Genomic DNA, 57,671 nt, shown 5'->3' with positions numbered 1-57,671 from the left:
AGTGCACTCGCCCACAAGGCCTGGTTGCTGCCGTCGCAGACCGTCATCGCCGGTGAAGCGCCGTGGATCACGGTGGATGCAGCGGTCTCCAACGACCTGTTCTACTTCAATCACGTGCCGCTGCGCCTGGATAACTTGAGCATCACCGCGCCGGATGGCAGCGCGCTCAAGCCGGAAAACCCGGCCAACGGCAAGTACCGCAGCGTGTTCGACCTGCAACTCACCCAGCCCGGCACCTACAAGCTCAGCATCGTCAACGCCGGCCTGTTCGCCAACTGGAAGGAAGACGGCAAGCCCAAGCGCTGGCGCGGCGACGAAGCCCGCTTCGCCACCGAAGTGCCGAAGAATGCGCAGGACCTGCAGGTCTCGCAGTCCTTCAATCGCGTGGAAACCTTCGTCACCCGCGGTGCGCCCACCACCACGGCATTCAAGCCCAGCGGCAAGGGCATCGAGTTGATCCCGGTGACCCATCCCAACGATCTGGTCGTCGGCGAGGCGGCGCAGTTCACGCTGCAACTGGATGGCAAGCCGGCGGCCGGGCTGGAGATCGAAATCGTGCGCGGCGGCACCCGCTATCGCGATGCGCAGAACGAGATCAAGCTGAAGACCGATGCCAAGGGCGGCTTCAGCGTGACCTGGCCGGAAGCCGGCATGTACTGGCTGGAAACCACCACCGAAGACAAGAAAACCTCGCTGCCGCAAGCCAAACAGCGTCGTCTGGGTTACGTCGCCACGCTGGAAGTGCTGCCGCAGTAATCCGCACGCACGCGGCAGGACTGCACGCAGCGTGCATCCTGCCGCACCGCCTTCATAAGATTTCTCCATGCCTGCATCGTCTTCCGCCGACCACGCCATCGCCACCCTGGGCGGCCGCAGCATGGGCACCACCTGGAGCGTCAAACTGATTGCGCCGCGCGGGCGCGACCTGCATCCGTTGCATGCCTGCATCCAGGCCGCACTCGATCGGGTGGTCGCGCAGATGAGCACCTGGGAAGCGGATTCGGATATCAGCCGCTACAACCGCGCGGCTGCTGGTCAGTGGCAAACCCTACCTGATGAATTCCATACCGTGCTGAGCGCAGCGCTGCAGATCGCACAAGCCAGCAATGGTGCCTTCGACCCCACGGTCGGCCCGATGGTCGAGCTGTGGGGCTTCGGTGCCTCGGGTGGGCGACGGCAGGTGCCTGCAGCCGATCAGATCGCCTTGGCCAGCGCACGCTGCGGCTGGCAACGTGTGCAACTGGATGGCATGCGCGTGTGGCAGCCTGGCGCACTGGCGCTGGATCTATCCGGCATTGCAAAGGGATTCGGTGTGGACTGCGTGCATCGCGCGCTGCTGCAGGTCGGCATCGACAGCGCATTGATCGAAGTGGGCGGCGAACTGTTCGGCTATGGACGCAAGCCCGATGGCAGTGCGTGGCGCGTGCTGGTCGAATCCGCACCCGACGAAGACGCCGGTGCCGCGTTGCCGCCACGTGTGCTGTCGCTGGACGGACTGGCGGTCGCCACGTCCGGTGATCGCTGGCACCGCTTCGATGCTGGCGGCATCCGCTATGCGCACACCTTCAACCCACGCAGCGGCGCGCCCGTTCCGCATGCGCCCGCAGCAGTCACCGTGCTCGCACGCAATGCGATGCAGGCCGATGCCTGGGCCACTGCGATGACCGTGCTTGGCGCCGATGCCGGGCTTGCCTATGCGCGCACTGCAGCGTTGGCCGTGCGTTTTCTTACGCGCAAGGACGGCGTTCTGCTTGAATCCATGAGTCCGGCCTTCGAGCAACAGTTGGCTGCGTCATGACCGCCAATAACCTCCGCGTGTGGATTGGCAACGGGCTGGTTCTGCTTGCCCTTGCAGCTATCGTCGGCTGGCTTGGCGGCTTGCATGCTGGTGCATGGTGGAGCGCACCAACACCGCATCGCTGGCAGTTGGCAGGTCTTGGGATGACGCTCTACCTGGCCCTGTGCGCGGTCGTGCTGTTGCGTGCACGCCGGCGCGTGGGCGCACAGCGCGCAGACGCCAGCGGCGTGCTGATCGTCTGGGCAAGCCAGACCGGATTTGCGCGTGAACTGGCCGAACGCAGCGTCGCCGCGCTGCAGTCGGCAGGCGTGGGTGCGTACGCACTGCCACTGGACGCCGTCGATGTAGATCAACTCACGCGTGTGCCGCGGCTACTGTGCATCGTCAGCACCACCGGCGAAGGCGATGCACCCGATCATGCGCAAGCAGCCGAGCGCGATTGGCTCGCCGGTGATGCGCAGGATCTGACGGCCGTGCAGTACGCCGTGCTGGCGTTGGGCGACCGTGGCTACGCCCAATTCTGCGCATTTGGCCGACGCATCGACGATCGCCTGCAGGCACGCGGCGCCACCCGTTTGTTCGAACGCATCGAGGTCGACAATGCCGACCCGCGTGCCTTGCAGCAATGGCAACGGCGTCTGGCAGAGCTGGCGCCAGCACTTGCGACACTACCCGACTGGAGCCTGCCGGCCTACACCGCCTGGCAGCTACGCGAGCGTGTCCACGTCAATCCCGGTAGTGCGGGCGCACCGATTTACCGGCTGCGTTTGACGCCCAGCGATGGCCGGCTGCCGCAGTGGAGCGCAGGCGATATCGCGGAGATCGTTCCGCACAACGCACCGAATGCTGTGGAGTCCTGGCTGCAACGCAATCAGCTCGATGGTGCCCAGTGCTTTGACGACCGCACACTGCGCGAATGGCTCAGCGGCGCGCAACTTCCCGTCGATGCCGATATCGATGTTGGTGTCGATGTGGGTGCCATTGCCGGCCCCGGCCCAAGTGCTGGCACCGATGCCGATGCCGATGCCGATGCCAAATTAAAAATCGGCCCAGGTACTGACACAGACACAGCCACTGATACAGGTGCAGCTACAGGCACAAGTTCATCGCTAGACGCAGATGCATTGGTGCGCCGCCTTGCCGCCCTGCCCCATCGCGACTATTCGCTCGCATCCATTCCCGAAGAAGGCCACGTCGAACTGCTGGTGCGCGAGCACCGGCACGCCGACGGCAGCCTGGGTCTGGGTAGTGGTTGGCTCTGCATCCATGCACCGATCGGCGCGCCCATCGCGCTGCGCCTGCGCAGCAACTCCGGTTTCCACCCGCCTGCACCCGAGCAACCAATGTTGCTGATCGGCAACGGCACTGGCATCGCCGGACTGCGCGCCCATCTACGCGCCCGTATCGCAGCCGGCGCACGTCGCAACTGGCTGCTGTTCGGCGAACGCAATGCCGCCCACGACGCGCTCTATGCCGACGAGCTGCAGCAGTGGCAACGCGATGGCTGGATCGACCGTCTGGATCTGGTGTACTCGCGCGATCAACAACAGTCAGTGCGCTACGTACAACACGCACTGGCCGCTTCCGCAGACCACCTACGTCTGTGGGTCGATCAAGGCGCCTGCATCTACGTCTGCGGCAGCCTGCGCGGCATGGCACCCGAAGTCGACCAGACGCTTGAGTCAATTCTCGGCACCGATGTCAGACAAGACCTGCTGCGCAAAGGGCGCTATCGCCGCGACGTGTATTGAAGGTGGCTAACACCACCTGACGAACGGCTACCGACGGAGTATCCGTCGATGTCCTAGATGTCCAGAATGGATGCTGCCCGGAATCGCGAGTAGCGTTGGTTGGCACTAAGGCGGCTAACAAAACGTCAAAGTCTGGTTGATCGAGGGCGCGGTGCCCTCGCCGCTCGCGGGACACGCCGTGAACCCGTCCCTGGGGGCTCGGTGGCGGCATCCATGCCGCCACACGGTCCCGCAATCGGCGAGGACACCGCACCAGAAAGTCTGCTGACTGTTTTATTGAAAGCTATGCACACCGATCAACTCGACTGGTCCTTGCCCGCCCACCGTCGCGGGCCCTTACGCGGCATGGATGCCGCGTAAGGGCCTACACGGACGTACTTGCGGCGTGTCCCGCGACGGTGGGTGGGCAAGGGCCCTGCAACCAAGTGAAGATCAACCGCTCTGCAACTGATCTATCCGCACTGTCCAATCACTTCCACACCAAGCGGCATTTCAAATAGCCATGCACACCGAGCATCTCGACAGGTCATTGCCCGCCCACCGTCGCGGGACCTTACGCGGCATGGATGCCGCGTAAGGACCTACACGGACGTACTTGCGGCGTGTCCCGCGATGGTGGGCGGGCAAGGGCCCTTCAGCCAAGCGGCAAATCAGCTGCTCTGCAATAGACCGGCCTGAAGTAGTTTTATCAGCCGCTCTCAAACCAGAACTCGATCAATACACGGACACTGCGTGATCGCACGCACGACCGACAACTAAACCGGACTCACCCGGATAGCCAGCAACTCACCACCGCCATCGAGCACATAGCGGGTGCGCGAGGAGGCGCTCAGCCAGGCAGTATCTCCGGCCACCAAAGGCGGCAAGCCGCTATCGCGTCCAAAGCTGGCCTGACCGGCGAGCAGATGCAGCGCCCAGGCGCTGCCCGGATCTGCAAAGAACAGCATGGTGCCGACCAGCGGACGATGCAGCAGCTCAGCCTTCAGCACATCGCGCCGCCACATCAGGTTGAAATCCTGGGTCGGCCCGTCGAGCAGCGTTGCGCTGACCGCTTCTTCGCCAGCGAATCGGACGCGTTGGTAGGGCGGCAGCAAGTCGCAGCTGCGATAACTACTGCCGGGCGCATCGGTGCCGCCGTCGGCGCCTACATCATGGCCGCCGTGGTCCGCGCCGCTGCCGTCGTTGCTACCGCCGCCATCGCTTTCATTGCCACTGCCATTACTACTGTTGCTACTGCCAGTGCCGGTGACACTCGCAGCATCGCCAAACCGTAGCCGCATGCCATTGCCATGCAACAACACCAATTCGCGATCGATGCCTGGGAAAGCAGAAAACGCCGCATCCTGCTCGATCTCGGCGATCGACAAGCGCAGCGACCACGCGTCGGCATCGCCGAGGCGCAGAATCTCGCGCGTCCAGCCCAGTTGATTGCGCCATCGCTCGCGCCGGTAGTCGGTGGCCGGAATTACCCGGCTGCTCAGGTCTGTCAGCTGCATTGGCGCATTGTGCCCCAAGCGTTGCGCTGAGGCCGTCATGTGTGACCAACGTGCCGCTGCGTTATGCGCATGAGCAGTACACGCACAGCGACCTATACCTCACGCTAGATGCTGTGACTTACGCTTCACGCTCTGACTAGCGCCGCATGCTGCAACCGCCACTTCCCTGCAGTCACCTACGCATGTGTACGCTCGCAACTCATGCGCCCCCAAAACGAAAAACGCCCGGCTGCACATCCAAGTGCAACACCGGGCGATTCCACGTCCTTGTCGGCTTCCAGCCATCCCCCGGACATCCTGTCCAGTTAGGTTGCGGCCACGCATCCTCGCGTCGAACCGTATCTCGGATCCCTTCCCCTTAACGCCGTCCCACCGGTTTCACCGCCGCCCCCTTGGCAGCCTTCTTGGCGGGAGCCATCGTGGCTCCTACTTCGATCAGGTCTCGATTCCGTTCGACCGTCTTGAGTCCGATGCCCTTGACCAGTGCCAGTTCCTCGGCACTTTTGAAGGGACCGTTTGCCTGACGGTGCTCGACGATTGCCTCGGCTTTTGATCGCCCGACATTCGTCAGCACTTTGTCCAATTCCTCAGCAGACGCGGTGTTGATATCGACCTTGTCGAGTGCATACGCATTCGAGGACAACAACAACGCCAGTAGCAGGGACTTCAGGACTACGGTAAATGACTTCATTGCAACGCTCCTTGTGGCTTGGGTGATGGTCCTAGCCAGCATTCCTGCCGGCGGAGCCAGTGTCCCGCGCCACATGCAGCAATCCTATCGCCAACGAACTTTTCACACAGCAGGTGAACTGCGCGCCGCCTTGTAGGGAAATACCTACCCCCTCCCCTCGCAAAGGCGACCATCAGGCCCCGGCGTAGAATGTGCCGTTACTTCACGCATTCGGAGTCTTCATGGACAGCGCCAAGATCGACCAATTCATCAGCGACACGTGGGATCGGGAGATCGTCCCGCAATTGGTCGATTACATCCGCATCCCTAACAAGTCGCCGATGTTCGACACCGATTGGGTCGCGCACGGCTACATGGAGCGGGCGGTCACCCTGATGGAAACCTGGGCGCGGGCGCAGGCGATCGACGGCATGCAGGTCGAGGTGGTGCGCCTGGAAGGCCGCACGCCGTTGATCTTCATCGAAATTCCGGCCACCGGCGCCGAATCGGGCGACGACACCGTGCTGCTGTACGGCCACCTGGACAAGCAGCCGGAAATGACCGGCTGGGACGCCGACCTCGGCCCGTGGGAGCCGGTGCTGCGCGACGACAAGCTGTACGGCCGCGGTGGCGCCGATGATGGCTACGCGATCTTCGGTTCGCTGGCGGCGGTGCTGGCGCTGCGCACCCAGCGGCTGCCGCATGCGCGTTGCGTGGTGCTGATCGAAGCCTGCGAGGAATCCGGCAGCTACGATCTGCCGGCCTACGTGGACCACCTTGCCGAGCGCATCGGCAAGCCGTCGCTGGTGGTGTGCCTGGATTCGGGCTGCGGCAACTATGAGCAGCTGTGGTGCACCACCTCGCTGCGCGGGCTGACCGGCGGCAACCTGAGCGTGAAGGTGCTGGAGGAAGGCGTGCACTCGGGCGATGCCTCCGGCGTGGTGCCGTCCAGCTTCCGCTTGCTGCGCCAGCTACTCTCGCGCATCGAGGACGAAGCCAGCGGCCGCATCCTGCTGGAAGGCCTGCATGTGGAGGTGCCGACCGAACGACTCACGCAAGCCAAGGCCGCGGCGGCGACACTGGATACGGCCATCTTCGACAAATTCCCGATGGTCGATGGCCTGGTGCCGATGCATGACGACCTCACCGAGCTGGTGTTGAATCGCACCTGGCGCCCTGCGCTGTCGATCACCGGTGTGGACGGCATGCCGCCGCTGGCTTCGGCCGGCAATGTGCTGCGCCCGCAAACCGCTGTGAAGCTGTCGTTGCGTCTGCCGCCGACTGCCGACGGCAAAACCTGTGGCGAACTGCTCAAGGAAGCGCTGCTGCGCGACCCGCCCAACGGCGCGCAGGTGACCCTGGAACTGGAAAAGGCATCGTCCGGCTGGAATGCGCCCGAGATGGCGCCGTGGCTGGAAAAAGCCATCGACGACGCCAGCCTGGCGTTCTTCGACAAGCCGGCCATGTACATGGGCGAAGGCGGCTCGATCCCGTTCATGGGCATGCTGGGCGAGAAGTTCCCCGGCGCGCAGTTCATGATCACCGGCGTGCTCGGCCCGCATTCCAATGCACATGGCCCGAACGAGTTCCTGCACATCCCGATGGGCAAGCGCGTGACTGCCTGCGTGGCCAAGGTGATTGCCGAGCATCACGCCGCCTGCCTGCGCGGCGAGACCAGCGGCTCGCCGGTGGCCGCCGACAGCGGCACCCGTCATGGCGGGCATGGCTGCTGCTGAGTTGGCGGTTTAACCGATGCATGCCATTGGCCTGCGTTGACTGATGGAAGTGCTAGTGGGAGAGGGGCTTGCGCTTAGTGAAGTGCTAGTCTGCCGATCCCACTTACCTCAGTGCCTGCAATGAACAATCTCTTCGGTAGCGACAGCTGGCTTTACATCATTCTGGTCGGCTTCGTGGTCGGGCTGCTGGCCCGTTTCATTACGCCGGGCACGCAGCGCCTGGGTTGCCTGCTGACCATCGTGCTGGGCATCGCCGGTGCAGTGGTGGCCAGCTGGTTCGGGCGCTACATGGGCTGGTACCACGCAGGCGAACCGGCCGGTTTCCTCGGCGCGTTGCTGGGTGCGATCGCGATCCTGGCACTGCTGCGGCTGTTCAGCGGCAGCAAGCGTTGATCGACCCGCCGCCACTCTGACGTGGCGGCGCCTCACTTCACGACACAGCATTTACTCATGACGTCATCGTTGCTTCCCGATACCGCGCGCGATGCGCTCCGTCTGCAATGGGCGCGGCACACGCTGGATGATTCGCAGGCCACCCTGCAACGTGCGTCGGTCGATGCGGGATTTCGCAGTTATTGGCGCACCCAAGGGAGCGGCATGGATCGCATCCTGATGGATGCGCCACCCGAGCTGGAAAATGTGGCGCCGTGGTTGCGCATGCATGCACTGCTCGGCGAGCACGGCGTGCGCGTGCCGCTAGTGCTTGCGCAAGATCTTGAAACCGGATTCTTGCTGTTGGAGGACCTGGGCGTACCGACGCTGGCGCAGGTACTGACCGACGCCAATGCCGATGTATTGCTGGATGACGCGATCGATCAGTTGTTGCTGCTGCAGCGCATTCCACCGCCCGCCGACAGCGGTGTATTCGGCGAGGCGCTGCTGCAACGCGATGCCGGCCTGTTCGAAGAATGGTTTCTCGGTCGCCATCTGGGGCTGCAGCTGGGCTGCGAGCACACCGAGCAACTGCAACTGGTGCAGCGCCGTTTGATGGACAACGCACTGGCGCAGCCGCGCGTGTTCACCCATCGCGATTTCATGCCGCGCAATCTGATGCCGGTCAGCAATGGACCGGCGGTGCTGGATTTTCAGGACTGCGTGATCGGCCCGATCGCCTACGACCCGATCAGTCTGTTCAAGGACACCTCGGTCAGCTGGCCGATCGCACGCGTGGATAGTTGGCTGCAGCGCTATCACGCACGTGCCCTAGCGGCCGGATTACCGGTGCCGCCGCTGGCGCACTTCCTGCGCGATGCGGACTGGATGGGCGTGCAGCGGCACCTGAAGAATCTGGGCATTTTTTCGCGCCTGAGCCATCGCGACGGCAAACATTGGTATCTGGATAACGTGCCGCGCTTCATCGCCTATCTGGACGAAGTGCTGCCGCGCTACAGCGAACTGGCGCCGCTGATCGGGCTACTGGAAGACCTGGTCAAACCTGTCTTGGCGGCACGCTCCACGCAGGCCGGCGCATGAAGGCCCTGATCTTCGCGGCCGGATTTGGCGAGCGCATGCGCCCGCTCACCGAACGCACGCCCAAGCCGTTGTTGAAGGTCGGCGGCACGCCGCTGATCGTCTGGCATCTGCACAAGCTGGCCGCGCTGGGCGTAGACGAGGTAGTGATCAATACCTCGTGGTTGGCCGAGCAATTTCCGCAAGTACTGGGCGACGGCAGTGCGTTCGGGCTGCGCCTGACCTATTCCTACGAGGGCGCCACACCGCTGGAGACCGGCGGCGGCATGCTGCATGCGTTGCCGCTGCTGGGCGACGCCCCGTTTCTGTTGGTCAATGGCGATATCTGGACCGACTTCGATTTCGCGCGGCTGTCGAGCGCGCCGGCAGGACTGGCGCAACTGGTGCTGGTCGATCAACCTGCGTATGCGGCACGAGCGGATTTCGCGTTGCAGGCTGATGGCAAGGTCAGCGCCGATCTGCCCGCAACCCACACTTACGCCGGCATCGGTGTCTATCGGCCTGCACTGTTGCGCGATTGGCAATCGATCATCGGCCAGCAACCAGAGCAGACCGGCATGGCATCGCGGTTTGCGCTGGCACCGATCCTGCGCGCGCAGATGGCAGCAGGTTGGATCGACGGCATCCACCATCCGGGGCGCTGGACCGATGTGGGCACACCGCAGCGGTTGGCGGAACTGAATGCTGAACTGCTGCACGACGGCAGCTGATCGCACCATACAGCTGCAAAAATCCGCAATCGAGAGCGGCTGACAAAACCTCTTGAAGGTTGTATCGATGGCGGCAACGTGTTGGCCGCCGAGATTTCAACTCGTCGCGGCGTTTAAATGCAGTCGAATGCTTGGGCCAACAGCCTAGTTGGTCGAGTGCGCGGTGCCCTCGCCGCTCACGGGACACGCCGTGAATCCGTCCGTGGAGGCTCGGTGGCGGCATCCATGCCGCCACACGGTCCCGCAATCGGCGAGGACACCGCACCAGAAAGTGAGCAGGTTACTTTGTTGAAAGCCTGCCTGTTGATCTCGTTGCGTTGCGAAGCTGATCGGACGCGGCGTTATTCAAACAGCACCCGTCACGCCTTGCTTGCAACCATGCGCACCGACCATCTCGACTGGTCCTTGCCCGCTCACCGTCGCGGGACCTTACGCGGCATGGATGCCGCGTAAGAGCCTACACGGACGTACTTGCGGCGTGTCCCGCGAGGGTGGGCGGGCTAAGGGCCTTGCAGACAAACCGCAGATCAGACGCTCTGCAACCGACGCATCAACACCGTTCAATCAGCTCACAGCAACAAAGATAGCGACTTATATTGTTTAGACGCATTCAAACGCTGTAAGTCAAAAGCATGGTCAGTCGAGCGCGCGGTGCCCTCGCCGCTTGCGGGACACGCCGTGAATCCGTCCGTGGAGGCTCGGTGGCGGCATCCATGCCGCCACACGGTCCCGCAATCGGCGAGGACACCGCACCAGAAAGTGAGCCGGTTACTTTGTTGAAAGCCTGCCTGTTGATCTCGTTGCGTTGCGAAGCTGATCGGACGCGGCATTATTCAAACAGCACCCGTCATGCCTTGCTTGCAACCATGCGTACCGACCATCTCGACTGGCCCTTGCCCGCTCACCGTCGCGGGACCTTACGCGGCATGGATGCCGCGTAAGAGCCTACATGGACGTACTTGCGGCGTGTCCCGCGATGGTGAGCGGGCAAGGGCCCTGCAGCCAAACACCAGATCAGCCGCTCTGAAACTGATCTATCAGTAGCGTTCAGCACCCCTCGGAACACGCGGTAAACGCAGTCGTTTCTCAGCCGCTCTAAGACCCACGATCCTCAAGCACCCGCCGCAAAAACGGCACCGTGATACGGCGCTTGGCAGCCAGCGATTCGCGATCCAGCCGATCCAGCAAGGCCACCAGCCCGGCCAGTTCGCGTTCGCTATGGGTCAGCAGCCAGTCGATTGCCGCTTCGTCCAATGCCAGCCCGCGCCGTTGCGCACGATCGCGCAACACCGCAGCACGCCCCGCATCGTCGAGCACCGGCAGGCTGATGCGGATGCATTGCGACAGCCGCGAGCGCAGATCCGGCAGTACCAACGCCAGGCCATCGGGCATCTGCCGCGCGGTGTACAGCAGCGTCGTGCCGGCAGCGCGCGCTCGGTTGTGGAAATCGAACAAGGCCACTTCGTCGTCGCGCTGCCCGGCAATGGTGTCCAGACCATCCAGCACGACCAAGCTACGCCCTTCCAGTGCTTCGAGCGCATCGCGCAATCGACCTGCCGCCGCATGCAGCGGCAGATAGGCAGAAGCGCGGCCGGCCTGCTCGGCCGCCGCGCACAGCGACAACGCCAAATGCGTCTTGCCGGTACCGGCGGGGCCAGCCAGATACAGCCAGTCGCTCACCTGCCCCGCAGCCAAGGCCTGCAATTGCGCGAGTAACCCTTCGGGCGCGGCGATGTAACTATCGAAGCGCTGATCGGGCGGCGCGCGCAACGCCAGTGGCAACTGCGGAACACTCACAATCGATCTGCGTCCTTGCCGGGTTCGACGATCACGCTGCGCTCGGTAGTACCCGATTGCAGCACGATGCCGGCGCGCTCGCCTGCGTACAGATCGCTGTGGGTGTACTGCTCATGTGCGTAGCGCAGCAATACGTTGGCCACCGCTGCCACCGGTAGCGCCAGCAGCATGCCGAGGAAGCCGAACAACTGGCCGCCCGCCATCACTGCGAAGATCACCGCCACCGGATGCAGGCCGATCTTGTCGCCGACGATACGCGGGGTCAGCACATAGCTTTCCAGCAACTGGCCGACCGTAAACACCACGCCCACGCCGATCAGCAGCTTCAGATCCAGACCCTGTGCCTGTACCACGGCCGCCAGCAAGGCGAGCACGATGCCGGTGGTGGCGCCCAGATACGGAATGAAGCTGATGAAGCCGGCAATGATGCCGATCAGCAGCCCCAGATTGAGCCCGATGATGGACAGGCCGGTGGCGTAGATCACGCCAAGCGCCAGCATCACCAGGAACTGGCCGCGGATGAAGCCGCCGAGCACGTCGTTGGACTCCAGCGCCAGCCGGCTCACGGTGCCGATGTAGGCACGAGGGATGACCGCTGCCACGCGCTCGACCAGGCGGTCCCAGTCGCGCAGGAAGTAGAACGCCAGGATCGGCAGCAGCGCCAGGTTGATCACCCAGGTCACCATCGCAAAGCCCGAGCGCTGTACGTAACCGAAGAACGTCTTGGCGGCGCCGCCGGCCTGCTCCCAATGGCTACGGATCCAGTCGATCAGACGCTCCGGGTCCAGCCAGCCCATCAGCTCCACACCAGTCTTGGCTTCCAGCCACGGAATCGCGGTACTGATCGCCCAGGTGCGCATCTGCGGCAGCGCGTCGATCAAGGTCATGATCTGGCGCTCGATCATCGGCACCAGAATCATCAGCGCCAGCACGAACAACAGCAACGCCAGCACAAACACCAACGACACCGCCATGTTGCGCGAACGCCCGGCGCGCTCGATGCGATCCACCAGCGGGTCGCCCAGCCAGGCCAGCAGCAGCGCCAGCACGAACGGCGTCAGGATCGGCGACAGCAGCGAGACCACCCACAGCACGCCGACAATCACCGCCACCCATTTGAGGCGGCGCAGGAACAGGGCAATTTCGGCTTCGGGAGTCAAAGTCATTTCAGGCGGTACTCGGCGTGCTCGTTTTCGAGAATGATCGGGCCCTCGGTCGGTACCGACACCGGTACCAAGGGGCTGTTGTCGCCGAGCATACGGTTGAGGCCGGAAATGCCCGTGAGCAATTCCAGATCCACTTCCATGCGGTCGCCGTTGGCGCTGACCGGGCGGATGCTGCGCACCACCGACACGCCCTGCAGCGCGGCCGAGACACGCAAGTAATCGTCAGCGCTGGTGATACCGGTGATCACCGCGCGATAGACGCCGGGCACGCCCGAGTCCACCCGCTTGGCATAGCGCTTGACCAACGCATCAGCCGCACCGTCGGCACCGGCGGCCATCGCGCGACGCGCGTCGCCATCGTTGCTGGTCCAGCTGGACAGCACGTTGCCGTTGTCGACGAACACCCAATCGGCAGTCCAACCGGCGTCGGTGCGGTAGAGCTTGCCGATCAGCTGCATCGGCGGGCTGTATTTTGCCGATGCGCGCGACACCGCAGCGGTGTCCTTGCGCCAAATCGCGCCGGCCAGTGCCTGCTCGGCGGCCGCGCCACTTGGCAGGCCGAGCCGGTAGCCACGCTCGATGGCGCGGTCCAGCACGCTGCGCGCGGCATTGGCCTGGGTCACGCTGACCAGACGCGGGCCGCTGCCGTCGTCGATGGCCAACCACAGCACCGGCTTGGGACGCGGCAGCGGCCACACCGGCAAACCCAGCGCCGCGATCAGACTATCCACATCGGTTTGCCGGAAGCGCGCCACCAGAGTGGTACGGAAGGTGGGCGCACCGGTGCGCGAGGTGCCCTGATCCTGGCGGTAGTCGTAGTGTTCGACGTAGTTGGGCGCATTGCGCAGCGCTTGCGACACCCCGGGGCGGCTCATCGCGCCGCGGTCGCCGGAGACCTTGCCCAGTACCGCGCCCAGCGCGCGCGCCAGGGCGCCAGGGCGATCGGACTCGCTCTGGCTGTTGACCGGCACTTCGGCATCGTAGGCACTTTGCGCCTTGGCAACATCGCCTTCGGTACGCAGATCGGCCTGTGCGAAGGCCGGCAGCACGGGCACGGCGACCATGAGGGCGAGAAAGAAAGCGAGACTGCGGCGCATCGACGGTTCCATGACTTAAGCGTATCCGGGTGAATTGTTGCCCGAATGGGACGCCAGCGCCAACGTGGCTGCTAAAATCGCCGCCTTTACCGTCGAGCCCTCCCCGCCCGTGACCAGCCCAACGCCTTCCAATCCCTCGCCCATGACCTACCGTGAGGCAGGTGTCGACATCGATGCCGGCAACGCGTTGGTCGAACGCATCAAGCCGCTGGTCAAGCGCAGCTTCCGGCCGGAGGTGATGGGTGGCCTGGGCGGTTTTGGCGCCTTGTTCGACCTGTCGGGCAAGTACAAGGAGCCGGTGCTGGTGTCCGGTACCGACGGCGTCGGCACCAAGCTCAAGCTGGCACAGCAGTTGGGCCGGCACGACACCATCGGCATCGACCTGGTCGGCATGTGCGTCAACGATGTGCTGGTGCAGGGCGCCGAGCCGCTGTTCTTTCTGGACTACTTCGCTACCGGCAAGCTGGACGTGGACACCGCCGCGGCCGTGGTCGGCGGCATTGCGCGCGGCTGCGAGCTGTCCGGCTGCGCCCTGATCGGCGGCGAAACCGCCGAGATGCCCGATATGTATCCGCCGGGCGAATACGACCTGGCCGGCTTCACCGTGGGCGCGGTGGAAAAATCGCAGTTGCTGGACGGCGCGCAGGTGCGCGCAGGCGACGTGCTGATCGGCATTGCCTCTTCGGGCCCGCATTCCAACGGCTATTCGCTAATCCGCAAGATCTACGAGCGTGCCGGCTCGCCGGCCGAGCTGGTGCTGGACGATGGCGTCAAATTGATCGACGCACTGATGGCGCCGACCGCGCTGTACGTCAAGCCGATCCTGGCGCTGCTCAAGTCGCACGGCCAGACGATCCACGCCATGGCGCACATCACCGGCGGCGGGCTGACCGAAAACATCATCCGGGTGATTCCCGATGGTCTGGGCCTGGACATCGACGCCAAGGCCTGGACGCTGCCGACGGTATTCGCCTGGCTGCAGCGCGAAGGCGCGGTGGCCGATGCCGAAATGTGGCGCACCTTCAACTGCGGCATCGGCTTCGTGCTGATCGCCGCGCCCGAGCAGGCCGCCGCGCTGGAGCAGGCGCTGGATGCGCAGTCGCTGGCGCATTGGCGCATTGGCCAGGTAGTGACGGCGCAGGGAGATGAGCGCGTGCGGATCGGCTGATCCAGGAGACTGCATGGACGCTTCCCCACGCGCACTGCCGGCATCGGCCAGCGCTGACGATCTCCAGCATCTGAAACTGCTGTCGATCTTTCACTATGTGCTGGCCGCCATCACTGCCCTGTTTTCGCTTTTCCCGTTGATCCATCTATTCATGGGCATTGCAATCATCACTGGGCACCTGCCCATGACAAATGCCAATGCGGACGCACCATCAATGGATCCGCGATTGTTCGGCTGGTTCTTCGTGGCGTTCGCGGCTGTGTTCATTGGCTGCGGCCTGACGCTAGCGGCGTTCATGGCCTACGCGGGCCGCTGCATTGCCCAGCGCAGACGGCATCTGCTGTGCCTGATTGTGGCCGGCATTTCCTGCTCCTTCATGCCGTTCGGCACCGTCGTCGGCGTGTTTACCCTGGTGGTGCTGCTGCGCCCGCAGGTCAAGACCTTGTTCGCTCCGACCGCCACCGCAGCGTGACGCGCACTGCCCCCATGACATCAGCGAATCCGACCGAATGAGTCTGCGTCTGGCCGTGCTGGCTTCCGGCCGCGGCAGCAATCTGCAAGCCATCCTCGATGCGATCGCCTGCGGCCGCCTGCAGGCAGAGGTGGTCGGGGTGTTTTCCGATCGCCCGCAGGCGCCGGTCCTGCAGAAGGTGGGCGAGGAACGGCGCTGGAGCGCCAGCCCGCGCGACTTCGCCGACCGCGCTGCGTTCGACGCCGCGTTGGGCGATGCCATCGCCGCCGCGCAGCCGGATTGGGTGATCTGCGCCGGTTACATGCGCATCCTCGGCGAGCCGCTGGTGCGTCGCTTCGCCGGGCGCATGCTCAATATCCACCCCTCGCTGCTGCCCAAGTACCGCGGCCTGCACACCCACGCCCGCGCACTGGAGGCCGGCGATGCCGAGCATGGCGCCAGCGTGCATCTGGTGGTGCCGGAACTGGATGCCGGCACGGTGATCGCACAGGCGCGCGTGCCGGTGCTGCCCGACGACACCGCCGAGCAGCTGGCCGCCCGCGTGCTCGCGCGCGAACACCCGTTGCTGCTGGCCACGCTGAACCTGCTCGCCAGCGGGCGCGTGGCGGTGCACGACGATGGCGTCCACATCGACGGTCAGTGCCTGTTTACGCCACTGCGACTAGAGTCCGATGACACCGCACTCGCCTGAATGCGGATACGCCCTCCTCATCCTGCCTCGGACATCCTCGCGGGCCCCGTGCCCCGCTCTCAGCGCATGAACGTCATCCCGATCGCCGCCGCGCTGTTGACCACCGCCCTGCTCGCCCAAGCCGGTACCGGCCGTGCGCAACAGGCCCCTGCCGTGCCTGCGCCAGCTACTCCTGCTCCTGCCCCGGTTGCGGCACCGCCGGCTGCGCCGGCCTCTGCAGCTGCACTGCCTGCCAGCACCTGGACGCCACCGCCACTGCAACCCTTCGTTGCGACCTACCAGGCGTTTTATCGCGGCAAGGAAGCCGGCGATGCCACCATGCAGGTCAGCCACGGCGAGGGCAGCCAGTGGCGCATCGACATGTCGGTGCGCGGCCGCAAGGGCTTTGCCAGCATCCTGGGGTTGAACCTGGAGCAGAGCACCGTGTTCCAGGTCGATGGCGACACCTATGTGCCGCTGAGCCAGAGCACCGTGCGCAAGGCGATGTTCTTCGGCAAGAAGGTCACCGGCGTCTACAACTGGCAGACCGCCAGCGCGCAGTGGGACGGCGATCTGAAGAAAGAGCGCCAACAGCCGATTCCGCTGCAGCGTGGCGATCAGAGCGCGCTGTCGTTGAACCTGTCGCTGATGCGAGATGCGCAACCCGGGCGCAGCCTGAGTTATCGCTACGTCGATGTCGGCCGGGTGCGCAAATACGATTACAAGGTCGCAGATGCCACCGAAGTGGTGCAGGTCGGCGATCTGAGCTACGACGCGTTGCGCGTGTACCGCGTCAACAGCGGCGACAACGAAACCATCCTCTGGATCGCCAACGGGGTTCCCACGCCGGTGCGCATCCTGCAACGTGACAAAGGTGAGGATCAGGTCGATCTGCGCCTGGTCGAATACCAAGGAGCCTGAGCCATGAAATCCATTTCCCGCACATCTTCGCTGATTGCCGCTGCCGCACTGACCGTGGCCAGCCTGCCCGCATTCGCCGTGCAGCCGTTCCAGGCCGATTATTCGGCCAACTACATGGGCATGCAGGCCAACGGCACCATGACCCTGGCCGCGGCCGGCGACAAGCAGTGGCGCTACACGCTCACCATCCAGAACCAGCTGGCCAATCTGACCCAGAGCACCGTGTTCGAAGAGAGCAACGGTCAACTGCGCCCGGTCAGCAGCAACGACACCTCGTCGATGATGGTCAAGCGCCGCAACGTCACTGCCAATTACGACTGGAAAACCAGCCAGGCCACCTGGGGCGGCGACATCAAGCCAGACCGTCGCGGCCCGGTCAAACTGCAGCCGGGCGACATGGATGCATTGCTGATCAACCTGGCGATCACCCGCGACCTGGCCGCCGGCAAGCCGCTCAACTACCGCATGGTGGACGAAGGCCGCATCAAGCCGATGAGCTACAAGGTTGTCGGCAAGGAAACCATCACCGTCAACGGCAAACAGGAACAGGCGACCAAGGTGTCGCGCGTGGACGGCGACAAGGAACTGATCGCCTGGGTGGTCAAGGACCTACCGGTGCCGGCGCGTTTACTGCAGAAGGAAAAGGGCCAGGACGCGCTAGACCTGACCATCAAGGCGCTGCGCTGAGCGCGCCAAAGCTTCGACCAGAGGCTTCATTGCCAGCGTAGTTACGGTCGTAAAATTGTTTAGTGCAGTCAAACGCTTACTGAGTCGAGGGCGCGGTGCCCTCACCGCTCGCGGGACACGCCGTGAACCCGTCCCTGGTGGCTCGGTGGCGGCATCCATGCCGCCACACGGTCCCGCAATCGGCGAGGACACCGCACCAGAGAATTAATCGGTTGCTTTCTTGCAAGCAGAGTTAACCGGTTGCTTTATTACAAGCTTGGCCGTCGATCGGCTTGCGTTGGAAAGATGACAAAAAGCGCCGTTATCCGAACGCGGATCTCGTGCCTTGCTTGCACCATGCACACCGACACTCTCGACTGGTCCTTGCCCGCTCACCGTCGCGGGACCTTACGCGGCATGGATGCCGCGTAAGAGCCTACACGGACGTACTTGCGGCGTGTCCTGCGATGGTGGGCGGGCAAGGACCATGCAGCCAAACAGCAGATCAGCCGCTCCACAAGTGATCTGTCCGCACAGACTGATCACTTGCTCCAAAGGTGATCCATCCGCACCCACCTATCACCCCTCAGGGCTTGGCCGCAGCCTTGTCATCGCCAGTACTGAACACCGTGCGGCAATCCACGCGGATCTGCGCATCGGTGCTACGCCAATAGAACAGGTCGCAATGGCGCTTGCCTTCGACCGTCTTTTTCACCGCCACCGCATAGAACGACTGCGCAATCTCGTCACGGCTGGCGGTGCCGTCGTTGTTCCAGTCCATATCCTTGAACTCGACGCCTTGGGTGATCGCCATACCCACCGACCAGGCGTAGGCCAGCCACGCCAGGATCAGCACGATCACGCCAAGCAACACCTTGCGGCGGGTGGTGAAGCGTCCGCGCAGGATCATGCGGTGCGCTGGATGGTCGCGCCCAGCGCCCCCAGCTTCTCCTCGATGTTTTCGTAACCACGGTCCAGGTGGTAGATGCGATCGATGGTGGTGTCGCCGTCGGCGACCAGCCCGGCCAGGATCAACGACGCCGAAGCGCGCAGATCGGTTGCCATCACCGGCGCGCCGCTGAGGCGTTCGGCGCCGCGCACGATCGCGGTGTGGCCTTCGACCTGGATATCCGCACCCAGCCGCAGCAGTTCGTTGACGTGCATGAAGCGGTTTTCGAAGATGGTTTCGTTGATCACGCCCACACCGTCGGCCACGCAGTTGAGCGCCATGAATTGCGCCTGCATGTCGGTGGGGAATGCCGGGTACGGCGCCGTGGTCAGACTCACTGCGCGCGGGCGCTTGCCGTGCATGTCCAGGGTGATGCTGTCGGCGGTGGTGGTGATCGTCGCGCCGGCTTCGGTGAGCTTGTCCAGCACCGCATCCAGGGTGTCCGGACGCGCGCGACGCACGGTGACGCTGCCGCCGGTCATCGCCGCAGCGACCAGGAAGGTGCCGGTCTCGATACGATCCGGCAGCACCGCGTGGTGCCCGCCACCCAGGCGCTCGACGCCCTGTACCACGATGCGCGGCGTGCCGGCGCCCTCGATCTGCGCACCGAGCGCGATCAGGCAGTCGGCCAGGTCGGTGACTTCCGGCTCCATCGCTGCGTTCTCCAGCACCGTGGTGCCTTCGGCCAGCACCGCAGCCATCAGCACGTTCTCGGTGCCGGTGACGCTGACCATGTCGAACACGTAGCGCGCACCCTTCAGACGCCCATTGCTGGTGGCCTTGATGTAGCCGTTTTCCACGTTGATGTCCGCACCCAGCGCCTGCAGACCCTTGATGTGCTGGTCGACCGGACGCGAGCCGATCGCGCAACCGCCAGGCAGCGACACTTCGGCGTTGCCGTAGCGCGCCAGCAGCGGGCCCAGCACCAGGATCGAGGCGCGCATGGTCTTGACCAGCTCGTAAGGCGCGACCTGGTGGGTGACCGAGCGCGGGTCGACCAGGATCGAGCGGCCCTTGGCCAGCGTGCCTTCGTCGATGGTGACCTCGGCGCCGAGCTCGCTGAGCAGCTTCACCGTGGTGATCACATCGTGCAGGTGTGGCACGTTGCTGATCTCCACCGGCGCATCGGCCAGCAGGGTCGCGCACAGGATTGGCAGCACCGCGTTCTTGGCGCCGGAAATATTGACCTCACCGTGCAGCGCTTGGCCGCCGGTCACTACGATTTTTGCCATGGGATCTCAGGGAATCTGAAAAGGATGTCGGGGGAATGAGATGAGTCGCCGGGAGCCTGTCGGGCGCTTGCGATCGAGGCGGATGAACAGCCCGACCAGCCAAGGCCCGACAACCGCTCAGCCTTCGTCGGGGGTCAGCGTCTTGAGCTGCAGCGCGTGGATCGCCCCGCCCATCAACTCGCCCAGGGTCGCGTAGACCATGCGGTGGCGCGCCAACGGCGCCTTGCCGGCGAATGCTGGGCTGATCACGGTCGCCTCGAAGTGCACGCCGTCGTCGCCGTGCACGTCGACGCGGGCTTCGGGCAAGCCGGATTCGATGAGTTTACGGATGGTTTCGGCGTCCAAAGGGCGTTTCCTCATAAAATGAGCGCACATTCTACTCTTCACCCGAGTCCCGCATGGCCGTCTCGCACCTGCCCACCGCCACCGTCAGCGACGCCAGCCTGGTCGCCAGCGGCCAGCGCGTGCTCGAGATCGAGCGCGAGGCGCTGGCCGGCGTAGGCGCGCGGATCGGCAGCGACTTCGCCGCGGCCTGCCGGCTGGTACTGGCCTCGCGTGGGCGCGTGGTGGCCACAGGCATGGGCAAGTCCGGGCATATCGCGCGCAAGATCGCCGCCACCCTCGCCTCCACCGGCACCCCGGCGTTCTTCGTGCATCCCGGCGAAGCCGGCCATGGCGACCTAGGCATGATCACCGAGGCCGACATCGTGCTGGCGCTGTCGTACTCGGGCGAATCGGACGAAGTGCGCATGCTGCTGCCGGTGCTCAAGCGCCAGGGCAACCCGATCATCGCCATGACCGGCCGGCCGAACTCCTCGCTGGCCCAGGCTGCCGATGTGCATCTGGACGTGAGCGTCTCCGCCGAAGCCTGCCCGCTGCATCTGGCGCCCACCTCCAGCACCACCGCCTCGCTGGCGATGGGCGATGCACTAGCCGTGGCGCTGCTCGATGCGCGCGGCTTCACCGCCGATGACTTTGCGCGCTCGCATCCGGCCGGCAGCCTGGGCCGGCGCCTGCTGCTGCATATCACCGATGTGATGCACAGCGGCGATGACCTGCCGCGCGTGCGCGAGGACGCCAGCCTGAGCGAGGCGTTGATGGAAATGAGCCGCAAGCGGCTGGGCATGACCGCGGTGGTGGACAACGAGGGGCGGCTGATCGGTCTGTTCACCGACGGCGACCTGCGCCGCGCGCTGGACAGCGACATCGACGTGCGCAGCGCCGGCATTGCGCAGGTGATGACGCGCAACCCCCGCACCATCGGCGCCGACCAGCTGGCCGCCGAGGCCGCGCGGCTGATGGAGGATTACAAGATCAACGGTTTGATCGTGGTCGATGCGCAGCAGCGCGCGGTCGGCGCATTGAACATTCACGACCTGTTGCGCGCCAAGGTGGTTTAACAGGTTCAGTTTCAAACGTTGGAACCCCGTTCTTACCGATTCATACCGATGCCCTATTCCCCACTGCAGCACCTGCCCGCCGAGCTGATCGACCGCGCCGCGCGCGTCCGTCTGGCCTGTTTCGACGTCGACGGCACCCTGACCGACGGCCGCCTGTATTACGACCACGCCGGTAACGAGAGCAAATCCTTCAACGTGCTCGACGGCCAGGGGCTCAAGCAGCTCGACCACGCCGGCATCCATGTCGCGCTGATCACCGCGCGCGCCAGCCTGTCGGCGGAAAAGCGCGGCCAAGATCTGGGCCTGCATGTGCAGATCGGGGTCAAGAACAAGCGCCTGGCCGTGCTGGCCCTGTGCCAGGAGCACGGCCTGTCGCTGGACCAGGTGCTGTTCATGGGCGACGACCTGCCCGACCTGCCCGCCTTGCTGGCGGTCGGCCTGCCGGTGGCGCCCGCCAACGCCCATCCGTGGATCGCCGAGCGCGTGCAGTGGCACACCCAGGCCCGTGGCGGCGAAGGTGCCGCACGCGAGGTCTGCGATGTGGTGCTGGCCGCGCAAGGCCAGGTCGAAGGCATCATCGAAAGGTTCTCCGCATGAGCTGGAACTGGCGCACCACCCTGGGCGTGGTGCTGTTCGCCGCAGCCGTGATCTCCGGCTGGTCGGCCTGGCAACAGCGCGCCCGCCCGGTGGCGGCGGCGGTCGACGACTCGCGCGCCGATTACGTGTTGCGCGATTTCGAACTGATTGCGCTGGACAAGCAAACCGGCAAGGAATCGATGACGCTGCGTGCGCCGGAAATGCACCGCAACCGCGCCGACCAGACCTCGGACATCACCACGCCGGTGTTTCTGCTGCCCGACAACGCCAACCAGCCGTGGACGCTACGTTCCAAGACCGGCTGGATCAGTCCCAAGGGCGACGAACTACGCCTGCGTGGCGATGTGTCCGGCGACAGCCCCACCACCGGCGCGACGCCGCCGACCACGTTCCGCACCCAGAGCCTGGACGTGTTCCCGCAGCAGAACCTCGCCAAGACCGCCGCCCCGGTGAGCATGAGCCGGCCGGGTATCATGCAGAGCGGGGTCGGCTTCGAGGCCGACCTCAAATCACGCCAGTACAAGCTCCTTTCTCAGGTCAAGACCCGCTATGAACCGAATGCTGCCCGCTAAACTGGCGTTTGCCGCGCTGCTGCTGCCCGCCCTTGCGATGGCCAAGACCAGCGACCGCAATCAGCCGATGGCGATCGATTCCAACGCCAACGATTGCAACATGCTCGATGACAGCGGCAAGTGCCGCTTCAGCGGCAATGTGGTGATCACCCAGGGCACGTTGGAAATCCACGCCGACACCGCCGATATCTTCCAGAAGAACGGCCAGACCGACCGTGTGGTGCTGGTCGGCAAGCAGGCCACGCTCAAGCAGCAGATGGACGACGGCGCGATGATGAACGGCCAGGCCGACAACATCGAATACCAGGTCGCCAACGAAGTCATCGTGCTGACCGGCAATTACAAGGTCGACTCGCCCAAGGGCACCAACGCCGGCCAGCGCATGGTCTACAACACCAAGACCGGCAACATGCAGAGCGGCGGCGACGGCAGCCGCGTGCGCACCATCATCCAGCCGAAGAATGCGGCGCCTGCGGCGGCGACGCCTGCTCCGGCACCCGCCGCCAAGCCCGCCGCGGCCAAGCCGCAGGGGAAGAAGTAATGCTGGTCGCCACCGGTCTGCGCAAGAAGTACAAGCAACGCGAAGTGGTCAAGGAATTCGGCCTCACGCTTGAGGCCGGCGAAGTGGTCGGCCTGCTCGGCCCCAACGGCGCCGGCAAGACCACCTGCTTCTACATGATCGTCGGCCTGGTCGAGGCCGATGCCGGGCGGATCGAGCTGGACGGCCGCGACCTCACCGCCGAGCCGATGTACGCGCGCGCCAAACTGGGCGTCGGTTATCTGCCGCAGGAGCCCTCGATCTTCCGCAAGCTCACCGTGGCCGACAACATCCGCCTGGTGCTGGAGCTGCGAGAAGACCTGGACAGTGCGGGGCGCGAGAAGGAACTGACCTCGCTGCTGGAAGAACTGCAGATCACCCATGTGTCCGACCAGTTGGGCGCCAGCCTGTCCGGTGGCGAGCGACGCCGTTGCGAAATCGCGCGCGCGTTGGCCGCCAAGCCGCGCATGATGCTGCTCGACGAACCCTTTGCCGGCGTGGATCCGATTTCTGTCGGCGAGATCCAGCGCATCATCATCCACCTCAAGGAACGCGGCATCGGCGTGTTGATCACCGATCACAACGTGCGCGAAACCTTGGGAATCTGCGATCGCGCGTATATTCTCGCTGAGGGGGGCGTGCTGGCGCAGGGGGCACCAGATGCATTGCTAGCCAATCCCGACGTCCGTCGCGTGTATCTGGGGGAAACTTTCCGCCTTTGAGCGCGTCGCCGCGCCATCGATTTTCTCAGTCAGTGCCTGCATGAAAGCCCGGCTTCAGACATCGCTAGGACAACAGTTGGTCATGACGCCGCAATTGCGTCAGGCGATCAAGCTATTGCAGATGTCCACCACCGAGCTGGAACTGGAAATCGCCGAAGCGGTGGAGACCAATCCGCTGCTGGAGTGGGCCGACGAAGCCGCGCATGCGGCCAGCGAATCGCCGATCGCATCATCGTCGGCTTCCTCCACCGACGACACCCCACGCGAAGACCCGACGCCTGCAGAGCGCGACGACGACTGGTCGCAGGACGAACTGCAGTGGACCGGCTCGGGCAGCGGCGGCAGCTTCGACGACGACGAGTCCGGCGATGCCGCCGAGCGGGTGGCCGAGTCGGAAACACTGGCCGATCACCTGCTGTGGCAGTTGCATCTGTCGCCACTGTCGCCACGCGACCGCCAGATCGGCGCGATGCTGATCGACGCGCTGGACGAAGACGGCTACCTGCGCGAACCGCTGTCAGCCATCCTCGAAACGCTCGCGCTCGGCGCGGCGGTGGACGAGGCCGAAGTGCTCACCGTGCTGCACCAGATCCAGCGCTTCGACCCGGTGGGTGTGGGCGCGCGCAACCTTGGCGAATGCCTGGCGCTGCAACTGGCCGTGCTCGACCCCGCCACCCCGGGCCGCGAGTTGGCGTTGCAGATCGTCGCCGGCCCGCTGGAGCGTCTGCCGCGCAGCGGTGTGGCCGGGCTGGCGCACGAACTCAAGCGCTCCACCGCCGACGTGGACCAGGCGGTGCAACTGGTGCGCTCGCTGGACCCGCGCCCGGGCAAGCAGATCGGCGACCTGTCGCAGGACGCCTACGTGGTGCCGGACTGCGTGATCTGGCGCCAGCGCGGCGTATGGCGGGCCTCGCTGGCCGGTCGCGCGCAGCCCAAGGTCACCATCCACCGCGGCTACGAGAACCTGATCCGCAGCTGTGGCGAGTCCGATGCCGGCTATCTGCGTGGGCAGCTGCAGGAGGCGCGCTGGCTTCTCAAGAGCCTGGAAGCGCGCGGCGAAACCCTGCTGCGGGTGGTGCGCTGTCTGCTGAAGCACCAGTCCGGGTTTCTGGAATTCGGCGCGCAGGCCTTGCGTCCGTTGACCCTGCGCGAGATCGCCGGCGAGCTCGGCCTGCACGAATCGACCATTTCCCGCGCGATCGCCCGCAAATACGTGCGCACCCCGCGCGGCACCATTGCGCTGCGCTCGTTCTTCGCCTCCGGCATCGACACCGACAGCGGCGGCGAGGCATCCAGCACCGCCATTCAGGCGATGATCCGACGTCTGATCGATGCGGAAAACCCGCGCAAGCCGTTATCCGATGCCAAGTTGGCAGATCTGCTGAAAACTTCCGGCGTACCTGTAGCGCGGCGCACCGTTGCGAAGTATCGTGAAGCCATGAACATTTCCGCCTCCCACGAACGCGTGCGCATCGCCTGACGTTGCAACCACCGCAACGCCGGCCTGTGCCGGGTTTGTCGGACCACCGGAAAGGTTCATTGGCCCACCGACCAATGGAGGTATCCGATGCGTATCGAGACGTATGGCCACCAGCTTGAAGTGACCCCCGCCCTGCGGGAGTACGTGGCAAGCAAGCTGCAGCGACTGCAGCGCCATTTCGACCAGCACTGTGAAGTTCGAACGCAGCTGGCCGTTCGCAAGCCAGACCACCACGTGGTCGCCACCGTCAACCTTCCCGGTCGCACCCTGCACGCAGATGCCAGCGGCTCCACCATGTATGCGGCCATCGACCTGTTGGTCGACAAGCTCGACCGCCTGGTGCTCAAGCACAAAGAAAAGAAATGTAACCACCACGCACGCGAGGTGCGCGACAATCTCGCATGACGCTTCTCGCTTGATGCCCTCATGCCTTTAACCGATCTGATGGCGGCCGTGCGCACCGTGGTGTCGCCGGCCGCCGATCGCGACACTGTCCTGCATACCGCTGCCGATCTGCTGTCCTGTCGTCAGGCCGGCGCCGACGAGCTCTACGCCAACCTGTGCGAACGCGAGGCGCTGGGCAGCACCGCCATCGGCCACGGCATCGCCATTCCGCATGGGCGCTGCCCCAACCTCACCGAGCCACGCGGCGCGCTGCTGCGACTGAACACGCCGGTGGCCTTCGGCGGCGATGAACCGGTGGATCTGATCTTCGCGATGGCAGTGCCTGCGCATTACACCCATCAACATCTGATGCTGCTGTCGGAACTGGCCGAGCGCTTCTCGGATGCGGAATTTCGCCTGCAATTGCGCGCCGCACCCAATGCGGACGCCTTGATGGCGTTGCTCGTCGACGCGCCACCACCACAGGCCAGCGCCGCATGAATACCAGCATCACCGCACGCGAACTGTTCGACCAGCAGCGCGACAAACTGGCGCTGCGCTGGGTGGCCGGCCAGAAAGGCGAGCACCGCGAGATCGAAGCCGGCAGCAACAATGCGCGGCGTCCGTCGCTGGCCGGCTATCTCAATGTTATCTACCCCAACAAGGTGCAGATCCTGGGCACCGAAGAGCTGGCTTGGCTGGACTCGCTGGATGCACGCCAGCGCTGGGAGACGATCGAGAAGATCATCCAGGTGCAGCCGCTGGCGCTGGCGCTCAGCAAGAATCAGTCGTGCCCGGAAGACCTGCGCGCGGCCGCGGACGAATCCGGTACGCCGTTGTGGATCTCGCCCAAGCGCGGCCACGAACTGCTCAATCATCTGTCCTACCACCTGGCGCGCACGCTGGCGCCACGGGTCACGCTGCATGGCGTGTTCATGGAGATCTATTCGATCGGCGTGCTGATCACCGGCGAGGCGGGGTCGGGCAAGAGCGAGCTGGCGCTGGAACTGCTCAGCCGCGGCCACCGCCTGGTGGCCGATGACGCGCCAGAGTTCACCCAGATCGCCCCCGATGTGCTCGATGGCACCTGCCCCGAATTGCTGCAGGACCTGCTGGAAGTGCGCGGCCTGGGCGTGCTGAACGTGCGCGACATGTTCGGCGACACCGCGGTGAAGAAGAACAAGTACCTGCGCCTGATCGTGCACCTGACCCGCCCGATGACCGAGCCCACCCCGTCCGGTTACGAGCGTCTGACCGGCGATTCCGGCAGCCGCCACGTGCTGGATCTGGACGTACCGCTGATCACCCTCCCGGTGATGCCCGGCCGCAACCTGGCGGTGCTGACCGAGGCGGCAACGCGGCTGCATATCCTGCGCACCAAGGGCATCGACCCGGCGGCGATGTTCATCGCCCGCCATAGCAACCTGCTGGAGCGACGCACGCCATGAGTACCGCGCCCTCCACGTTGATGATCGTGAGCGGGCTGTCCGGCTCGGGCAAATCGGTCGCGTTGAAGACCTTCGAAGATCTGGATTACTACTGCTCGGACAATCTGCCGGTGGAGCTACTGCCGGATTTCGTGCGCAGCCGCCTGCGTGGCAACCCGCTCGGCGATCAGCGACTGGCGGTAGGCATCGATGTGCGCAGCCGCAGCGATCTCACCCAATTGGCGCAATGGCGCCAGGCCGCGCAGGAATACGGCATCGAAGCACGGCTGCTGTTTTTCGAAGCCAGCGACGAGGCGCTGATCAAGCGCTATGCCGACACCCGCCGCCGCCATCCGCTCAGCCACCTCGGCCTGGCGTTGCCGGAAGCGATCACCCGCGAGCGTCAGTTGACCGAACCGCTGCGCGCGCAGGCCGATGCCATCATCGACACCAGCGCGCTCAATGTGCACCAGCTGCGTCGCCGCGTGGTCACCGAGTTCGCCCTCGGCACCAGCGACCGGCTCTCGCTGCTGTTCGAATCCTTCGCCTACAAACGCGGCGTGCCGGCCGAGGCCGACTTCGTATTCGATGCGCGCGTGTTGCCCAATCCGCATTGGGACCCGGAGCTGCGCCCGCTGACCGGCCGCGATGCCGGGGTGCGCGAGTATCTGGACAAGGAGCCCGATGTGGTGCGCTACAGCGCGCAGATCGTGGACCTGCTCGATACCTGGCTGCCGCGGCTGCGCAACGACACCCGCAGCTACGTGACCATCGCCTTCGGCTGCACCGGCGGCAAGCACCGCTCGGTGTATCTGGCCGAGCGCATGGCGCGGCATGCACGCGAACAGGGCTGGCCGGAAGTGGCGACGTTCCATCGCGAGCAGGATTGAGTTTTCGGGATTCGGGATTCGGGATTCGGGATTCGGGATTTGGAATTGGGGATTCGTTAAAGCGGTGCCTTGCAGTTCTGCGAGGTCTGCAAAAATAGATGGTTGCTGCAACTTCGCAATGCATTCCGGTGCTGCTGCCCAACAGAGGCGAACTGCAGCGCTCGCCTAAACGGCTATTCATCTCGCAACACATCGGTGCCGGCAAACGCTATCGCGCGGTCATGCCGACCTGTTAACGTTTCGGCATGGCCTGTGGCATTCTCCTCATTACTCATCCCGGCATCGGCGCGGCGTTATTGAACGTGGCGACGGGGCTGTTGCGGCATTTGCCGCTGAAGACCGAAGCATTCGATGTACCGCTGGATGCAGACCTGGACGCCTTGCTGCCCCAGGCGTCATCTGCGATGCGTCGGGTCGACAGTGGCGACGGCGTGCTGGTCATGACCGACCTGTATGGCGCCAGCCCCAGCAATCTCGCCAACCGGTTGGCCAAGCTGGGCACGCCGGTTCGCCGGGTGTCCGCGCTGAGCCTGCCGATGCTGCTGCGGGTGATGAACTACCCCGAACAAGGTTTGCAGGAGCTGCCCGCCACCGCGGCGGCAGGCACCCGCAACGGAGCGATCATCGACGATGCTTGAACGCGAACTCATAGTTTCCAACCGACTCGGACTGCATGCGCGGGCAACCGCCAAGCTGGTGCAGACGCTGTCGTCCTATCGCAGCAATGCCACCCTGGCGGCCAAGGGCCGCGAGGTGAATGCCAAGAGCATCATGGGCGTGATGTTGCTCGCCGCCGGCCAAGGCACCAGCGTGGTGGTGCGCCTGGATGGCGAGGACGAAGCCGAGGCCTTGCAGGCGCTGGTGGACCTGTTCGAGCGTCGCTTCGACGAGGACAGCTGAGCATGCGCCACCTCGCTGCGGTGCACACGGACACCACGCGGCCGCGCCAAGGCCGCGCATGAGTCTGCGCTTGCGCGGACACGGTGCCTCGCGCGGCAACGCACTCGGGCGCGCACGCGTGCGCCAGAGCCACATGCTGGAAATCGCCGAGCAGCGCGTGCCCGCCAACCAGGTGGAAACGCAGCTGCAGCGTTTGCATGTGGCCATCGAAGCGGCGCGCACCGAAATGCAGCAACTGCGCGACCGCCTGCATGGCGCGCTGGCGCGCGAGGTCGGCGAATTCCTCGAGCTGCATGCATTGCTGCTCGACGACCCGGAGCTGCTGCAAGGTCTGGACGAGTTGATCCGCACCCATCGCTACAGCGCCGACTACGCCTTGCGCGTGCAGCGCGACCGGCTGGCGGCGGTGTTCGACGGCATGGAGGATGCGTACCTCAAAAGCCGCATGGACGATCTGGATCACGTGATCGGCCGCATCCACGCGTTCTTGCACAAGCGCGCGCCCGACCTCAAGGGCGTGGCCGGCGAAATCCTGGTCTGCGACAACGTGGCGCCGTCCGAACTGGCGCAGCTGCAATCGCAGGGCGTGGTCGGCATCGTCACCACAGCCGGCAACACGCTGTCGCACAGCGCGATCCTGGCACGCAGCCTGCACCTGCCGTTGGTGGTGGGCGTGAGCGATGCGCTGCAACGGATCGACGATGGCGATGTCTTGATCGTCGATGCCGGTTCGGGCCAGGTGATCGTCGATCCCAAGCCCGAGCATCTGCGCGACTACCGCGAGCGTCTGCGCGCGCTGGCCAAGGAACAGCGCGAGCTGGGCCGGCTGCGTTCCAAACCCACGCGCACGCGCGACAACGTCGATATCACGCTGCTGGCCAATGCCGAATCGCTGGAAGACGTGGCAAAAGCGCATGCGCTCGGTGCCAGCGGCCTTGGCCTGTATCGCACTGAATTTTTGTTCCTGCAGCGCAACGAGCTGCCGGACGAAGACGAACAGTTCCACACCTATCGCGACACCGTGCTGGGCATGAGCGGCCGCCCGGTCACCATCCGCACGCTGGATCTGGGCGCCGACAAGGCCGACCGCACCGGCCTGACCCTGAGCGACGAAGACAACCCGGCGCTGGGGTTGCGCGGCGTGCGGCTGTCGCTGGCCCGCCCTGCGGTGGCGCAGGCGCAATTGCGCGCGATCCTGCGTGCCTCAGGCTACGGGCCGGTGCGCATCCTGGTGCCGATGGTCAGCGGCCGTGAGGAAATCCAGCTGCTGCGTCGGCAGATCAAGAAGCTGGCACTGCAACTGCGCGAACAAGGCCACGAGATCGCCGAGCACATTCCGCTGGGCGCGATGATCGAGGTGCCGGCTGCGGCCCTGGCGCTGGACTGCTTTATCGACGATATCGATTTTTTGTCGATCGGCACCAACGATCTGGTGCAGTACCTGCTGGCAGTGGATCGCAACAACGAGGCCTTGGGCGAGTTGTATTCGCCATTGCATCCGGCGGTGCTGCGCTTGATCGCGCAGGTGATCGCCACCGGGCGCGCGTATGGCAAACCGGTGGCGGTGTGCGGCGAGATCGCCGGCGACCCACGTTTCGTGCCGATGTTGCTGGCGTTGGGGCTCACCGAGTTCAGCCTGCATCCGGCCACGTTGCTGGAAGTGCGCCGTGCAGTGCGCGACATCCACCTGGGGGAGTTGCGCGTGCAGGGCGAAAAACTGCTGCGCGCGCGCGACCGCAAGGGCATCGAGAAGTGGTTGGCGGCCGTTGCGCAGGGTTTGCTGCGCTGAGAGCACCAGCAAACCTGCTGCGCTCACCGCCAGACGGGTGCAGCCGATACTCGGCATCCTCATGTATCGCGGATAGACGCCGGCTCCGAGCGCGCCGTCCCTTCTCCAGCTGACGACCGCTCGCCAGGTTTTTTTCAGCCGCTCCGGCTTGGCGGCTGCATCGCGCAGGCGATGTTCAAGCGCGTCGCGCGCGGCACTGTATGTTTCGTCACCATGCGCAAGCGATAATGCCGTGCTGACTCAGCACCGCGTCCTGCACTAGGGACGTGTCTACTTTTTCAAGGGAGCTGCGCATGGCCGAAGCCGTCCGCCACGACAAGACCGCGCGCCAGCTCCGATTGCTGTCCGACGCACTGGATAGCGGGCGCCTCGGGCCGGTACGCCGGTTGGTCAACACGCTGGCGCCGGCGGAGATCGGCAACCTGCTCGAATCGCTGCCGCCCGGCAAGCGCGAAGTGGTGTGGGGGCTGGTCGACCCGGAAGACGACGGCGAAGTGCTGCTGCATGTCGGCGACGAAGTGCGCGAAAGCCTGCTGGCCGACATGGACACCGACGAGATCGTGGCCGCGGTCGAAGACCTCGACATCGACGACCTGGCCAATCTGGTCGAAGACCTGCCCGACACCGTCATCGACGAAGTGCTCAAGTCGATGGACCGCGAGAACCGCGAGCGGCTCGAACAGGTGCTGTCGTACCCGGAGTACACCGCCGGGCGATTGATGAACCCGGACGTGGTGACGGTGCGCGCCGACGTCAATGTCGATGTGGTGCTGCGTTACTTGCGCCTGCGCGGCGAGCTGCCCGACCACACCGATCACCTGTACGTGGTGAGCCGGCGCCATCAGTACCTGGGCCGCGTGTCGCTGGCCGCGTTGGTCACGCATGAGGACAACACGCCGGTCAATCGCCTGATCGACGACGAACAACCGGCGATCGATGTGGGCGATGGCTCCGACGAGGTCGCCCGGCGCTTCTCGGATCACGACTGGATCTCCGCGCCGGTGGTGGACGACAACAACATCCTGCTCGGCCGTATCACCATCGATGACGTGGTCGACATCATCCGCGAGCAGGCCGAGCACCAGGCCATGAGCGCGGCCGGTCTGGACGAAGACGAAGACATGTTCAGCCCGGCGCGGCGTGCATTCCGTCGCCGCCTGATCTGGCTGGGCATCAACCTGTGCACTGCGTTTCTGGCCTCCAGCGTGGTCAGCAAGTTCGAAGGCACCATCGAAAAACTGGTGGCACTGGCGGCGCTGATGCCGATCGTGGCCGGCATGGGCGGCAACGCCGGCACGCAGGTGTTGGCGCTGATGGTGCGCGGCCTGGCGTTGGGCCAGATCGGCTCGTCCAACGTGATGACGCTGCTCAAGAAAGAGCTGACCGTGGCGCTGATCAACGGTGTGGTGCTGGGCGTGAGCCTGGGGCTGATCGTGCTGGCCTGGTTCCAACAACCGATGCTGTCGCTGGTGATCGGCACTGCGCTGACCTTGAACATGCTCACTGCCGCGTTCGGCGGTGTGCTGGTACCGGTGACGTTGAAACGCCTGGGCTTCGACCCGGCGCTGGCCGGCGGCGTGATTCTGACCACGCTGACCGATGTGATGGGCTTCTTGAGTTTCCTCGGCCTGGCCACGCTGATTCTGCTGCCGTAGCGCGTGCTGTGCACGTTGGGATGACACTGCAACACAAAATCGCCGCACCGCGGCATGCCAGCGCACCTGCGTGCGGCGATACTGCAGGCATGTCATCGGTTCGGTCAGGAGTGCTGCGTGATTCGTCGCTGCCTTGTTCTTGTGGTCTTCGCGCTGGTGCTTGCAGGCTGTTCCAGCATGGGTGAGCGCCACCACGATGCGCGCCGTGGCCACTTCGTCACCCGCACGCTGGAGATCGAAGGACGGCTGTACCGCTATCAGGTGTTCGTGCCGGCCTCGAAGATGCCGCAACCGCTGCCCATCGTGCTGTTTCTGCATGGCTCGGGCGAGCGCGGCGACAACGGGCGCGATCAGGCCGAAGTGGGCGTTGGCCCTTACCTGAGCGAACACACGGCCGAGTTTCCCGCGGTGGTGGTGCTGCCTCAGGTGCCCGACGACGAAGAGTGGCTGGGCATCAATGCACGCATGGCAATCGCTGCATTGGATGCGACCAGCGCCGAGTTCGCTGCCGACCCGCAGCGCACCTATCTCACCGGCATCTCGATGGGCGGCTACGGCGCCTGGGAAATCGGGCTGATGCAGCCGCAGCGTTTCGCGGCGATCGTGCCGATCTGCGGCGCGCTCAAGGCACCGCGCGATGAGCGCCGCACGCTGTACGTCAGCCTGGTGGCAAAGGAAGCCGACCCGTACACCGCCGCGGTCACCCAGCTCAAGCACGTGCCGATCTGGATGTTTCATGGCGCCAGGGACGATTCGGTACCGCCGCACGACGACCGTGCGCTGTATCGCGCCGCCAAAGGCATCGGCGCCAATGTGCGTTACAGCGAATATCCCGAAGGTAACCACAACGCCTGGGACGCGACGTACGCGGATCCGGCGATGTGGGAATGGATGTTCAAGCAGCGCCTGCGTTGACACATGACACAGCGCAACGACGCCGCATCTCCCATCAATGGTGATAACCGGTGTCCGCCGTGACCTTGCCGCGGAACACGCGATACGACCACACCGTGTAGCCCAGGATCAGCGGCAGCAACACCACCAGACCGACCAGCGCGAACAACTGCGACGACGGCGGCGCAGCGGCCTGCCAGATCGTGTAGACCGGCGGCACCAGATACGGCCACATGCCCAACACCAGGCCCACAAAACCGAGCACGAACAAGCCCATTGCCAACAGAAACGGAGGCGTATCCGGCCGCCCCGCCTCGGTCGAACGCCAGAGTGCGAACCCCACGAGGGCGACCAGCACTGGCACCGGCATCAGCCACAGATAATGCGAGCCGCTGAACCAGCGCTCCATCACATGCGATTGCAGCGACGGCAGCCAGGCGCTGACCAAGGCAATGAAGATCAACACGCTGATGGTCAGCGGCCGGCTCAACTGACGCGCGAGCTGTTGCACATGGCCTTCGGTCTTGAGGATCAGCCAGGTGCTGCCGAGCAAGGCATAGCCGAATACCAGCGCCGCACCGGTGAGCATCGCGAACGGACTGAACCAGCCCCAGATACCGCCGACATAGCGGTCGTTCTCGATCGGCAAGCCCTGCACCAGCGCGCCCAGGATCACCCCTTGCGCAAAGGTGGTCAGGATCGAGCCGGCGGCAAAGGCATTGCTCCACAGCCGCCGCGAGCGCTGCGCCTTGAAGCGGAACTCGAACGCCACCCCGCGGAACACCAGCGCCATCACCATCAACAACACCGGCAGATACAGCGCCGACAGGATCACCGCATACGCCTTGGGAAACGCGGCCAGCAGCCCTGCCCCACCCAACACCAGCCAGGTTTCGTTGCCGTCCCAGATCGGCGCGGCGGTGTTCATCATCAGATCCAGTTGCGCCTCGTCCTTGCGAAACGGCGCCAGGATGCCGATGCCGAGCACGAAGCCATCCAGCACCACGTACATCAGCACCCCGAAGCCGATCACCGCGAACCACGCCACCGGCAAAACACTCGTCATGTCCATCATGCGGCTCCGTCGATCGGTTCATCGGCCGCCGACAGCGGCCGTGCAGGCGTGTGCTCGCCGTGGTCCAGCTGCGGCGCGTCGTGCGGGGTCGGCCCGATCTTGCCGATCTTGACCAGGTACCAGATGCCCCAGCCGAACACGAACGCATAACCGGCGACGTACACCGTCAGCGAGATCGCGGTCATCAGCGTCGACTGCGGGCCCACCGCGTCGGCGGTACGCAACAGCCCGTAGACCACGTAAGGCTGCCGCCCCATCTCGGTGACGAACCAGCCCGACACCAGCGCGATAAAGCCGCTCGGCAACATCCAGCGCCAGGTCGCCAGCAGCCAGCGCCACTGCAGCAACTTGCCGCGCCACCACGCGAACGCCGACACCCAGGCCACCAGCAACATCAACGAGCCGATCCCCACCATGATGCGGAAGGCGAAGAACACCGGCGTCACCGGCGGGCGATCGGCCGCCGGCACCGAAGTCAATGGCGCGATACTGCCTTCCAGGCTGTGGGTCAGGAGCACACTGCCCAGGCGCGGAATCGCCACCTCGTAATCGTTATGCTCTGCCTGCGCATTGGGCAGCGCAAACAGCACCAGCGGGAACCCCTTGCCCTGCGCTTCGTCATGCCAATGCGCTTCGATCGCCGCGATCTTCATCGGCTGGTGCTTGAGCGTGTTCAAGCCATGCATGTCGCCGACGAAGATCTGCAGCGGCACGGTGATCGCCGCGAAGGCCACCGCCAGCTTGAGCATGCGCAGGCCGGACTCACGATGCACGCCGCGATGCAGGTACCACGCACCCACCGCACCCACCACAAAGCAGGTGGTGATGAACGAGCCCAGCGCCATGTGCGTCAGCCGGTACGGGAACGACGGGTTGAAAATGATCTGCAGCCAGTCCTGCGGATGCACGATGCCGTCGACCACTTCATAGCCGGCCGGGGTCTGCAGCCAGCTGTTGGACGACAGGATCCAGAACGTGGAGAACAACGTGCCCATCGCTACCATGCAAGTGGCGAAGAAATGCAGACGCTCGGAAATGCGCCCCCAGCCGAACATCATCACGCCCAGGAAACTGGCTTCCAGAAAGAACGCGGTGAGCACCTCGTAGCTGAGCAGCGGGCCGATCACGCTGCCGGCGATCCGGCTCAGCTCAGGCCAGTTGGCGCCGAACTGGAAGGCCATCACGATGCCGCTGACCACGCCCATGCCGAACGACACCGCGAAGATCTTCTGCCAGAAGAAATACAGCTCGCGCCACACCGGCAGGCGGGTGCGCAGCCAGCGCCATTCCAGAAAGGCCAGCAGGCTGGACAGCCCGATGGTGAATGCCGGAAACAGCACGTGAAACGCGATGACGAACCCGAACTGGATTCGCGATAACAGCAAGGCATCCATGGAGAGCCCTCCTGGAAAGTAAGGAAGCATCCGCGCGCAGACGGCAGGTCAATCGCCACAAGACAGTGCGGTGTTCGATCGCAACGTCTGCGCTACGGGATCATCATAAGGACGGTCGTGCTCGTTCCCGATGCGACACGGCGTCGCATCTGCGGCAAATTGCCGCGCTTGCGCTGCAACGCGATGCTACGCCCGGCGTGCGATGCAGCACGGATTTCTTGGGCGCGAATGGGATCGCAGCGAGACTGTTGCAGCAAGCCGCCACGTCGCTGACCAGCGCACTGAGCGCAGTCGAGCCGACCGTCGACAGCAACCGCGCGCAGGTGCTTGCCGACGACGCCGGCAGCGCCGTCGCGTCCCCGACGGCCGTTACCGTAAGGCACGCAACACCGCAGACCTACTCTCTTACTTTCCCATCCGAATACAGGTGTACTGGAAAACGCTACGGCCGCGCCCGCTCCCAGACCCGCAGGAAATTGCCGCTATACACATCGACGATGCGTTGGGTGGGCCAGCCGGCATCCATCATCGCCTGCGTGAGCCTGGGCAGATCCGCACCGCTGCGCATCCCGGTCGGCAAGCTGGAAATGCCGCCATCGAAATCGCTGCCGAAACTCAAGTGTTTCCATGGATCCTCGACAATCCCCATGTCGGCGATCTGTCGGGCGAAGGCTTCGTAATAGCCGATGACAAACGCCAGATCGGCATCCATGTTCGGCTTGCCGTCCGCCAGATAGGAATGTTGCAGAAAGTACGGCGCCAGAATGACGCTGATGCAGCCGCCGGTCTGCACGATGGCGCGGATGGCCTCATCGTCGAGCCCGCGGTCGAGATGGCGCGACGGCCGCGTCTGCGCACCACGGGTGATGCTGCGCGATGCGCCATGCGAGGCGAAGGCCGGCACGTTGCGGCGCGCGCAAATGGCGCAGGCGTCGAGTATTCCCTGGCTCGACGTATGCGAAAGATCCACCAGCAGTCCCACCTCGATACAGCGCTCCACGACCTCCCTGCCGAACGCCGACAGTCCCGCGCCCTCGATCCCGCGCCATGGATTGAGCGGCGCATAGCCGGACTGGGAGATGTCGGTATGGCTGAAATGATTGAGCGTCACATAGGCAGCGCCGGCCTTGGCAGCAAGGCCCAGGCGCTCCAGCCGCAGCGCCTGGCTGCGAATCCCGCGTGGACCAAGCATATGCGCCCCCTCCAACGACAGGATGGCGCAGCAAAGACCCTCGGCCCGAATCGCGCGTAGCTCAGCGGCGCTGCGTGCCAGCCGCATCCGACCGTTGCTTGCCGCCACCACCGCCTCGACATAGCGCTGGTGATCCACCCAGTGCTTCCAAGGGTCGAGAAAAGGCGCGCCGATCAGGTTTTCCCATAGCGCGTGGGCGCTGAAACACGCACCTCCGTAACCGCCCGCGAGAAAGTCCGGGCCACTCACGTGGTGCATCAGCGGTTGATTGCGACCTCTCGGCGAGGTTTTGAACATCAGCCAGATAATCAGCGAGCGTCGATGCGCTTTCCAGTCGCCTTTCCAGAAATCGTAACCGGCCACGCGCGACAGATACAGGGAGTCCAGATGTGTGTCGACTGGATAGGCCAGCGCATGCACTTCCTCCAGCGTGTGGGCGGCAGGCAAGGCAGCAGAATTCTCGGACGAAACGGCACTCATGCACGAACCCCGGCGATGACTCCTGAAACAATCAAGGAATAAACGAGGCCATCAAAACTACTAGGCAGTTTTGTTAGCCACTCTAAAAAGATGCACTTTTATCGTTATTGATTAGTAAGTAGATATTCTTCTAATCAACGCAATGCAACGAACAGCAGCGACCAAAGGACAGTAACTGAACTGGATCAGCAGATCCAGAAGATCGCCTGTCTGACAGCAAGCAAACCGCAAGATTGCTAGCGTGTTTCTCGTTTCGACGGTGTGCACGAGCGCACTGCAGCCTGTTTCCGCTGCTGCATGATCATGCGCTCCGCACGTGGACCCGGATGGTCACGCCCGGCCACGGACGCGTCGCGCCACTTCGCTGACCACCGCAATGACCGCAGTCAAACCGACCATCGACAGGAACTGCGCACGGGTGTCTGCCGACGAGGCCAGCAGCACGAAGATCACCGCCAGGATCGCCAGCGCCAGCAGGGTCAGAAACGGATACCCGCGCATACGGAACGGCAACGTGATGCCGGCGCGGTCGGCGCGTGCGCGCAGGATCAGCTGCGACAGCAACGAGATGGTCCACACCAGCAGGCAGGTGGCACCGACGATATTGAGCAGCATCGGCAATACCTTGTTGGGATACAGCAACTCCAGCGCCGCCGCCGCGAAGCCGAACAAGACGCTGGCGATCACCGCCACCAGCGGCACTTGCTCGCCGCTGGTCCTGCCGAGCAGGCGCGGCGCTTCGCCGCGTTGTGCCAGCGAAAAGATCATCCGCGAGGCGCCATACAGATTGGCGTTGAGCGCCGACAACAAGGCCACCACCGCGACCAGGGTGATGGCAGTGGCCGCACCGGGGATGCGCGCCACCTCCAGCACTGCGGCAAACGGCGAGCTGAGCGCTGCGCTGGTCCACGGCACCACCGCCACGATCACGCTGATCGAGCCGATATAGAACACCAGGATGCGCCAGGCCACGGTGCGAATGGTGCGCGCCAGGCTGCGGCCCGGATCGGCGGTTTCCGCGGCGGCCACCGCCACGATCTCGGTGCCACCGAAGGCGAACACCACCACCAGCAACGCCGAGCCGACGCCCACCAGACCCTTCGGGGCGAATCCGCCGTTCTGGGTGAAGTTGGACAGCCCCGGCGACACCACACCCGGCAACCAGCCTGCCAGCAAGGCCACGCCGATCAGCAGGAACACCACGATCGCAACAACCTTGAGGATGGCGAACCAGAATTCGAACTCGCCGAAGTTGCGCACGCCCAGCAGATTGATCGCCGTGAAGGTCGCCATGAACACCACCGCCAGCAGCGGCACCGGCAACGCCGGCCACACCGAGGCGAGCAAGCCTGCCGCACCGACTGCTTCGGCGGCGATCACCACCACGATCTGCAGCCACCACAACCAGCCCACCGTCGCACCGGCGGTCGGCCCCATCGCATCGGCCGCATACACCGAGAACGCGCCGCTGGTCGGCTTGGACGCGGCCATTTCGCCCAGCGCATTCATCACGATGATCACCAGGGCCCCGGCGATCAGGTACGACACCAGTACCGCCGGTCCCGCCGCGTGGATGCCCACGCCCGAGCCCAGAAACAGCCCGGCACCGATTGCCGTGCCCAGGCCCATCATCATCAATTGCCGCGGTTTCAGCGCATGGCGCAACGCGGGCGCGGCGGACGGAGCGTTCTCAGCAACGGGATCGGTCGGAAGCGGCATGGACGGGCTTGAAGAGATGGAATCGCGACACGATACCGCGTCGCGGCGCCTGCCGCGCCTCTTGACGCGAGCCTGGCGAAAGAGTGGACAAGCCAGGCAATCGTGCCTTGCCTCATCGTATCAGCAGGCCGTTCGCACTGGCCTCCAAGTGCGTGACACGCTCCAGACCCGCCTCACTGCACGCAGCTGGTGGGCAAATCCGCCGCATGCTGCATGCCGCATACAAAGATCCCCGGGCAAGCCGGGGATCTTTGTCACTGCAACGTCTTGTGGCCGATCATTCCGCCAGGTTCTTGCCGGCACCTGCAGTGGCGATCACCTTGGCCTTGACCTGCGCGGCCGGGGTGATGCTGTAGGTGTAGCCCAGCGGTTCCGGGAACACCTTGGTGGTGATCCAGTTGGTGGCGTTGGCGTAGGGCTTGCTGCCATCCGGCGTGCCCCAGGTGATGCCGCTGCCGACGTAGTTGTTGATCAGGTCCCAGTAGCCGATCTCGCTGCTGTCGCGCGAGGTCACCGGGTTCTTGATGTTCTCGAAGTAGTTGGATTCGATCTTCGCCACGCCACCCATGCGCACGTTGATGCCGGAGGTGGTGACGTTGTTGAAGTAGTTGTTGTAGATATGGCTCAGCCCGCGCCGCTGCAGCGGCACGCGCGACTCGACATTCTCGAAGCGGTTGTGATGATAGGTGGTGCGCGCGGCCGAGTTCTTGGTGTCGCTGTCGCTGAATCCATTGAGCGCGACCTTTTGATAGTTGTAGACGTGGTTGTAGGACACGGTGACGTGGTGCACGCCCTTCTTCATGTCGATGCCGCCATCGAAGGAGGCATCGCCGGCACCGGAGCACTTGGTCAACGAGGCGAACACGGTGTTGTGATCGACCCAGATTTTGGACGGCGAGCCGCTGGAATTGCCTTCCAACGAAATCGAATCCGCATCTTCGCCGCCTTGCAGCAGGCCGATGGTCATGTTCTGGATGATGATGTTGTTGGCGTTGCCCACCACCCACACACCGAAGTTGGCCGCCGAGCCATTCGCGCCCTTGATGGTGACATCGCTCTTGTTCTTGATCTGGACGGTCTTGGCCGGCAGCTTCCACTGCGCGCAGACGTCCTTGATGGTGCTGAAGTCGAACTTGCCGGTGTAATTGAGCACCAGCCCGCCACTGCCGGAATAGCTGTCAATGGCGGCCTGCATCGCTTCGAAGGTGGCGACGTTGACCGGGGTCTTGTTGCCGCCGCCGGTGGTGGCGGCACCGTACCCGACCGGGCCGGCGATGGCACTCGCGGCGCAAGCGGACAGTGCAAGCGCGAGTGCGCCATTGAGTGTCTTGATGATCATGCAGCCTCTCCCAAATGAAATCGAAAAGCGATGCGTGGCGTCGGCGCGATTGCATCGACGGTGGCAAAGCGGTGCGTGGGGGCCGCATTCTTCGCGCGATTTAAAACATAAAACAATTATCCATCTCTGAAACTTTGACGCAGCACGGTGTTCTCCTCGCAGGACATGCAAAAGAGACAGCGAGAGACACGCAGGACAGGACACTGCGGTGATGTGCGCGATGTTTTTTCTATGTATGCAACCGCATGCCGATGCTGTGGTTGCTCACACGCGTGTTCGACAGCGCGTGGTACCCGCAATGCGTTTTTCAGGCATGCATGCGGATAAAAAAGGTGCTGTGCGTGGAAAGCTGCACACGAACGCGCTGCCGACGTTGTCGCGGCGAAGTTGTCGGTGACATTGACGCGCAGCAGCAAAGCGCTACCGCACGGTCATGCGTACAGATTGGGCGCTATGACACGCCGCCTTGCTTGTGATGGTGCGTAATAAGGCATGCGAAGCGAAAGCAACGCAGCTAACGCGCAGTCGGCACGCGAAACGCTAGGGAGTGCCATGCCGAGCACGCTCAATCTCGCATGCAGGCCCTCACACGCACACACACGCCATCAACTCACACAGCGCGGTTGGCCAACACCGACGCGTGCACCAGCTGCTCGCCGGGCCATGGGGTGTGATCGTCGAGGAAGTTGCCAACCAGCCGCATGCAGGCTGCGCGCTCTTCCACGTGCGGCATGTGGCTGGAATTGGCGAACACATGCCACTGCGCGTCCGGGATCAGGCGTGCGTAAGGCTCGACGGTTTCCGGCGTGGCCTCATCGTATTTGCCAGATAGCACCAGCGCCGGCGCGGTGATGCGGTGCAGGCGTTCGATGATGCTCCAGTTGCGCAGGCTGCCCACCACATGGAATTCGGTCGGGCCGTTCATGGCGTGATAGACGGTGGGGTCGGCATCGATGGCGGCAAAGGTGCGCGCCACTTCTGCAGGCCACGGCAGCAGGCGACACACATGCTGCGCATAGAACGCTTGGCTTGCAGCGCGGTAGGCCGGGTGATCCAGCGTGCCGGCGGCCTCGTGCTCGTCCAGTGCCGCCTGGATGTCTTCGGGCAGCCGCGCACGCAAGCGCAATGCGGCAGCGCGCCACAAGCCCATCGATGCCGGCGAGTTGGCGATCACCAACGCACGCAGACCGGCCGGCCGGCGCACCGCATGTTCGGCCGCCAGCATCCCGCCCCAGGATTGCCCCAGCAACGCGTACTGCGACAGCCCAAGCTGGGTGATCAGGGTCTGCAGCTCATCCAGAAACAGCCCCACCGTCCAGAAGCCGGGGTCGGCATTGGGAAGATGGGTGGACTTGCCGTTGCCGAGTTGGTCGTAATGGATGACCGCGCGGCCATTGGCAGCCAGGTCCTTGAAGCTGTCCACATAGTCGTGGGTGCAGCCGGGGCCGCCGTGCAGGACGATCAGCGGGCAGGCGTCACTGCGCAGGTCGCCGGTGATGCGGTACCAAGTACGGTACCCACGGAATTCGACGTAACCCTCAGTGGACTGCATGACCTGCGCCTGCCTACGGCAATAGTGAGCGCTCAGCCTAGCGACCCGGCCTGTGCGCGCTAACTGGTAAAACTCTCAGGTTCGTAGCAGTTTCAGACGCGCGGTTGCGCGCGCCATAGTGTGTGCACCGGGCGACGCATCCAGCCCGCCGATCGCACGCTGCGATCGATAGCCACAGGCTAGGTTTACGGCTCCAGCAATCGATAATGCATCCCGCGCACCACTGCCTCGACGCGATTGCGCGCGCCCAGTTTGCGTGCGGCCGAGTTCAGATGCAGATTCACCGTGGCGGTGGAGCGATTGAGCGCGGCCGCGATGCTTTTGGCGGTCAGCCCCTTGGCCGAGTACTGCAGGCACTCGCGCTCGCGGCGGGTCAATGCGATGTGGTGACAGCGGCGTTCCTGCGGATCCAGCAGTTCCTGCGCGCGGGCCTGAAACGCGTGTGCCAGTAACAAGAATGGCGACAGCTGCGCTTCGGCCAGCCGTGGTGCCTCGGCCGCAACCGCATCGACCGCGCCACTGAAGGTCGCGAATGCACCGCCAGGCAAATGCAGGGGCACGGTGACACCGGTTCCCATGCCGCTATCGCACAGATAACGCGTCACCTGCCGATGCTGGCCGCCAACATATTCCACACCTTCCTGATTACCGTCGGTACGGTACGACCACACGAATGGCGTCATGCGCCGCGTCGCACGCTGCTGAACAGGGTCATGTTGGTAGTAACCATGCTCGCACCAGACATGCCGCATGTCGCCCGGCGCGTTGCGCTGCATGAACACCGATGGCGTGATCAGCGCGCCCTCCATACTCAGCGGGACCGGCGCGTAGTCGTAGACCAGCGACTTGAAACCAAACGCACAGACGTCGCGAAACACTCGATCCAGGCAGGCATTGAGCGTATGCAGCGCCTGCAAATCTCGGCCCAGGCTGGCCAGCGTGTCGAACATGGTGGGTCCTTCGATGACAGCAGATGCCGCTGGACGACATCCAGCATGGAAAACCTAGCACTTTTACCAATGGATGGGCTTGCCGGCCACATTATCGTCACAATGCCGGTCAGCTAGCTGCAACGCAGCATTCATGGACAAGCGCCCCACCGCGCCTGTCGTGCGACCCGGCATTCCTTTCAGCGGATACCTGCATGACCGACACACCACGCCGCGACGACGCGGCCACGCTGGAACGCTTTGGCTACACCCAGGAGCTCAAGCGACAGCTCACGCTCAAGGATCTGCTGATCTACGGGCTGGTGTTCATGGTGCCGACCGCGCCGTTCTCCATCTTCGGTGGCGTATTCGATATCAGCGCCGGGATGGTGCCGCTGACCTACCTGGTCGGCTTCGTGGCGATGCTGTTCACCGCCTTGAGCTACCAGCAGATGTCGCAGGCGTTTCCGGTGGCCGGTTCGGTGTATGCGTACGTGGGGCGCGGATTGAGCAGCGGCATGGGGTTTCTGGCCGGATGGGCCATCTTGCTCGACTATCTGTTGGTACCGACGCTGCTGTATGTGGTTGGCGCCAATGCGATGCACAACGTGTTGCCGGCGGTGCCGCAGCCGGCGTGGATCGCGTTTTTCGTGGTGCTCAATACCGTGGTCAATCTGCGCGGCATCGAAACCACCGCGCGGGCCAATCGTTTCTTTCTGTATGCGCAGTTGCTGGTGCTGGCGGTGTTTGTGGTGCTGGCGAGCCTGGCGATCCAGCGCGGCGTCAACGGTGCGCACTGGAACCTGCGTCCGTTCTACAACCCGCAGGCGTTTTCGCCGCAACTGATCTTCAGTGCGTTGTCGGTGGCGGTGGTGTCGTTTCTGGGCTTCGATGCGATCTCCACGCTGTCGGAAGAAACCCGTGGCGGCAACCGTGTGGTCGGGCGCGCCACCTTGATGGCGCTGCTGATGGTGGCCGGCCTGTTCGTGCTGCAGACCTGGCTGGCGGCGCTGCTGCAGCCGAACCTGCAGCGCTACCCCAGCGCACAGGCCTCCAACGATGCGTTCTTCGAGATCGGGCGGCTTATTGCCGGGCCGTGGCTGCAGATCGTCATCGCGCTCACGGTGGCGATCAGCGCCGCGATCGCCAATTCGCTGGTTGCGCAGGCGGCCACCTCGCGCTTGTTGTTCGCCATGGCACGCGACCGTCAGCTGCCGGGGTTCTTGCGCTACATCCATCCGCGTACCGGCGTGCCGCAGCGCGCCATCCTGCTGGTGGCGGGTTTGAGCATGGTGCTGGGCGAAGTGTTCGTTGGCCAGATCGCGTTGCTGTCCTCGTTGTGCAACGTCGGCGCGCTCACCGCCTTCATCCTGCTGCACGTTGCGGTGCTGTGGCACTTCCGTGGGCACGGCCGCAGCCTGCTATTGCATGGTGCGACGCCGTTGATCGGCATCGTGATCCTTGGCTACGTGTTGATCAATGCCGACCGGCACGCGCAACTCGGCGGCACCGCGTGGATGGCGGTGGGTCTGTTTGTATTGGCATTCCTGAAAGTCAGCGGTCGTTCCACGGAGTTTCGCGCCAGCGACGCGTTGGAATAAGCGCTGCTGCCGGCGTCGCTGTGCAGCAATGCGTTGCTGTGCAGTTGCTCGTCGGCAATCGACCGTCAGCATCGGGTCGTGCAGCGCGCATGGGTCTGCACGCTATTTGCCTTGCGCTGCCGCGCCGCGCTGGATGCTTGTGCATGCCTCGTTTACCACACCAGGTCGATGACACCTTTCAGGCGCGTCGCATCACACGGTGCGTGCGTGATGAAACGGAGCGACGCTCCCGAAAGCGATCATATTTTTCTCGATTGCCGACCTCTGAACGAGATTTTCAGCACATATTCAGATGTAAACATTCGCTAGTCTCGTTCGGCGCCACTGATGGCGCCCGCACGCTGCGGCCCCCGCCGCAGCCTGTCGTTCCCTGACGAGTAAGGACTACCCATGAATCGCAAGAATGCGTTGTACCTGGCGCTGTTTTCTGCCCTTTCCGGCTCCGCACTGGCAGCGCCGCCGACCGAGATGGACGCAGCGCCGGTGAGCACTGCGCCGCAAGCGGCCAAACTTGGCGCGGCAACATTGCAATCGGCAAGTCTGCGTGGCGGCATCCTGCCCACGCGCGTGGTGCAACTCACTGCGCCCACCAGCACCGAGATCAGTCGCGTGCGTGAGCGCCGCATTGCACAGGTCAAACATGGGCAGCCGTTGCAGATCGGTTTTTCGCGCGCAGTTGCCAAGCCTTTGGTGAATCTGCGCACGCTCGATTGGCAGATGGCCAATGATGGATCGCGCGTTGCGACCCTGAAGGTCAGCTCTGCACAGGCGGCGTCCCTGCGTGCATCGTTGACCTTGCGCGGTGCCGGCGCAACGCCGGGCGATCCGTCCAAGGTGACGCTGCGCTTTGCCGGCGACGACGGCCGCGTGTTCGAGCAATCCGGTGCAAGCTTCGTTACCAGCGGTAGCGACATCGGCTGGTCGCCGACCGTGAGCGGCGAGAACCTGTTGGTCGAACTTTCGCTGCCGGCCGGCCAGTACCCGGAGAACTTCAGCCTGAGCATTCCGCAGCTGTCGCATCTGGATATCAGCCCCACCGCCAGCGCGCGCGACATGATGACCATTGCCATTGGCGAGAGCGATTCCTGCCAGAACGATATTGTCTGCCGTGCCAACCCCACGGCCGGCTTCACCAGTGCGGCAAAAGCGGTGGCACGCATGGTGTTCACCACCAGCGAGGGCTCGTTTTACTGCACCGGCACCCTACTCAACAACACCAACTCGCCCAAGCGCAATCTGTTCTGGACTGCGGCGCACTGCATCAGCACGCAGACCGTTGCCAACTCGTTGCAGACATACTGGTTCTACGATGCGGCCAGCTGCAACGGCAACACCGCCAGTTCGCAGGCGACCACATTGACCGGCGGTGCGTTCCTGCGTCACGCCAATACCACCCGTGACACCGCGTTGCTGGAACTGAAGACCGCACCGCCGAGCGGCGCGTTCTACGCGGCATGGAACAGCGCGGCGATCGGCGCCACCGGTACCGCGATTGTCGGCATCCATCACCCAGCCGGCGACGTGAAGAAGTATTCGCTGGGCAGCGTGAATGGGCTGAGCACCTCCATCGACGGCAAGAGCCCGCTGTACCGCGTGGTCTGGAACGATGGCGTGACCGAAGGCGGCTCGTCCGGCTCGGGCCTGTTCACCGTCGCCAGCGGTGGTGCGTACCAGCTGCGCGGCGGCCTGTATGGCGGCTACTCGTTCTGCAGCGCGCAGACCGATCCGGACTACTACTCGCGCTTCTCGGACGTGTATTCCAGCATCTCCACCTACTTCGGCCCGTAAGCGGTTGATGCACGTGGCGGGCGGTGTCTCGCCTGCCACGTGCAACTGCGCTTGGCGTGCGTGCAGCACTTCATCTGCATCGGCTTGATGATGCAGACTTGGCAGCTCGTCCTTCACCTGGATCGGCATGCCCGTTCAACGCAATCGCTCTCTCATCGCCGCACTTGCACTGGCGACCTTGTCGCTACAGGTCACCGCCAGCGCAGCCGGCAAGCCCGCCAATCGCGAAGACGTCAAGGCATACGCGCTGCAGCTGTGCCTGGACAACAACTACGAGCGCAGCGGCAAATATGCTTCCGATCAGCTCCGCGATCGCTCGTATCTGCTGACGACCTATGCGCTGGACAATGCCAAGGCCGGCGCCACCGACCGCCTGCATCGCTATGTCGCCGCGCAGACGGCGGACTTTTATCGCGCCGAAGTGCCGATGAAGGACGAAGCGCGGCGAGGCCCGTTCAACAGGATCTTTGCGCAATGCATGGGCTTCTATCGTTCGCCTGCACTGAGCGAGTTCATTGCGCAAACACTCTGACTTGTCTTGCGTCGTCGCACGCCTGACGGGCTCGCGCTAGTCTGATACGGCGCCAACACACTTACTCCATGCTTCGACAGGAGCCGCAATGCCCGCACCTTCCACACGCCGTTCCCGTCGCGAGGTGCTGCGCATCGCGCTGGCTGCGGGCACGCTGAGCATGGCAAGCCAGCTCGGTGCTGCAATCCGCGGCGGGCAGAAGGATGCAGATTCATCATCGGATCCGCTCTCGCCAGCGCCGTTCCCGGCCAGCGGCAGCGTGCTGGTCCTGCTCGGCACCAAGGGCGGCCCGACGCCCTCACCGCTGCGCGCGGCAGCCGCCAATGCGCTGGTCATCGACGGGCAGCCTTATCTGATCGATTGCGGCAATGGCGTTGCACAGCAACTGGCCAAAGCCGGCATCCGCCTGCCTGCGTTGCGCGACATCTTCCTGACCCATCACCATTCCGATCACAACGCCGACCTGCTCAACGTGGTGTGGCTGGCCTGGGCGAGCGGGCTGCAGACGCCGGTGCATCTGTACGGCCCGCCCGGTATCGCCAAGATGGTCGATGCGTTTGTCGACATGAATGCCATCGATATCGATGCGCGTATTCGTGAGGAAGGCCGCCCACCGTTCAAGCAGCTGATCCAGGTGCACGAGTTCGACCAACCCGGCACGGTGCTGCAGAACGACCAGGTCACCGTCACCGCCACGCTAGTGGATCACTACACGCTCAAGCCTGCATTTGCGTACCGCTTCGCGGCGCGCGACCGCACGGTGGTGTTCTCCGGCGATACGCGCTATCTGCCCGCGTTGGCCGAGTTCGCAAAAGACACCAACATCCTGGTGCATGAGGTGATGTATCTGCCGGCGCTGGAAAAGATGCTCAAGACCAACGATAACGCGCCGACCTTGCTCGACCATCTGCTCAAGAGCCATTCCACCAGCGAGGAAGTGGGCAAGATCGCATCAGCGGCCGGCGCAAAGATGCTCGTGCTCAATCACTTCGTCCCCGGCGGCGACCCGACAATCACCGATGCGATGTGGAGCGAGGGCGCGCGCAAGCACTATGCGGGGCCGATCGTGGTCGGCAAGGATTTGATGCGGCTGTAGCTGGCCAGATGGGCACTACGCCACCACCGGGCTGCGCAGGCCCCACGCGCTTGCGCCAGCTTTGCAGTACGCATCGATAAACGCCTGCTGCGATGGCATCTGTTCCACCGCGCGCTGGATCGGCTGCGCGATGCCGTCCAGCAGGCGATGCAGATCGCGATCGGACACCGCGCGCGCCAGCGGGTGATGCTGCTCGGGCATGAGGCCCTGCCCCATCAACACGTGGGTCCAGGAGTCGACGCGAAACAATTCATCGGCACCTTGCCAGGCATGCGCACGTTCGCGCCAGGCGCGTAGGCGCAAGGCAAGCGATTCGGGCAGTTCCATCTCACGGCATTGGCGCCATAGCGGTTCGTCGCGCTGGGTGGCGTGGTAATGCAGGATGATGAAGTCGCGCACGTGTTCCATTTCGGCGCGGCTGATGTCGTTGAACAGTTGCACCTGCGAGGGTGCGATGCCGTCTGCGGGGAACAAGCTGATCAAGCGCACCACCGCGGCGATGGTGAGATGGATGCTGGTGGATTCCAGCGGTTCGATAAAGCCGCTGGCCAGGCCCAGCGACACCACATTCTTGTTCCAGGCCTTAAGCCGGCGGCCGGTGCGGAACGGCACCAGCCAGGGATCCTTGAGCGCAGGCGCAGCCGCGTCGCGCAGCAGCTTGGCGTGGGCTTCGTCGTCGGAGAGATGGCGGCTGGAAAACACCAGGCCGTTGCCGACACGATGCTGCAGCGGAATATGCCAGCGCCAGCCGGCCTCGTGCGCGATGGCGCGGGTGTACGGCACCGGCGGACCGACGGCTTCTGTCTGCACCGCCACCGCGCGGTCGCACGGCAACCAGTGGTTCCAGTCTTCGTAACCGGTGTGCAACGCCTGCTCGATCAGCAAGCCGCGAAAACCGCTGCAATCGATAAACAGATCGCCATCGAGGACCTGCCCGTCTTCCAGCACCAGCATGGCGACGTCTCCGCTGTCCGGTTGCAGGGTCACTTGCTGGATCTTGCCTTCGATGCGCTTGACGCCAAACGCTTCGCTACGCGCACGCAGAAACTTGGCATACAACGCCGCGTCGAGATGGTAGGCGTAATTGACCGCAGGCTCGCGCAACAGTGCGAAGCGATCCACGCGCGAGGCCACGGTTTCCAGACAGTAATCGCCGAACGTGCCAGGCATGCCACGCCGCTGACTTTCCAGCCAGAGGTGATGGAAGGCGCACACCAGCGTGCTTTGCCCGGTGATACCGAACGGATGGATATAGCGCTCGCCCTGGCGACGCCAATGCTCGAAGGAGATCGACAATTTGAAGGTGCCGGCCACTGCGCGCAGAAACTCCTGCTCGTCGATCTGTAGGAAGCGATGAAAGGTGCGGATCGGCGGCACCGTGGACTCGCCCACGCCCACGGTGCCGATCTGCTCGGACTCGACCAGGGTGATCTCGAGCAGCTCGCGGAACTGGTGCGACAGCGCGCAGGCAGCGATCCAGCCGGCAGTGCCGCCACCGACGATAACGACCTTGCGAATCGGGGCCTGGATCACTGCGCACTCCTGTGGGATGCATTTAGGGCGGTATGGACCATCAGCGGTTGAGCTTGCCGATCAGCATCGCGCGCAGCTGTCGCGCGAGGATCGGGTCGATCGGGCCCAACGCATGTCGCGCCTGTTCGGGCAGGTGTTCGCCAGCACGCTCGGCGGGACCGAAGACGTAGTAATCGAACAATGCGCGCCAGGCGTCTTTTTCGGACGCGGGCCGGTCACGAATCGCCCATAGCGCGTGATACAGCGCAGGCATCGGCGCCGGCAACTGCGCGGGTGCGCTGCTCCACCAGTAGTTGACCAGCACATTGAACGGCTGCAGCGATTGCACGTGGTGCCACCACATGCTGGGAATGAACAACGCATCACCTGGTTCCAGCACGGTGGTGCGCGCATGCGCCAGCGCAGCGGCAAATCGCGGATAACGCTGCAGATCCGGGTTGGCGATATCCACCATGCTCACTACCTGCCCGCCCGGCGTGGGATCCAGCGGACCGGGATACAGGTTGGCCACCTGCTCCGGCGGAAACAGCGTAAAGCGGCGCTGCCCCACTGCGCAGCAGGCCAGGTTGTTGGGCGCGTCGTAATGACACGAAGCGATGACGCGATTGCCGATCCAGATGCTGGGCTGCACGGCGATGCCGCTGGCGGCGAAATCCAGATCGTTGCTTGCACGCAGGTCGGGCAGGTGGTTGTCGACCGGCAACGACGCCAGATAATACGTAGGCGGCTGTGGGTCATCCCGATGCGCGGCGATGGCCTCCAGCAAGGTGCTCAGCGTGCCACGCTGCACATCGAAATTCAGCGCACTGCAGTCGTCGGTGTAAAACGGCCGGCTGGCGATTTCCGGGCCGCCATGGGAATACTGCAAGGCATGTCCGCTGTCGTGCGCGCGCAGCACCGCCATCGCCTCATGGGGGCTGCGCAGCCCGGCTTGCACCAGTGACCAGTCGCGTGCGATGCCACGCACTACCACTGGTTCGGCGGCGGCGCAGAGCGCAGAAAGCGGCAGCGCGTCAGGTCGGCAGTCTGTACGCTCTGCGATGGGCGCAATTGCGGCAGTTGAAGACATGATGGAGGCGCTCACAGCCATACGCTCAAGCATATGCTTCAGCAGCGGGCGCGGCCTGCGTGTGTTGCAGGCGACGTTGTTTCTCTGCCATCAGCCGACGCACGTTATGTAGCGATGCCAGCATCAAGAATGCGCCTTCCAGATAACCGGCCTGATGCAGTTGATGCAGCGCCTGCGCATCGAGCGCGGCAAGCCGCTCGCGGTCGATGGCCAACAGACCTTGCAGATGGGTGGCGTGGTCGGCATCCAGCGTCACGTCCAGCTGCACCGGCTGAATCAGGCCCAGCGTATCGAAGGCGGCCGCCATCGCCTGGCCCGCATCCACGCCGTCGCGAATGCCACGCAGCACACTGATGATGTGCTCCAGATACGGGCTATGACCTCCCTGCGGCAGAAACACCGCCTCGCCTTCGTCGCGGCTGACCCGCGGGTGCTCCAGGTCGACATGGATCACCGGCTCCTGCACCAGGGCACCGTCGATGCGTTGCTCCTGGAAACCGATCAGAAACGGCCCCTTGGCGACGATGCCCGGCAGGTAACTGGCAGTCCAGCGCCCGTCCTGCAGAAACAGATTCTCGTCCTGCGCAAAGCCCAGCAGCGCCACCGACTGATAGCCGCCGGTGGCAGGATCCTTGCGAAAAAACAGCGGGTATTCGCGTTGCAGCTCGGCGAATTCGGTGACGAAGGCCGGCACCAGGCCGAGCGCATCGCCGAACTCGGCGCCAAAGCGCAGGATGACGCGGATGTCGTGATGCACCACGTTGTTGAGCACTGCGTATCGCGTCATCTGAAGCTCCAGCAGTGATCCGCGATGGACGACCGCATTACGGGGGTATGAGTCGATCGTGCGGCACAATGCCGTGCCTGCTGGAGTCGAGCATTGCCAAAAAGCAGGAGGCCGGCAAGCGGCACAGCAGCATTGGTGGCAGGCCTACACAACCAGCGTCGCGGCGATGCCCCAGCCACCATAATGCTGGCGGCAGTTTGCATGTCGGCGATCGCAGCGGGTGCGTCTGGGCATCCAGCCCGGCAGTGCGGTCGCGGCCGCCAGCAGGATCAGTAGCCGCGCAGATATCACGACTTAACTCATCTGCGCGGAGCGGCCAACCGACTCCAGTGCGGTGCCGTCGGAGCGCACGAACGGTGCGCTCTGAGCAGCATGCGCGGGTATTTCCACCCCGCCGCACACCGGCCAGCGCGCACCTGAGGTGCGCGCAGCGGCTTGTCAGTCGCTCTCAAAACGCGTAACGCACACCCAGCGTGTAACGCGGTTGCTGGTCGATCAGGCGGATCATCTGCTTGTCAGAACGCCCGTGCCAACGCACGTCTTCGCCAGTCAGGTTGATCGCCTCAAAGCCCACCGACAGCTGCTTGCTGAAGCTGTAGCTCAGGCTCAGGTCCCACTGCTGGTAGGCCTCGACGTAGTAAGGATTGCGGTTGGCGCCATCCTGGTTCGCCGCGATCAGATACTCGTCACGCCAGTTCCAGGCCAGACGTGCGCTCCAGCCGTACTTTTCGTACATCAGCATGGCGTTGGCGGTGTCGCTCAAACCGAGCAGTGCGAACTGGTCGCGATCGATCACGGTGTTGTCGAAGCCCACATCGCCTTCGACGATGGTGTAGTTGGCGTAGATACCGAAGCCAGTGGTGTCGAAGAAGTACTGCCCGCCCAGTTCCCAGCCATGGATGTTGGCCTTGTTCTGGTTGACCGGCCGCGACACATCGAACTGATACAGCGGGTCGGAGGCATTGCCAACGATGTCGTAGGCATTCTCCAGGGCCAGGCTCTGCGCAGAGCTGCCGTTATAGGCGGCCAATCCACCAGTGGCTGCGGCGTTACGCAACAACGCCATCGCCGCGAACAACGAGGTGTCGTTGGCCGAGCAGGCGCCCGCAACATCGTTGCCGGAAGCGCCAACCTGCGCAGCGCAGGCACCGCTTTGCAGGAAGGCCAGGGCCGATTGCGCATCCGGCCCCGAGGTGGGATCGGTCAGCCCATACAGCGATTCGCGCGACACCGTGTTGCCGATGAAGTTGCTGACGCGCTTGTTCCAAAATGTGGCCGACACATAGCTGGCGTCGGCGAAATACCATTCCAGCGCCAGATCCAGGTTGTCCGATTCCAGCGGATCCAGCGTCGGGCTCTGCGAGCTGCCGGAGGCACGGGTTGAGGGGTTGATCAGGATCGAACCGCTCGGTGTATTCGGCGTCGGCCCGGCAATCAGGTTGTTGTAGGGCGCACGCGCAATGGTCTGGCCAAACGAGGCGCGTCCTTTCAGCTGATCGGTGATGTCGATGCTGAAGTCGAGATTGGGGAGGATGTAGTTGTAGCTGGTCTTTTCGCTGAAGGGCTGCAGCTCGGTGGAGCGCAACAACTGGAAGTCGTTGTTGGCCTGCCAGAGCAATGCAGTGGGCGTGGCCACCTGCGAGGTGGATTCCACATCGGTGCGCTCGTAACGCAAGCCCAGCCGTGTGTTGGTGGTCATGCCGGAGATATCGCCCTTCAGTTCCAGCTGCACGTAGGCGGCGCGGGTCTTCTCTTCCACTTGATTGTCGGCGCTGTAGTTCGGGTTGTAGCGGGTGGTGGCGCCGTACTGGCTGCCACCCCACAGGGCCAGCTGATCGGCATCGCCGCGCCACGCATTGGGCGCCGCACCGTTGGCGTTGAAGTCCTTGAACATGCCGGTAATGCTCACCGGCCGCAGTAACGCCTGCATGCCGGGCTCGTTGCCGGCATTGGCCACACTCCAGTCGCCAAGCGTGGAGTTGGTGTCGCTGGTGAGCCGGTTCATGGTGGTGTTGGCGCTGCTCACGCCGAACTGAAAGCGGCCGTCGTCAAAGTCGAAGGTGCCATCCATGCGCCCTTCCTTGATCTCGGTCACCTGCGATTGATAGTAGATGCGCAACACCTGCGAGCCGAGCTCGGCGGGGGTGAAGTCCGGATTGACCACACCGTTGGTGCCAGCCAGGGAATCGGCAGCGGTGGGATACCAGGTGCGTGCGCCGATCGGCAAGGAATTGTTGAACGACAGCTCCTGCCCCCATTGACCGCCGCAGGACGGGCCGTTGACGCAGTTGTTGGTGCCGGCGAAGCTGAAGTAGGTGGCACTGCCGCCGGTGACCGGGTCGTTGGGCATGCTCTTGGTTTTCGAGTTATGCGCATCGAACGACAACTGGAAGCGGTCGCTCACCTGCCAATCGGCATTGAACCCCAGCGAGCCGAGCGTGTACTTCTGCTCGTTGCGCTGCTGCTCCATGCCAAAGTCCTTGGCACCGTTGGGCACATCGCGCAGATAGATTGGCGTTGCCACCGCCTGGCCGGTATCGAAGGTCAGATCGGTGAAGCTGTTGGCGCGTTGCAACCAGATGCCCTGCTCGCCGCGCTCTTCGCGGATTTCATTGGACGAATAGGTGTAATCCAGGGTCAAGGTCAGGCTGTCGCTGGGTGCGAACTGCACCACTGCCTGGCCGTTGGTGCGCTCGCGCTGGAAGTCGGCAAACGCGTAGCGCAGGTCGTTGGGCATGCCGTACAACTGCCCGATCGCCGGTGCGTTGGTCACCACCGCATCGGGGCGCAGCGCCGGGTCGGTCCCGGTCCAGCGCTGGATGTTCCAGGTGTTTTCGGTGGCCTGCACCGAGCCGCCATGGCGCTTTTGATAACTGCCGCTCAAGCCGATCCCGAAGGTCTTGTCGGGATTGGTATAGCTGAAAATGCCCGACACTTCCGGGGTGAGCGAATCGCCGAACGGCTGCGAACGGTCGGACACCATCTTGGCGCCGGCATTGGCCACCACACCCTCATGATTGAACGGCTTGTCGGTCTGGATATTGATGGTGGCGCCGATACCGCCGCTGGGCGCGGTGGCGCGGCTGGTCTTGTAGACCTCGATCCCGGTGATGGCTTCGGAGGCGAGCTGGGCGAAGTTGAAGGCGCGCGTGCCCACATCCACGCCGCCGATCGGCGTCTGCCCCGGCGCGCCGAATGCGTCGGCACCGGGGATCAGCCGGCCGTTGAGCGTGACCGTATTGAACTGCGGGCCGAAGCCGCGCGCGGTGACCTGCGCGCCTTCGCCATCGCGGCGTTCGATCGAGATACCGGTGATGCGTTGCAACGACTCGGCCAGATTGGTATCGGGAAATTTGCCGATGTCTTCGGCGCTGATCGCATCCACCACACCGGCGGCATCGCGCTTGATGCCCATCGATTGATCCAGGCTGCTGCGAATGCCGGTCACGTTGACCGCATCGAGCGTGGTGGCGGTTTGCGCGCTGGATTGCGGCGGCGGCACTGGCGGCGCGGGAACGTCCTGCGCAAAGGCCGGATTGATGACCAACAGGCCACCGACGAAGGTGAACATGGCCTTGGACTTGAAATTGCTCAACGTACGACGCATCGATCTATCCTCGGGTTTGGAGTCCAACACCCACGGCCGTAGTCGCGGAATGCGACGCGGCGATTGTCTGGCCACGCGCCTTGCATGGCACGCGACATACCTTCCGTTGCAGAACGTCATCTGATCCCCCGCATCGAACCAACGGCGGATCCCCCTGATGCCAACCGTGCGCGTGCCACGTCCATGACGGACGCTGCCTACGACGATCTGTACAGCACGTGCGACTGCCTTCCCTACCCTTGGATCTATTGCCGCCGCAGCCCCTGTGCGCCACGGCTTTCAATCGGCTGCTACCGCTCCATGAAGCGTGATAGCGCTACCACGCGGCGCAGACTAGTCATGCGTGTCGGTGCTTGTCACCCTGCGTTGCAACAAACACGCGGTGACACATCCAGGCACTCAACAACACGCGCGCTTGAGCCCGTACGGCATACGCAGACCTGCCGTGGCTGTAAGCGTTATCAGCAGCGACTGCAGTGATTGCGCTTTGGTATTGGCGCTTCAGGCCGGGGCGATGATCGCCACAACGCCGCTGTCAAAAGTTGCGCAAAGTGTTATTGCGATCGCACTACGCAAGCGCGGCACAACGGCGCTGGTGACGCTGCAAGGCAACACCATCGCGCAACCATGCGAGCACATCCGCTACAGCAACGCGCGGCTTCGATGGCCATGCAAGCAGATACAAAAAACGGCGCAATCGCTGAAATCGATTGCGCCGTTATTGGGCATGCCGCTGTCGTGTGCTGCACTTCGCGCATCCGCGCCATTGCAGCGCGGACGATTGCATCGGCTAGCCGATCACGTCCAACTGGTTGTCGCCCCGCTGTGCATCGGGCAACACGTGATCCGGATCCAGTCTCACATGCAGCACTTTCTGCGTGGTCGGCAGCGTCAGCGTGGGCGCGGTGTTTTGCAGCCAGGTTTCCACCGGCACGCGACGATCGAGGTGGCTGCCGTCGGCCAGCTCCACGCGCACGGTGGCCGGCATCACCAGTTTCTGGCTGCTGCGCAGTGTGAGTTGTACGCCCTTGGCAGGATCGTGATCCACGTAATGCGCCTCGCTGATGCCCATATCCAGCTGCCAGTTGTTGAGATACCAACCGCGCCACCACCAGGCCAGATCTTCGCCGCTCTCGCTTTCCATCAGCCGGAAGAAATCCGACGGCGTGGGATGTTTGTAGGCCCAGGTGGCGATGTACTTGCGAAAAGCCGGATCGAACCGTTCCGGCCCCAGGATCTGCTCGCGCAACAGCACCAACCCCAACGCACCTTTGAAGTAGGTCAAGGAATGGCGGTAGGTCTCGCTGGTGGAATCGGCGTTGTCCATCAGCGTTGGCGCGCTGGTGTCGGCCAGCAACGGCAGGATTTCATCGACCGGGTTGCCACCCTTGGGCGCATATTCCGAATCGCGCTTGGGTGCGTATTCGCCCTTGTTGAAGGCATCCGATGCATACACGTCGATAAAGGTGTTGAAGCCTTCGTCCATGAACGCATGCCGGCGTTCGTTGGAGCCGACGATCATCGGGAACCAGGTATGGCCGATCTCGTGCGCGGTGATCCAGAACAGCTCCTTGCCGCTGTCTTCGAAGCCATCGAAGACGATGCCGGGATATTCCATGCCCGCGCCATAGCCGCCCAGATTGATCGCGGCCGGCCACGGATACGGGTACCACTGCGAGAAATGTTCGATCGCGCCCTTGACGTATTCGGTGGAGCGGTTCCACTTGTCCGCGCCCACGCCTTCCAGCGGATACACCGACATCGCCAGCGACTGCTTGCCTCCCGGCAGCTTGATGCGTGCGGCATCCCAAACGAACGCAGGCGATGCGGCAAACGCCACGTCACGGGTGTTGTCCATATGGAAGCGCCAGGTCTGCGTGCCCTTGCCCGTCGGCTTGGCCGCACGTGCAGTCACCTCGGCAGGCGTGCGGATCAGCACCGTGCGATCGCTGCCGCGTGCCTGTTCCAGGCGTTGCTGCTCGGTGCGGCTGAGCACCTCGGCCGGATTGGTCAGCGCGCCGGAGCCGGCGACCAGAAAGCCCTCCGGCACGGTCACAGCGTAGTCGAAATCGCCGTACTCCAGATAGAACTCCGAGCCCAGATACGGCTGCGTGTCCCAGCCGCGCAGATCGTCGTACACCGCCATGCGCGGATACCACTGCGCAATCTCGTAGATCTCGCCTTGCTTGCTGGCACTGAACGCGGTACGCCCGCCCCAGGTACCGGGAATCGTGTAGCGGTAGCGGATATACACGGTCAGCGCCTTGCCCTGCCCAGCCAGCGGCTGCGGCAGGTCCACACGCAGACGGGTGTCGTCGACGACGAAGTGTGCCGGCTGGCGGCGCCCGCCATCGTCGATCTCAATGCCGGCGATCTGCATGCCGTCGGTGAACTGGGTGCGGCGCGATGGCCGGCTGGCGGCAGCGCGCGCATCGGCGCGATAGATGTTTTGATCCAGTTGCAGCCACAGCACGTCCAGCGTGTCGGGGCTGCGGTTGGTGTAACGGATCGCCGCCTCGCCGGTGAGCGTGTGGGTCGCCGGGTCGATGCTGGCCGTCAGGTCGTAATCCGCACGGTTCTGCCAGAACAGCGGGCCGGGTACGCCGCTGCCGCTGCGGTAGGCGTTGGGCGCATCGGGCAGTTGCAGTGGCGCGAACAAGGCCAGCGGATCGAAACGGCTGGCCGGAGCGGGTGCTGCGGTTGCGGAACTGGCTGGTGCGGGAGCGGCAAGTGCGGGCGCGGCAACGCACGCCAGTGACAGTGCAACGGTAAGCGATCGGCGCACGGTGGGGGTCATGCAAAATCCTGCGGCGTGGGGGACTCCCATCCTACGGCGCGCCTCGCCGCGCGCGGGAATGCCATTGGTCCCGGATGGCGCTACACGATTCCGCGGCTGGTCTGGTGATTGGCTGCAGGGCCCTTGCCCGCCCACCATCGCGGGACACGCCGCAAGTACGTCCA

Annotated in this window: 51 protein-coding genes (1 of these 51 running past the window's edge); 31 read left to right on the top strand and 20 right to left on the bottom strand. The window is 64.1% G+C overall.

Annotation, left to right across the window (positions count from 1 at the left end):
* The 3 genes from AC1KVG_RS17990 to AC1KVG_RS17980 all read left to right on the top strand — a co-directional run.
* Window positions 1-756, top strand: partial view of a DUF4198 domain-containing protein gene (locus tag AC1KVG_RS17990; protein ID WP_481095280.1) — the 3' portion only. 48 nt of this gene lie to the left of the window's left edge; the window shows 756 of its 804 coding nt (coding positions 49-804); the start codon falls outside the window, past its left edge; its stop codon occupies window positions 754-756.
* A 67-nt stretch (window positions 757-823) separates the two neighbouring features.
* A complete protein-coding gene (locus AC1KVG_RS17985) occupies window positions 824-1,798 on the top strand; it encodes an FAD:protein FMN transferase (protein WP_481095279.1) in 975 nt (324 codons plus the stop codon).
* Window positions 1,795-3,549 (top strand): flavodoxin domain-containing protein, encoded by a 1,755-nt coding sequence (locus AC1KVG_RS17980; protein ID WP_481095278.1) that lies wholly within the window; start codon window positions 1,795-1,797, stop codon window positions 3,547-3,549. The genes AC1KVG_RS17985 and AC1KVG_RS17980 overlap by 4 nt, the downstream gene beginning before the upstream one ends.
* A 755-nt stretch (window positions 3,550-4,304) precedes the next feature.
* Here the strand turns inward: AC1KVG_RS17980 and AC1KVG_RS17975 are convergent.
* Both AC1KVG_RS17975 and AC1KVG_RS17970 read right to left on the bottom strand, forming a co-directional pair.
* Window positions 4,305-5,045: a HutD/Ves family protein gene (locus tag AC1KVG_RS17975; protein ID WP_481095277.1), complete on the bottom strand. Its 741-nt coding sequence runs from the start codon at window positions 5,043-5,045 to the stop codon at window positions 4,305-4,307.
* A 358-nt stretch (window positions 5,046-5,403) separates the two neighbouring features.
* Window positions 5,404-5,778 carry a ComEA family DNA-binding protein gene (locus AC1KVG_RS17970; RefSeq protein WP_006452365.1) on the bottom strand — a complete coding sequence of 125 codons (375 nt, stop codon included), beginning with the start codon at window positions 5,776-5,778 and terminating at the stop codon, window positions 5,404-5,406.
* A 179-nt stretch (window positions 5,779-5,957) separates the two neighbouring features.
* On the opposite strand from AC1KVG_RS17970, the gene AC1KVG_RS17965 reads away from it, so the two are divergent.
* From AC1KVG_RS17965 to murU, 4 genes are all read left to right on the top strand, one after another.
* On the top strand, window positions 5,958-7,451 hold the full coding sequence (locus tag AC1KVG_RS17965) for a M20 family metallopeptidase (protein ID WP_481095276.1): 1,494 nt from the start codon (window positions 5,958-5,960) through the stop codon (window positions 7,449-7,451).
* Between the two features lie 120 nt (window positions 7,452-7,571).
* Complete coding sequence (locus AC1KVG_RS17960; RefSeq protein WP_006452367.1) at window positions 7,572-7,844, top strand: GlsB/YeaQ/YmgE family stress response membrane protein; 273 nt, start codon at window positions 7,572-7,574, stop codon at window positions 7,842-7,844.
* A gap of 57 nt (window positions 7,845-7,901) precedes the next feature.
* Window positions 7,902-8,924 carry an aminoglycoside phosphotransferase family protein gene (locus AC1KVG_RS17955; RefSeq protein ID WP_481095275.1) on the top strand — a complete coding sequence of 341 codons (1,023 nt, stop codon included), beginning with the start codon at window positions 7,902-7,904 and terminating at the stop codon, window positions 8,922-8,924.
* The gene (gene murU / locus AC1KVG_RS17950) at window positions 8,921-9,631 is read left to right on the top strand and encodes an N-acetylmuramate alpha-1-phosphate uridylyltransferase MurU (protein ID WP_481095274.1); all 711 of its coding nucleotides are present in this window, start codon (window positions 8,921-8,923) and stop codon (window positions 9,629-9,631) included. Before AC1KVG_RS17955 ends, murU begins: the two co-directional genes overlap by 4 nt.
* A gap of 1,095 nt (window positions 9,632-10,726) precedes the next feature.
* On the opposite strand, the gene hda is transcribed toward murU, so the two are convergent.
* The 3 genes from hda to AC1KVG_RS17935 are packed head-to-tail and all read right to left on the bottom strand — an operon-like array spanning window position 10,727 to window position 13,703.
* Window positions 10,727-11,428, bottom strand: coding sequence for a DnaA regulatory inactivator Hda (gene hda / locus AC1KVG_RS17945; protein WP_268214529.1), 702 nt, complete (start codon window positions 11,426-11,428; stop codon window positions 10,727-10,729).
* Window positions 11,425-12,594 (bottom strand): AI-2E family transporter, encoded by a 1,170-nt coding sequence (locus AC1KVG_RS17940; RefSeq protein WP_023904621.1) that lies wholly within the window; start codon window positions 12,592-12,594, stop codon window positions 11,425-11,427. The genes hda and AC1KVG_RS17940 overlap by 4 nt, the downstream gene beginning before the upstream one ends.
* The gene (locus tag AC1KVG_RS17935) at window positions 12,591-13,703 is read right to left on the bottom strand and encodes a DUF2066 domain-containing protein (protein ID WP_481095273.1); all 1,113 of its coding nucleotides are present in this window, start codon (window positions 13,701-13,703) and stop codon (window positions 12,591-12,593) included. The genes AC1KVG_RS17940 and AC1KVG_RS17935 overlap by 4 nt, the downstream gene beginning before the upstream one ends.
* 22 nt (window positions 13,704-13,725) lie before the next feature.
* On the opposite strand from AC1KVG_RS17935, the gene purM reads away from it, so the two are divergent.
* The 5 genes from purM (at window position 13,726) to AC1KVG_RS17910 (ending at window position 17,609) form a co-directional block, all read left to right on the top strand.
* Window positions 13,726-14,859, top strand: a complete 1,134-nt coding sequence (gene purM, locus AC1KVG_RS17930) for a phosphoribosylformylglycinamidine cyclo-ligase (protein WP_481095272.1) — start codon at window positions 13,726-13,728, stop codon at window positions 14,857-14,859.
* A 13-nt stretch (window positions 14,860-14,872) separates the two neighbouring features.
* Window positions 14,873-15,331, top strand: a complete 459-nt coding sequence (locus tag AC1KVG_RS17925; protein WP_115040591.1) for a hypothetical protein — start codon at window positions 14,873-14,875, stop codon at window positions 15,329-15,331.
* Window positions 15,332-15,368: 37 nt separating this feature from the next.
* Window positions 15,369-16,022 carry a phosphoribosylglycinamide formyltransferase gene (gene purN, locus AC1KVG_RS17920; RefSeq protein ID WP_115040592.1) on the top strand — a complete coding sequence of 218 codons (654 nt, stop codon included), beginning with the start codon at window positions 15,369-15,371 and terminating at the stop codon, window positions 16,020-16,022.
* A 66-nt stretch (window positions 16,023-16,088) separates the two neighbouring features.
* Complete coding sequence (locus AC1KVG_RS17915) at window positions 16,089-16,922, top strand: DUF3108 domain-containing protein (RefSeq protein WP_268214524.1); 834 nt, start codon at window positions 16,089-16,091, stop codon at window positions 16,920-16,922.
* Between the two features lie 3 nt (window positions 16,923-16,925).
* Window positions 16,926-17,609: a DUF3108 domain-containing protein gene (locus AC1KVG_RS17910; RefSeq protein WP_268214523.1), complete on the top strand. Its 684-nt coding sequence runs from the start codon at window positions 16,926-16,928 to the stop codon at window positions 17,607-17,609.
* Window positions 17,610-18,174: 565 nt separating this feature from the next.
* On the opposite strand, the gene AC1KVG_RS17905 is transcribed toward AC1KVG_RS17910, so the two are convergent.
* The 3 genes from AC1KVG_RS17905 to AC1KVG_RS17895 all read right to left on the bottom strand — a co-directional run bounded on the left by AC1KVG_RS17905 (window position 18,175) and on the right by AC1KVG_RS17895 (window position 20,114).
* Window positions 18,175-18,498, bottom strand: coding sequence for a hypothetical protein (locus AC1KVG_RS17905; protein WP_006449248.1), 324 nt, complete (start codon window positions 18,496-18,498; stop codon window positions 18,175-18,177).
* Complete coding sequence (murA, locus tag AC1KVG_RS17900; protein ID WP_074057366.1) at window positions 18,495-19,769, bottom strand: UDP-N-acetylglucosamine 1-carboxyvinyltransferase; 1,275 nt, start codon at window positions 19,767-19,769, stop codon at window positions 18,495-18,497. Before murA ends, AC1KVG_RS17905 begins: the two co-directional genes overlap by 4 nt.
* A gap of 117 nt (window positions 19,770-19,886) precedes the next feature.
* Window positions 19,887-20,114 (bottom strand): BolA family protein, encoded by a 228-nt coding sequence (locus AC1KVG_RS17895; RefSeq protein WP_016905061.1) that lies wholly within the window; start codon window positions 20,112-20,114, stop codon window positions 19,887-19,889.
* A gap of 53 nt (window positions 20,115-20,167) precedes the next feature.
* Here AC1KVG_RS17895 and AC1KVG_RS17890 point away from each other — a divergent pair, with 53 nt between their 5' ends.
* The 15 genes from AC1KVG_RS17890 (at window position 20,168) to AC1KVG_RS17820 (ending at window position 33,038) form a co-directional block, all read left to right on the top strand.
* Window positions 20,168-21,169 (top strand): KpsF/GutQ family sugar-phosphate isomerase, encoded by a 1,002-nt coding sequence (locus tag AC1KVG_RS17890; protein WP_115040596.1) that lies wholly within the window; start codon window positions 20,168-20,170, stop codon window positions 21,167-21,169.
* A 48-nt stretch (window positions 21,170-21,217) separates the two neighbouring features.
* A complete protein-coding gene (locus AC1KVG_RS17885; RefSeq protein ID WP_046933221.1) occupies window positions 21,218-21,766 on the top strand; it encodes a KdsC family phosphatase in 549 nt (182 codons plus the stop codon).
* On the top strand, window positions 21,763-22,338 hold the full coding sequence (gene lptC, locus AC1KVG_RS17880; protein ID WP_023904633.1) for an LPS export ABC transporter periplasmic protein LptC: 576 nt from the start codon (window positions 21,763-21,765) through the stop codon (window positions 22,336-22,338). The genes AC1KVG_RS17885 and lptC overlap by 4 nt, the downstream gene beginning before the upstream one ends.
* On the top strand, window positions 22,316-22,879 hold the full coding sequence (lptA, locus tag AC1KVG_RS17875; protein WP_104550254.1) for a lipopolysaccharide transport periplasmic protein LptA: 564 nt from the start codon (window positions 22,316-22,318) through the stop codon (window positions 22,877-22,879). The genes lptC and lptA overlap by 23 nt, the downstream gene beginning before the upstream one ends.
* Window positions 22,879-23,598, top strand: a complete 720-nt coding sequence (gene lptB / locus AC1KVG_RS17870) for an LPS export ABC transporter ATP-binding protein (RefSeq protein ID WP_023904635.1) — start codon at window positions 22,879-22,881, stop codon at window positions 23,596-23,598. Before lptA ends, lptB begins: the two co-directional genes overlap by 1 nt.
* 40 nt (window positions 23,599-23,638) lie before the next feature.
* On the top strand, window positions 23,639-25,078 hold the full coding sequence (locus tag AC1KVG_RS17865; RefSeq protein WP_481095271.1) for an RNA polymerase factor sigma-54: 1,440 nt from the start codon (window positions 23,639-23,641) through the stop codon (window positions 25,076-25,078).
* A gap of 87 nt (window positions 25,079-25,165) precedes the next feature.
* Complete coding sequence (gene hpf / locus AC1KVG_RS17860) at window positions 25,166-25,483, top strand: ribosome hibernation-promoting factor, HPF/YfiA family (RefSeq protein ID WP_006451270.1); 318 nt, start codon at window positions 25,166-25,168, stop codon at window positions 25,481-25,483.
* A 21-nt stretch (window positions 25,484-25,504) separates the two neighbouring features.
* Complete coding sequence (locus tag AC1KVG_RS17855; protein ID WP_481095270.1) at window positions 25,505-25,963, top strand: PTS sugar transporter subunit IIA; 459 nt, start codon at window positions 25,505-25,507, stop codon at window positions 25,961-25,963.
* Window positions 25,960-26,910, top strand: a complete 951-nt coding sequence (gene hprK, locus AC1KVG_RS17850; protein ID WP_006451268.1) for an HPr(Ser) kinase/phosphatase — start codon at window positions 25,960-25,962, stop codon at window positions 26,908-26,910. The genes AC1KVG_RS17855 and hprK overlap by 4 nt, the downstream gene beginning before the upstream one ends.
* Entirely contained in the window at window positions 26,907-27,779 is an 873-nt protein-coding gene (gene rapZ / locus AC1KVG_RS17845) for an RNase adapter RapZ (RefSeq protein ID WP_023904637.1), read from the top strand. Before hprK ends, rapZ begins: the two co-directional genes overlap by 4 nt.
* A gap of 245 nt (window positions 27,780-28,024) precedes the next feature.
* On the top strand, window positions 28,025-28,417 hold the full coding sequence (locus tag AC1KVG_RS17840; RefSeq protein WP_006451266.1) for a PTS sugar transporter subunit IIA: 393 nt from the start codon (window positions 28,025-28,027) through the stop codon (window positions 28,415-28,417).
* Window positions 28,410-28,679, top strand: coding sequence for an HPr family phosphocarrier protein (locus AC1KVG_RS17835; RefSeq protein WP_005913389.1), 270 nt, complete (start codon window positions 28,410-28,412; stop codon window positions 28,677-28,679). Before AC1KVG_RS17840 ends, AC1KVG_RS17835 begins: the two co-directional genes overlap by 8 nt.
* Before the next feature lie 58 nt (window positions 28,680-28,737).
* Window positions 28,738-30,468 carry a phosphoenolpyruvate--protein phosphotransferase gene (gene ptsP, locus AC1KVG_RS17830; RefSeq protein WP_481095269.1) on the top strand — a complete coding sequence of 577 codons (1,731 nt, stop codon included), beginning with the start codon at window positions 28,738-28,740 and terminating at the stop codon, window positions 30,466-30,468.
* Between the two features lie 293 nt (window positions 30,469-30,761).
* Complete coding sequence (gene mgtE, locus AC1KVG_RS17825) at window positions 30,762-32,123, top strand: magnesium transporter (protein ID WP_023904639.1); 1,362 nt, start codon at window positions 30,762-30,764, stop codon at window positions 32,121-32,123.
* 54 nt (window positions 32,124-32,177) lie between these two features.
* Entirely contained in the window at window positions 32,178-33,038 is an 861-nt protein-coding gene (locus AC1KVG_RS17820; protein ID WP_481095268.1) for a carboxylesterase family protein, read from the top strand.
* 34 nt (window positions 33,039-33,072) lie between these two features.
* On the opposite strand, the gene cydB is transcribed toward AC1KVG_RS17820, so the two are convergent.
* The 7 genes from cydB to AC1KVG_RS17785 form a co-directional block, all read right to left on the bottom strand.
* A complete protein-coding gene (cydB, locus tag AC1KVG_RS17815; protein ID WP_481095267.1) occupies window positions 33,073-34,089 on the bottom strand; it encodes a cytochrome d ubiquinol oxidase subunit II in 1,017 nt (338 codons plus the stop codon).
* Window positions 34,089-35,486, bottom strand: a complete 1,398-nt coding sequence (locus tag AC1KVG_RS17810) for a cytochrome ubiquinol oxidase subunit I (RefSeq protein WP_481095266.1) — start codon at window positions 35,484-35,486, stop codon at window positions 34,089-34,091. The genes cydB and AC1KVG_RS17810 overlap by 1 nt, the downstream gene beginning before the upstream one ends.
* Before the next feature lie 442 nt (window positions 35,487-35,928).
* Window positions 35,929-37,158 (bottom strand): membrane dipeptidase, encoded by a 1,230-nt coding sequence (locus AC1KVG_RS17805; RefSeq protein ID WP_481095265.1) that lies wholly within the window; start codon window positions 37,156-37,158, stop codon window positions 35,929-35,931.
* A gap of 330 nt (window positions 37,159-37,488) precedes the next feature.
* A complete protein-coding gene (locus tag AC1KVG_RS17800) occupies window positions 37,489-38,877 on the bottom strand; it encodes an amino acid permease (RefSeq protein ID WP_481095264.1) in 1,389 nt (462 codons plus the stop codon).
* Between the two features lie 277 nt (window positions 38,878-39,154).
* Window positions 39,155-40,216 (bottom strand): pectate lyase family protein, encoded by a 1,062-nt coding sequence (locus tag AC1KVG_RS17795; RefSeq protein ID WP_115040605.1) that lies wholly within the window; start codon window positions 40,214-40,216, stop codon window positions 39,155-39,157.
* Window positions 40,217-40,826: 610 nt separating this feature from the next.
* Window positions 40,827-41,768 carry a proline iminopeptidase-family hydrolase gene (locus AC1KVG_RS17790; RefSeq protein ID WP_006449225.1) on the bottom strand — a complete coding sequence of 314 codons (942 nt, stop codon included), beginning with the start codon at window positions 41,766-41,768 and terminating at the stop codon, window positions 40,827-40,829.
* A 185-nt stretch (window positions 41,769-41,953) separates the two neighbouring features.
* A complete protein-coding gene (locus tag AC1KVG_RS17785) occupies window positions 41,954-42,718 on the bottom strand; it encodes a LuxR family transcriptional regulator (RefSeq protein WP_006449226.1) in 765 nt (254 codons plus the stop codon).
* A gap of 194 nt (window positions 42,719-42,912) precedes the next feature.
* Between AC1KVG_RS17785 and AC1KVG_RS17780 the strand changes: the two genes are divergently transcribed.
* The 4 genes from AC1KVG_RS17780 to AC1KVG_RS17765 all read left to right on the top strand — a co-directional run bounded on the left by AC1KVG_RS17780 (window position 42,913) and on the right by AC1KVG_RS17765 (window position 47,714).
* Window positions 42,913-44,298: an APC family permease gene (locus AC1KVG_RS17780; protein ID WP_481095263.1), complete on the top strand. Its 1,386-nt coding sequence runs from the start codon at window positions 42,913-42,915 to the stop codon at window positions 44,296-44,298.
* A gap of 390 nt (window positions 44,299-44,688) precedes the next feature.
* The gene (locus tag AC1KVG_RS17775; protein ID WP_268214508.1) at window positions 44,689-46,086 is read left to right on the top strand and encodes a trypsin-like serine peptidase; all 1,398 of its coding nucleotides are present in this window, start codon (window positions 44,689-44,691) and stop codon (window positions 46,084-46,086) included.
* Window positions 46,087-46,213: 127 nt separating this feature from the next.
* Window positions 46,214-46,618, top strand: coding sequence for a hypothetical protein (locus AC1KVG_RS17770; RefSeq protein WP_481095262.1), 405 nt, complete (start codon window positions 46,214-46,216; stop codon window positions 46,616-46,618).
* Between the two features lie 88 nt (window positions 46,619-46,706).
* Window positions 46,707-47,714: an MBL fold metallo-hydrolase gene (locus tag AC1KVG_RS17765; RefSeq protein ID WP_481095261.1), complete on the top strand. Its 1,008-nt coding sequence runs from the start codon at window positions 46,707-46,709 to the stop codon at window positions 47,712-47,714.
* Window positions 47,715-47,729: 15 nt separating this feature from the next.
* Here the strand turns inward: AC1KVG_RS17765 and AC1KVG_RS17760 are convergent, their stop codons facing one another.
* The 5 genes from AC1KVG_RS17760 to AC1KVG_RS17740 all read right to left on the bottom strand — a co-directional run bounded on the left by AC1KVG_RS17760 (window position 47,730) and on the right by AC1KVG_RS17740 (window position 57,507).
* Window positions 47,730-49,247, bottom strand: coding sequence for a tryptophan halogenase family protein (locus AC1KVG_RS17760; protein ID WP_481095260.1), 1,518 nt, complete (start codon window positions 49,245-49,247; stop codon window positions 47,730-47,732).
* Window positions 49,248-49,287: 40 nt separating this feature from the next.
* Complete coding sequence (locus AC1KVG_RS17755; protein WP_481095259.1) at window positions 49,288-50,337, bottom strand: cupin-like domain-containing protein; 1,050 nt, start codon at window positions 50,335-50,337, stop codon at window positions 49,288-49,290.
* A gap of 4 nt (window positions 50,338-50,341) precedes the next feature.
* Complete coding sequence (locus tag AC1KVG_RS17750; RefSeq protein ID WP_481095258.1) at window positions 50,342-51,103, bottom strand: SapC family protein; 762 nt, start codon at window positions 51,101-51,103, stop codon at window positions 50,342-50,344.
* Between the two features lie 448 nt (window positions 51,104-51,551).
* The gene (locus AC1KVG_RS17745; protein WP_074057350.1) at window positions 51,552-54,710 is read right to left on the bottom strand and encodes a TonB-dependent receptor; all 3,159 of its coding nucleotides are present in this window, start codon (window positions 54,708-54,710) and stop codon (window positions 51,552-51,554) included.
* 790 nt (window positions 54,711-55,500) lie between these two features.
* Window positions 55,501-57,507 carry a M1 family metallopeptidase gene (locus AC1KVG_RS17740; protein WP_481095257.1) on the bottom strand — a complete coding sequence of 669 codons (2,007 nt, stop codon included), beginning with the start codon at window positions 57,505-57,507 and terminating at the stop codon, window positions 55,501-55,503.
* Window positions 57,508-57,671 lie beyond the last annotated feature (164 nt).

This window comes from Xanthomonas sp. NCPPB 3959, assembly GCF_056675575.1.
The sequence above is the reverse complement of the archived record's forward strand: the minus strand, read 5'-3'. Positions and strand labels throughout refer to the sequence as shown.

Coding starts and splice junctions, on each gene's coding strand:
- AC1KVG_RS17885 (WP_046933221.1), top strand. CDS start 21,218: ATGCCCTATTCCCCACTGCAGCACCTGCCCGCCGAGCTGATCGACCGC.
- murA (WP_074057366.1), bottom strand. CDS start 19,769: ATGGCAAAAATCGTAGTGACCGGCGGCCAAGCGCTGCACGGTGAGGTC.
- AC1KVG_RS17855 (WP_481095270.1), top strand. CDS start 25,505: ATGCCTTTAACCGATCTGATGGCGGCCGTGCGCACCGTGGTGTCGCCG.
- AC1KVG_RS17745 (WP_074057350.1), bottom strand. CDS start 54,710: ATGCGTCGTACGTTGAGCAATTTCAAGTCCAAGGCCATGTTCACCTTC.
- AC1KVG_RS17935 (WP_481095273.1), bottom strand. CDS start 13,703: ATGGAACCGTCGATGCGCCGCAGTCTCGCTTTCTTTCTCGCCCTCATG.
- cydB (WP_481095267.1), bottom strand. CDS start 34,089: ATGGACATGACGAGTGTTTTGCCGGTGGCGTGGTTCGCGGTGATCGGC.
- hpf (WP_006451270.1), top strand. CDS start 25,166: ATGCGTATCGAGACGTATGGCCACCAGCTTGAAGTGACCCCCGCCCTG.
- ptsP (WP_481095269.1), top strand. CDS start 28,738: ATGAGTCTGCGCTTGCGCGGACACGGTGCCTCGCGCGGCAACGCACTC.
- AC1KVG_RS17905 (WP_006449248.1), bottom strand. CDS start 18,498: ATGATCCTGCGCGGACGCTTCACCACCCGCCGCAAGGTGTTGCTTGGC.
- AC1KVG_RS17785 (WP_006449226.1), bottom strand. CDS start 42,718: ATGTTCGACACGCTGGCCAGCCTGGGCCGAGATTTGCAGGCGCTGCAT.
- AC1KVG_RS17915 (WP_268214524.1), top strand. CDS start 16,089: ATGAACGTCATCCCGATCGCCGCCGCGCTGTTGACCACCGCCCTGCTC.
- AC1KVG_RS17805 (WP_481095265.1), bottom strand. CDS start 37,158: ATGAGTGCCGTTTCGTCCGAGAATTCTGCTGCCTTGCCTGCCGCCCAC.
- murU (WP_481095274.1), top strand. CDS start 8,921: ATGAAGGCCCTGATCTTCGCGGCCGGATTTGGCGAGCGCATGCGCCCG.
- AC1KVG_RS17820 (WP_481095268.1), top strand. CDS start 32,178: ATGCCAGCGCACCTGCGTGCGGCGATACTGCAGGCATGTCATCGGTTC.
- AC1KVG_RS17975 (WP_481095277.1), bottom strand. CDS start 5,045: ATGCAGCTGACAGACCTGAGCAGCCGGGTAATTCCGGCCACCGACTAC.
- AC1KVG_RS17865 (WP_481095271.1), top strand. CDS start 23,639: ATGAAAGCCCGGCTTCAGACATCGCTAGGACAACAGTTGGTCATGACG.
- AC1KVG_RS17985 (WP_481095279.1), top strand. CDS start 824: ATGCCTGCATCGTCTTCCGCCGACCACGCCATCGCCACCCTGGGCGGC.
- AC1KVG_RS17840 (WP_006451266.1), top strand. CDS start 28,025: ATGGCCTGTGGCATTCTCCTCATTACTCATCCCGGCATCGGCGCGGCG.
- AC1KVG_RS17795 (WP_115040605.1), bottom strand. CDS start 40,216: ATGATCATCAAGACACTCAATGGCGCACTCGCGCTTGCACTGTCCGCT.
- AC1KVG_RS17750 (WP_481095258.1), bottom strand. CDS start 51,103: ATGACGCGATACGCAGTGCTCAACAACGTGGTGCATCACGACATCCGC.
- AC1KVG_RS17965 (WP_481095276.1), top strand. CDS start 5,958: ATGGACAGCGCCAAGATCGACCAATTCATCAGCGACACGTGGGATCGG.
- AC1KVG_RS17955 (WP_481095275.1), top strand. CDS start 7,902: ATGACGTCATCGTTGCTTCCCGATACCGCGCGCGATGCGCTCCGTCTG.
- AC1KVG_RS17755 (WP_481095259.1), bottom strand. CDS start 50,337: ATGGCTGTGAGCGCCTCCATCATGTCTTCAACTGCCGCAATTGCGCCC.
- lptC (WP_023904633.1), top strand. CDS start 21,763: ATGAGCTGGAACTGGCGCACCACCCTGGGCGTGGTGCTGTTCGCCGCA.
- AC1KVG_RS17835 (WP_005913389.1), top strand. CDS start 28,410: ATGCTTGAACGCGAACTCATAGTTTCCAACCGACTCGGACTGCATGCG.
- AC1KVG_RS17740 (WP_481095257.1), bottom strand. CDS start 57,507: ATGACCCCCACCGTGCGCCGATCGCTTACCGTTGCACTGTCACTGGCG.
- AC1KVG_RS17925 (WP_115040591.1), top strand. CDS start 14,873: ATGGACGCTTCCCCACGCGCACTGCCGGCATCGGCCAGCGCTGACGAT.
- lptA (WP_104550254.1), top strand. CDS start 22,316: ATGAACCGAATGCTGCCCGCTAAACTGGCGTTTGCCGCGCTGCTGCTG.
- rapZ (WP_023904637.1), top strand. CDS start 26,907: ATGAGTACCGCGCCCTCCACGTTGATGATCGTGAGCGGGCTGTCCGGC.
- AC1KVG_RS17770 (WP_481095262.1), top strand. CDS start 46,214: ATGCCCGTTCAACGCAATCGCTCTCTCATCGCCGCACTTGCACTGGCG.
- AC1KVG_RS17800 (WP_481095264.1), bottom strand. CDS start 38,877: ATGCCGCTTCCGACCGATCCCGTTGCTGAGAACGCTCCGTCCGCCGCG.
- lptB (WP_023904635.1), top strand. CDS start 22,879: ATGCTGGTCGCCACCGGTCTGCGCAAGAAGTACAAGCAACGCGAAGTG.
- AC1KVG_RS17765 (WP_481095261.1), top strand. CDS start 46,707: ATGCCCGCACCTTCCACACGCCGTTCCCGTCGCGAGGTGCTGCGCATC.
- AC1KVG_RS17940 (WP_023904621.1), bottom strand. CDS start 12,594: ATGACTTTGACTCCCGAAGCCGAAATTGCCCTGTTCCTGCGCCGCCTC.
- AC1KVG_RS17780 (WP_481095263.1), top strand. CDS start 42,913: ATGACCGACACACCACGCCGCGACGACGCGGCCACGCTGGAACGCTTT.
- AC1KVG_RS17775 (WP_268214508.1), top strand. CDS start 44,689: ATGAATCGCAAGAATGCGTTGTACCTGGCGCTGTTTTCTGCCCTTTCC.
- AC1KVG_RS17910 (WP_268214523.1), top strand. CDS start 16,926: ATGAAATCCATTTCCCGCACATCTTCGCTGATTGCCGCTGCCGCACTG.
- AC1KVG_RS17960 (WP_006452367.1), top strand. CDS start 7,572: ATGAACAATCTCTTCGGTAGCGACAGCTGGCTTTACATCATTCTGGTC.
- AC1KVG_RS17970 (WP_006452365.1), bottom strand. CDS start 5,778: ATGCTGGCTAGGACCATCACCCAAGCCACAAGGAGCGTTGCAATGAAG.
- AC1KVG_RS17790 (WP_006449225.1), bottom strand. CDS start 41,768: ATGCAGTCCACTGAGGGTTACGTCGAATTCCGTGGGTACCGTACTTGG.
- AC1KVG_RS17810 (WP_481095266.1), bottom strand. CDS start 35,486: ATGGATGCCTTGCTGTTATCGCGAATCCAGTTCGGGTTCGTCATCGCG.
- mgtE (WP_023904639.1), top strand. CDS start 30,762: ATGGCCGAAGCCGTCCGCCACGACAAGACCGCGCGCCAGCTCCGATTG.
- hprK (WP_006451268.1), top strand. CDS start 25,960: ATGAATACCAGCATCACCGCACGCGAACTGTTCGACCAGCAGCGCGAC.
- AC1KVG_RS17890 (WP_115040596.1), top strand. CDS start 20,168: ATGGCCGTCTCGCACCTGCCCACCGCCACCGTCAGCGACGCCAGCCTG.
- AC1KVG_RS17980 (WP_481095278.1), top strand. CDS start 1,795: ATGACCGCCAATAACCTCCGCGTGTGGATTGGCAACGGGCTGGTTCTG.
- purN (WP_115040592.1), top strand. CDS start 15,369: ATGAGTCTGCGTCTGGCCGTGCTGGCTTCCGGCCGCGGCAGCAATCTG.